The sequence below is a fragment of the Qipengyuania pacifica genome (assembly GCF_019857205.1).
Lineage (GTDB): Bacteria > Pseudomonadota > Alphaproteobacteria > Sphingomonadales > Sphingomonadaceae > Qipengyuania > Qipengyuania pacifica.
Window position 1 is genome coordinate 334,232 of sequence record NZ_JAHWXO010000003.1, and the last position, 54,912, is coordinate 389,143.

Here is a 54,912-nt window from a genome sequence, read left to right on the forward strand (position 1 = left end):
CCAGACAAAGTTTCACGGACGATACGAAGACACCGGGCGGGTATGCGCCCATCCATCCTGCGAAGAACCGGGCGAATTCCGCGCTCCGGGCGGCGGAGGGCATGGTTTCGACGGACCGGGTGAATGGCGCTGGCTGTGCCTTGAGCATGTGCGCGAGTTCAATGCGGGCTACGATTGGTTCGAAGGGATGAGCGCCGAGGAAATCTACAACGCGCAGGCCCCAGGGGCGGGCTGGCGGACCGAAAGTCCCAGTTTTCGTCCAACTGCGGGCGTCGATGGGATGCCGCGCTGGTCCGATTTCGACGATCCGCTGGAAGCCATCTCCGCGCGCGCTGCTGGCATCAAGAGCCGTGCCCGGCGCGAGGCGGAAATGGCGATGGACGGCCGCTTCAGTCGCGAAGAGGCAGAAGCGCTGGAAACGATGGGTCTGGGCCTGAACACGGATCGGCGGCGTCTGCGCCGTCGGTATTCGGAACTGGTGCGCCGCTATCACCCGGACCGCAATGGCGGGGATCGGCAATACGAAAGCCGGCTTGGCCGCGTGGTGGAAGCGTACCAACTGCTGCGCAAGTCGCGCGCTATCGCATAGGTTGCAGGTCTCTCAGCGCCCCAGCGACCGGGCGAGTTCCACGAATTCCGCAACCGTTACCGTCTCTGCTCTGCGCTGCGGATCGATGCCCAGTTTTTCCAGCGCCTCGACCGCGCCCGGTACGCCTTTCAAACTCTGACGCAGCATTTTGCGGCGCTGGCCGAACGCGGCTTCGGTCAGGCGCTCCAGCATGCGCGCGCTTACCTCTTCGGGCATGGTGCCGGGTTCGACATGCACGATCGCGCTCATCACCTTCGGCGGCGGGGTAAAGGCGCTGCGATGAACCTTCATCGCCAGCTTCGCCGTACTGCGCCACTGGGCCAGCACGGCAAGGCGGCCGTAGGCAGAACCGCCTGGCTGGGCCACAATCCGCTGGGCGACCTCCTGCTGGAACATCAGTGTGAGGCTGGTCCACAGCGGTGGCCATTGCTCCCCGCCCAGCCAGCGTACGAACAGCGCGGTGCCCACATTGTAAGGCAGGTTCGACAGGACGGCGAAAGGCTCGCCTCCCATCAACTCCGCATGATCCAGCTTCAGCGCATCGCCTTCGATCACACGCAGCTGTCCCGGAAACGCCTCGCCCAGTTCGGCAAGCGCGGGCAGGCAACGACGATCCATCTCGATCGCCGTGACGCGCGCGCCGGCACGCAGCAAGGCGCGGGTCAGCCCTCCGGGGCCCGGCCCGACTTCCAGCACCTGCTTGCCTGAAAGATCGCCGGGAACGGCTGCGATCCGGTCGAGCAGATGCTCGTCGAAGAGGAAATTCTGCCCCAAGGCCTTGGACGCAGAAAGTCCGTGGCGGGCGATCACCTCGCGAAGGGGGGGGAGAGCGGTCATGCGCTAAATCCGCTCTGCTGAGCTCGTGGAAGCATAGTCGCGACGCTTGCCCCATCCCGCCGCCTTCGACAAGCTCAGCCTGCGAGCGCGTGCTTTCTGCGGGCAGCGATTTCACCGGCCATCTTCAGGGCCGCGATCATCGCGCCCGGCTCGGCCAGGCCGCGACCGGCAATATCGAAAGCGGTGCCATGGTCGGGACTGGTGCGCACGATCGGCAGGCCGAGCGTGACATTGACCCCCTCGTCGAAATCCAGCGCCTTCAGCGGCACCAGGGCCTGATCGTGGTACATGGCCAGCGCCGCGTCATACGTCTGGCGCGCACGGGGCGTGAACAACGCATCCGCCGGATGGGGCCCGGTGACGGCAATACCTTCCGCCACCAGCGTTTCGATGGCCGGTGCGATTATGCGTGCTTCTTCGTCCCCGAAGCGGCCGTTTTCGCCCGCATGGGGATTGAGGCCGCACACGGCGATCCGAGGTTCTGCAATCCCGAAATCATGGGCCAGTGCCGCAGCCACGATCCGGGCGCGGCGCGTGATGAGTTCCTGCGATAGCCGCCCGGGCACATCCGCCAGCGCGCAATGAACGGTCAGCGGAACTGCGCGAAGGCTCGGACCGGCCAGCATCATCACGGCTTCATCCGGAGCCAGTCCGCAGACTTCTGCCAGAAATTCGGTCTGTCCGGGATATTCGAAACCGACCTTGGCCAGTTGCGCCTTGCCGATGGGAGCTGTCACCAGACCGGCGGACGCACCCAGCAGGCAATATCGCGTCGCTTCGGCGAGCGAATGCAGCGCCAGCGCGGCGCCCGGCTCGTCGGGTTTTCCCGGCGTGGCAGCCACATCTTCGGTACCAAGAACGGGTATCGCCCGGTCGAAGACAAGGGCCGTCTTCGCAGGATCCGAAATGACTTCGATTTCGACAGCGAGGCCACGCCTTCGGGCTGCCTCGGCCAGTACGCTTGCACCCCCGACCACGAAAAAGGGCGCGATGCCAGATTCCTGACGCCGCGCCCAGCTTTCCGCTATGATCTCAGGCCCGATCCCCGCCGGATCGCCAAGGGAAACGGCGAGGGGAGCCATGATCGGTGTCAGTTATACTCGATGTAGGCGTCGTTGCGAAGGTCGCGCAGATAACGCTGGGCACGCTTTTCGATGCGGTCTTCTTCGAGCTGGCCCATGATCTGGTTGAAGTCCGGACCGGCAGCCGATTTCGGATCGTCCCGACCGCACAGCATGAGTACGCGGACGCCTTCTTCGAACGAGCCGAAGGGCGGGGTGGACTGGCCGACCTGCAGTTGCAGGATGATGTTCTGCAGCTGCTCCGGCAGGGCACGGACGCGGATCTGATCATTGGTCACGACATTCGCGCCGAGTTCGGCGGCGACGTTTTCCGCGTCACCGCAGCCACGGATTTTCTGCACGCCTTCGGTGAAGCGGGCGACGCGCTGCTGGGCCGCGGCCTCGGTCGTACCCGGATCGAATCCGATCTGGATCTGCTTGAGGCTGAGAACGGCATCGCGCGGATCGGCCATCAGCACCTGGCGCCGGTCGATCAGGTAAAGGATCGAATAGCCGCCCGGAATGGCGATCGGCCCGACGAGCTGACCGGGGGTCATTTCGCTGGCTACCTGTTCGAGCTGCTCGTTCTTCAGCTGAGGCAGCTGGATCCAGCCGAGGTCGCCGCCGACCGCTGCGGTCGATGCTTCCGAAAACTGGCGGGCATAGGCGACGAAGCTGCCACCCTGACGCAGCTGTTCCACGATCTTGCGGGCATTGTCCTCAACCGCGGATGACGTTTCAGGCGTCGCCGACAGGTAGATTTCGCCAAGACGGTATTCTTCCGTCCCGCGCGAGGCTTCCATGCGTTCGATCATTTCGTTCACTTCGTCGGTCGAAATGTTGACGAACGGGGCCACGTTGCGGCGCAGCAGATTGTTCCACGCCAGCTCGCCCGTGATCTGGCGCTTCAGCGCGGCGGGCGAAGAGCCGATCGATGTGAGATAATCGTCCATCTTCCCCGGCTCCTGACCGAAGTTCTGGGCGGCAACGCGGGCATAGGTCTGGTCGACTTCTGCCTGCGAGACTTCGATTTCCTGCGAGAGGGCCGCCTGGATCTGCAGCGTTTCGTCGATCAGGTTGCGCAGCACCTGCATGCGCACGCGGATCATTTCCTGTTCGCTCACCGGGCGTTCGTTCGCGGCGAGGAGCAGCGCGACGCGCTGGTCGATGTCGGTCTGGGTGATCACGAAACCGTTCACCACTGCCGTCGCGACGCGCTTGTTCGGGTCGCTGTTCGTGAGCATGCTCAGGTCGCTCGGCAGACCGAGAAGGTCTCCTTGCGCCATCGCGTCCTGGGCCTGTCCCGCGATCGGCGCGGTAGCCAGCCCGGCAGCAGCGGCAGCGGAAAGCAGTCGGGAAATTATGTTTGCAGTCACGTGTCGAACCTATCTAACGGCAACGTCTGGATGCCAATATGCCGGTCGCCATGAAGGCATGCGGCTTAACGGAAGCTGATAATCGCTCGCCGGATAGCGTGTTTGGCGCAAGGTGCCAACAAGCGCCGCCTAGCGGAAGCCCAGATTTCTCAGACTGAAATAGAACTGGAAGGTATCGCCGCGTTCCGCATCGCCCGAACTGATGTAGTCGCGGCGCCACGTCACCCCGATTTCGAGGCAGTCGTCCTGATAGGCGACGCCGAGCCGGGTGCGGATCGGATCGAACCCGTCGGAATCGAAGGTCGGGTCCTCCTCGCGGTCGGTCAGATTGAACACGCCCGATCCGAAGATCGACCAGTAATTGGCAAAGGCCACGCGCACCGCGCCGCGCAATTCCTCGCGATCCTGAAGATCCTCGACCTGCGTGATGTCGCGGTTGAGGCGGACATAGCCCAGTTCCGCATAGGTCTTGCTCGACCCGACCGCCGCGTCGATTTCGTTGCGGCGGATGGCGAAGCTGTCCTTGTCCAGCCGGAAACGGTGCGTAAACTTGACGAAATTCTGGTACCGCACTTCCGTCCGGCCGACGAAATCGGAGAATTTTTCCGACAGGCCCGTACCGTCGGGGAATATCTCCCGGTCGTTATCGAGCCGGTAGGACTGGCCGATCGTGCTCTTCACTTCCCAGTCGGGCACCCGCAGCGACCAGTCGACGCCGTATGTCACACGCGCCCCGTCCTCCACCCGGTCGTATCCCGGGAAGCGGTTGAGCGCGAAGAGATTGGAATCTTCCAGATCGATCGCCCGCGCATCTTCGTTGGGGATCGCGAGGTTCCTGATCGGCGGCGTCGCCACGAACTGGACCCGCGGGGTGAAGACCTGCGTTCCGCCGAACGCTTCGCCCACGAAGGGCCACTGCACATCCACCGCGCCCAGCGCCACACCGCGATATTCCCAGCCGGGATTGCCGCGATAGCTCGGCGTCTGGGTGAGGAAGTTCTCGTCCGAATGATAGACGTCGCCGCGCACCATGCCGGTCAGCGTCACGACCTGGCCCATGCCGGTCACGCGGCGCAGGTCCCATTGCGCGCGGGCGAAGGCGCGCTGGGTGTCCTGCCCGATGTCGCGCGTGATGGCGAGCGTGTTGGCCTGCAGTTCGAGCTGCCCGCCCATGATCGAGGTTTCGGGCCGCCAGCGGGCGTCGAACACCGGCAGCGCGATAGGCACTTCGCCTTGGGGCTGATCCAGGCGCAGCGTCTGCGTGGCCCAGCCGGCGAGCGAGATGTAGCTGTGTTTCCCGATCCGCTCCAGCTCGACCATCGACCGCAGCCGGTCGTCGCGGCTGATATCGTACCGGCGCAGGAAGGTGCGGTCGGTCGCGCGGCGGATCGATCCGGTCAGGCTCCAGTTCGGGCTCAGCTGGAACTTGCCGTTGGCGAAAAGATAGCCGCGGAATTCCTCTTCGCCGACCAGGTCGCCGGTGCGCGTCGATATGCGCTGGCTGTGCGTGGCATAACCGGTGACCTGGTAGGCGCCCCGGTCGGTCAGGTGCCGCCATTGCCCGGCCAGCATCGGCGCGGCCTGGGTATAGAGGTGGGTGGTCAGCGTCAGGTCGCGATTCTCCGCGAACCGGATGTAATAGCTGCCCGATACTTCCACGCCATTGCTCTGCGACACGCGCAGGTCGGGCACGAGGAAGCCGGAAACCGGCCCGCCATCGGTCCGCAGCGCCAGGCCGGGCAAAGGCAGGATGCGCGCCCCGAACAGTTCCAGATAGGCACCTGTAAAACGGATACGCTGTTCGTCGGGGTTGTAGACCACCCGTTCTGCGGTGATCCGCCAGCTCGGCTCCTTGGGGCAACCCTTGGGCGTCACCACGTCGCACCCGCTGTAGGCGGCATCTTCCAGCGCGACCGTGCCGTCGTTTTCGCGCACGCCGCGATTGGCGGCCAGCCGGCCGCCCTGGCGCAGCGCCAGCAGCAGATTGTCCATCGCTCCGGCTTCGAACTCGTCGGTCAGCTCGACGCGTTCGGAAAACAGCTGATTGCCGTTCTCGTCCACGAAGCGGACGCGTCCATTGGCGACGATCTCGCCCGTATCCTCGTTCCAGGTGACCGAATCGGCGCGCAGCGAACGGTCGCCGCTGCGCAGCACGACATTGCCGCTGGCCGTAACGACGTCGCTTTCCGAACTGTATTCGAGAATGTCCGCCTCGAACCCGATCTCGCGTTCGCCGGCGGCATTGATTCCATCCGCACCGGTGGGGGGCGGGGGTGTGTCGAGGCCGGCATTGGGTTCGGGTATCGTCAGCAGCTCGTCGACATTTTCCGCTGTATCGACAGTGGGCTGCTCGCTGCCCGGCTCGCCCTGCGGGTCTTCGACCGTGCCGACATCGTCCGCCGCGGCCTGGGCTGCAAGCGGTGCCGATGCGCACAGGATCAGCGCTGTCGCCGCCAGTGTCACTGGACGAATGGCCACCCGGCTGGCTCGTTTGGCTGACTCGGCAGGCGGGAGCATCACTTGCCTATCGCACCGGCCACGCCTAATCGCAATCGCCATCCTTGCAGGCCGGCTGCCAATTGCGCCAGCCCCACCAGAAATTGTTTTGGGAGATCCCATGGAAGTTCAGTTCACCCAGTCCCGTCCGCAGAGCGCGCGCCTTGTTGCCCAAGTCACCGACAAGGGCAAGGTTCCTGTCGGTCTCGACAAGGCGATGACCGAAGGCATGGAAGCTGCGCGGTTCAAGGGCAATACCGGGCAGGTCTTTGACGGGTTCGTCGATCGCGACGGTCAGGTTTTCCGCCTGGCGATCGCCGGTGCGGGCGACGCCAAGGATGATGCGCGGCTTGCCAATCTCGAAAAGGCCGGCGCCGCGCTGACAGCCAAATACCAGTCGATCGGCAACGATGAACTCGTGCTCGACCTGTCGGACAGCAATCTTTCCGGCGAAGAAGCCGCCAGCGTCCTGTTCGGCCTGCGCCTGCGCAACTGGCGTTACGATATCTACCGCACCAAGATGAAGGACGACCAGAAGGTCACGCTGGCCAAGGTCACCGTGGTCGGCGCGCCCGAGGGGACGCAAGCCGCGTGGGAAGACATGGCTCATGTCGCTACCGGCGTTGAATTCACGCGCGAACTCATCACCGAACCGGCAAACATCCTCTATCCGGAAACCTTCGTCGAACGTTGCCAGCAGCGCTTCGAAGGCACTGGCGCGGAACTGATCGTTCTCGACGAAGCGCAGATGGAAAAGCTCGGCATGGGCTCGCTGCTCGGCGTCGGTCTCGGTTCGGATCGGGAATCGCGCATTCTCGCCATTCGCTGGAATGGCGGCGCAGGCGATGAAGCCCCCACCGCGCTCGTCGGCAAGGGCGTCACCTTCGATTCGGGCGGCATCTCGATCAAGCCCGGTCCGGGTATGGAAGACATGAAATGGGACATGGGCGGCGCCGGTGCGGTCGCCGGGGCGATGCTCGCTCTCGTCGGTCGCAAGGCCAAGGCCAATGTCGTGGGCGTTGTCGGCCTCGTCGAGAATATGCCCGACGGCAAGGCCCAGCGCCCCGGTGACGTCGTCACCTCGATGAGCGGCCAGACCATCGAAGTCCTCAATACCGATGCCGAAGGCCGTCTGGTGCTCGCAGATGCGCTGCACTGGACGCAGGAAGAATTCCAGCCTGCGCGCATCATCGATTTCGCCACCCTGACAGGCGCCATGATCATCGCGCTGGGCAATGAATTTGCCGGTGTGTTCTCGAATGACGACAAGCTGGCGAAAGACCTGCACGATGCCGGTGAAATCACCGGCGATCGCAACTGGCGCATGCCGATCGACCGCGCTTACGACAAGCTGATCAATTCCCCGATTGCCGACATGAAGAACATCGGTGGCCGGGCAGCCGGATCGATCACGGCGGCGCAGTTCCTCCAGCGCTTCATCTCCGACGATACGCCTTGGGCGCATGTCGATGTTGCGGGCATGGTGTGGTCCGACAAGCCGGGCCGGACCTGGAACAAGGGCGCGACCGGCTATGGTGTGCGTCTCGTCGACCGCTTCGTGCGCGACACGCTGGAGAAATAGGACAGCCCAATCCTCGATCGGCGGCTGCACATTGCGCCGGCCGATCGAACCGACAGGACCCCGATGAGCCAGACCCGCGTCGATTTCTACCAGCTCAGCCGCGATCCGGTGGATGTGACCGTGGCGAAGCTTGCGCGCAAGGTGCTGCAGGCGGGCGAACGGCTGGTCGTCGTCAGTGAAGACGAAGACCAGCGCACCCGCTTGTCCAAGGTCCTGTGGGAGCAGGGGGGCGCGGCCTTTCTCGCCAATGGCATGGCCGACAGCCCGCATGCGGCGCGCCAGCCGATCCTGCTCTCGGCAAACTGCGATGCCCCCAATGAAGCGCGCATGGCGATGATCGTCGACGGGCGCTGGCGTGACGAAGCGCTGGCCTTCGACCGCGTGCTCTTGATGTTCGATGCCGCGCAGCGCGATGCGGCGGCGGATCTGTGGCGGCGCTTCGCGAAAGACGATGCGATCGACAACCGGATCAACAAGCAGGACGAAAACGGCGCCTGGCGCGAGGGGCGCTGACGGAACTCTTCGGCCAGTCGTGCATCGGTTGATGATGAACCGATTCCCGCAAGTCCCGAACGTCGCCGCAACAATCCTCGCAGTTTTGGCGCTGGGCGCCTGCAGCAGCGAGAAGGGCGATGATGCCGCGTCAGGAACCGGCGATGCCGCCCAGTCGGTCCAGCCGCGCGGGTCCTACGACATCGACCGCGAAACCGGGGAAACGCGCGCCCGTTTCACCGATAACGATGGCACCACCACCACCATGCGTTCCGGGGAAAAGGTCCCCGTTCGCCTGCCTTCCGGCTTCACCGTCTATCCGGACGCGACGATCACCAACAACACCCGGGTGGACCAGGCGGATGGCCTTCTCGTCCTCATCAATCTGGAAACGGACGCCCCGCTCGACGAGCTGGTGGGCTATTACCGCAACGAAGCGGATGCCGCCGGGATCGACGTCGCGACCTCGTTGCAGTCCGGACCGATGACGATGATCGGCGGCGAAAACGGGGATGGGACCAGCTTCTCGCTCACCGCTACGCGGGATCGGGATACCACCAGGGCGCAACTGTCCATCGGGCGCGGCCTCGAATGAATCTTGCCGGGTCGCGCGCGCGGCGCTAGGGGCGCGCGCGAGAACTCTCTCCCCATAAAATCCCTACGCAAGGAACAGTCCCATGGCGGTTACCCGCACCTTTTCGATCATCAAGCCCGACGCCACCCGTCGTAATCTGACCGGCGCCGTCACCAAGATGCTGGAAGAAGCCGGCCTGCGCGTCGTCGCTTCGAAGCGCATCCAGATGACCCGCGAACAGGCCGAAGGCTTCTACGCGGTCCACAAGGAACGCCCCTTCTTCGGTGAACTGGTCGACTTCATGATCTCGGGTCCGGTCGTCGTACAGGTTCTCGAAGGTGAAGACGCTGTAAAGCGCAACCGCGACGTGATGGGCGCCACCAATCCGGCAGATGCCGACGAAGGCACCATCCGCAAGGCCTTCGCCGAATCGATCGAAGCCAACTCGGTCCACGGTTCGGACAGCGATGAAAACGCCAAGATCGAAATCGAATTCTTCTTCAACGAAGACGAAATCGTCGGCTGATTTTTCCGCTGGATGATGACAGGCCTCGTCGCAGCGATGCGGCGGGGCCTTGTCGTATCTAGGCTTCGGCGAAGCGGGCGATCTGCGAACGATGCTCGCGATGCGCCCCGGTGTTCGATCGTTCGTATTCGCGCTCGATCTCGGCCAGTGCGGCGGGGAGCTGTTCGATCTCCAGCGCGGCATAGATGCGGATGATTTCCCGGCGCCAGTCTGCGCCCAGCGCATCGAATTCGACGCGGGCAACGTGCCCCTCGAACTCGCTCAACGCCTGCTCGATCCGCTTTTCTCGCAGGGCCAGCTTGCGCCCCCATTCGGCCTGTATCGTGGCAAGGTCGGCCTGACCGCTCTGGAATGCCATCTGGCTGGCGATCAGCGACACGGAACTGTCCAGCACCGCCTGACTGTCGCGATGTGTCACGACCACGCGTGCCTCGGGAAACTGCGCCAGCAGGGCAGGCAGGTCTTCCGAAAACTGCGGGCACTTGATCGCGCGGGGCAGGGCCTCGTCGCCCATAGTGACGGCATCGGTACGCAGGATGCGCGCAAACTCCGCATAGACCGGTCCAGGGTCGCGCGCCTCGCTCCAGCGGACGAAGTCGGGAATGTGCCACTGCGCTTCGAACGTGGCGGGTGACAGGGCAGCGGCAAGCCAGCCGATTTCCTCGTCGATGCGCGTGGCGCCGAACGGATGCAGCGTGTCCAGCCAGGGATTGATGCGCCGCGCGATGGCCAGTGCGGCACCCGCCTTCAGCGGGCGCAGGTCGGGTTTGGCCGGTACGGGATAATGGCTGTTGCAGAACCGGGTGCCGGTATGGCGCGGATCGGCGGCGATCAGCCGGTGAATGCGGGTCGTGCCCGTTCGCATCTGCCCCACGATAAGGATCGGCGGAGCAATCTGTGTCGTGGCAAGCTCGGGGCTCTCGCGCCAGACGCGGCCTAGGGCATGGCGTTTGCGGATGGCGGACGTCAGTTGCCCATATGCCATGGTATGACCCAGCGCGCTCAGCTTCGCCTCAGCTCTCAGGCTTGTGCAAAGCCGATCCAGCCGCGTGCGGAAATCCTCGACCTCGGCTTCGCTGCGGCCCGCATGTTCGTCTTCGCTGTCGAAGCCCCGGCTGCCTATCGACCACAGGAACTCCGGCTCAAGCGGGGGTTTCGCCGTGACACCGCCATCCCACAGCGCCTGGACCGCCCGGTCGGCCCATATGGCAGGCTTTGCGCGGGCGAGCGGGTGGGGGCGGGGCGGGCTGGCCATGCGGTCAGAATTCGTCCGCTACGTCGAGCAGGCGGGTCACGCTCTTGGGCGCGACGGCGCGCCAGCTTCGCTGAAGCCAGTCCGCGACACTCTCCCAGTCGACGCCGGGCCGGTTCAGGATCACGCCGATCCATCCTGCCGCGCCGTAGTAGGCGGGTTTGTAATAGACTTGCGGCTGCGCTTCAACGAGGCCTTCAAGCTCGTCCATGCTCGAACATTTCACCAGCAGCGAAATATGCGGTGTGCCGTGATGCTGGTCGGAAAAATAGGCGAAGAACTTGCCCGATTTTTCCGTGCCCACCCGGAAGCCGGGCGAACCGTGGCTTTCGCGTTCGTGCGTTTCGGGCAGGGCCAGCGCCAGTTCGCGGACGCGGCCCAGCAGCCACTCCGGGTCGCTCCCTCGGGAAACGTAATCGGCCAGGACCCGGGGATAGAGCTGGTGTTCGGCGTGTCGGACGTGTTCGGCAAGCGAATCATACGTATGATTGACATGTATTTTCACTTTGATCTGGCCCAGCACCTCGCCCGCATCGAGCTCTTCGGTGACCAGATGCACGCTCGCCCCGCCATGCGAATCGCCTGCCGCAATGGCCCGCGCATGCGTGTCGAGACCCGGATATTTGGGCAGCAGGGACGGGTGGATGTTGAGCATCCGGCCTTCCCAGCGTCTCACAAATTCGGGGCTCAGGATGCGCATATATCCAGCAAGAACAATATATTGCGCCCTGGCATCCAACGCCGCCTGTTCCATCGCCGCATCATGCTCGGCGCGCTTCATCCCCTTGTGGGACAGCGCGAAAGTCGCAACGCCTTCGGCCTCAGCCAGCGTCAGCGCCTCGGCTTCCGGATCGTTCGATGCCACCAGGCCGATCTCGTAAGGGCACCCCGGCAACCGGCTCGCATAAAGCAGCGCCGCCATATTCGTCCCCCGTCCGGAAACGAAGACCGCGACCCGCGCCTTGTCAGGCATTATGCGTCGCCGACCAGCTATCGCGCGCCGCCCAGGTGCCGGCCGAACCTTTCACCGTGCAGCCTTTGTCACCTTCGGCGATGCGGCCCACGGCAAGGACGGTTTCTCCTGCTTTTTCAAGGCGGTCGCGTACTATTTCGACATTGGCGGGTTCGACCGCCAGCACCATGCCGACGCCGCAGTTGAACGTGCGCGCCATCTCGGCCGGCTCGATATTCCCCTGCGCCTGAAGGAAAGCCATGAGTCCCGGCTGCTCCCACCCATCCGCATCGACTTCCGCATGCGCGCCAGCAGGCAGCACGCGGGGAATGTTCTCGAGCAGGCCGCCACCGGTAATATGCGCCATCGCATCGATCAGCCCGTCGCGCACCAAGGGCAGCAGCGTCTTCACATAAATCCGCGTCGGCTCGATAAGCGTGTCGATCAGCAGCCGGTCCCGATCGAATACGGCAGGGCGGTGGAGATTCCACAGCTTGTCTTCTGCGAGCCTGCGAACCAGCGAATAGCCGTTGGAATGCACTCCCGAACTCGCGAGGCCGAGAAGGATATGTCCCGGCGCGACACGCTCGCCCGTCAACTGCTCCCCGCGCTCGACTGCGCCGACGCAGAAACCGGCAAGGTCGTAATCGCCGGCGGCGTACATGCCTGGCATTTCCGCCGTTTCACCACCGATCAGCGCGCACCCTGCCTGCGTGCAGCCTGCGGCAATGCCGGCAATTACCCGCTCGGCCACGCCATTCTCGAGCTTGCCGGTGGCGAAATAGTCTAGGAAGAAAAGCGGTTCGGCCCCCTGAACGATCAGATCGTTGACGCACATGGCAACGAGATCGATTCCGACCGTGTCATGTTTGCCGCTATCGATGGCGAGCTTCAGCTTGGTGCCGACGCCATCGTTGCCTGCCACCAGCAGCGGATCCTTGTAGCCCGCAGCCTTGGGATCGAAAAAGCCCCCGAACCCGCCGATTTCTCCATCGGCACCCGGGCGCATGGTGGCCTTCACCAGAGGCCCGATGGCCTTGACGAGAGCATTGCCCGCCTCGATTGAAACACCTGCCTGTTCGTAGGTGTAAGACGGGGTGTTCTGGCGCGGTTCGTCACTCATGACACCCGCCTTACGCATTCGCGCTTGGATTTCCAGTTGCCTTTGGGCAAAAGGCGCCCTGTTTCCCCCATGAGCCAAGCTATCTCCCTTCAGCACGCCCTTCGCCGTCCCGCCATATTGGCGATCATGCTGGCCGCTTTCTGCGTGCTGGGCGTGGCTGTATGGGCGCAGGTCGGGGGTGAACGTGGTATCGCGCCGGTCGCGTCGACCAGCGATATCCAGGTTTCGGGTGTCGAAGTGGATGTACATGCCGACACCGGTACCGAAGCCCGCGAGAAAGCCTGGGTCGAAGCGCAGCGTAAGGCTTGGGAGCGTCTCGACGGACCCGAGTTGAGCGATTCGCAGATCGAAGGGCTCGTGTCAGCCATCGTCATCGAACGCGAGCGACTGGGGCCAAAGCGGTATATCGCCACGCTTGGCGTGGTTTTCGATCGTCAACGGGCATCCCGCTATCTTGGGGCGCAAGGCGAGGCGACCCGTTCCGCACCCATGCTGCTCCTGCCGGTAACCGTTTCGGCAGGCACGCAGATGATCTACGAGCAGCGCAATCCCTGGCAACGGGCTTGGGCGGAATACCAGGCGGGCCAAAGTCGGATCGATTACGTTAGGCCCGCAGGCGCCGGCGGCGATTCGCTCTTGTTGACCTATGGACAGACCGGCCGGCGCAGTCGCACGTGGTGGCGCAATGCACTTGACCAGTTCGGCGCCGCCGATGTGCTCGTCTCCATCGCCAATCTGCGGTATACCTATCCGGGCGGTCCCGTCGAAGGTACGTTCACCGCAAGGTTCGGGCCGGACGACGACTTCCTGGGTAGCTTCGAAATGAGGGCAGCGTCACCTGCCGAACTGCCGGCTATGCTGGATAAGGCCGTTGTCCGCTTCAATCGCCTGTTCGAAACCGCGCTGGCCAATGGCACGCTCAAACCCGATCCGACGCTCAACATCGGTACTCCGGAACTCAGCCCGGCGCTGCAGCGCCTGCTCGAACTCGGGCGATCGGTCCGGGCGCAGGATCAGGCCGCGGCAACTGCAGAGCCGACGACCGAGAGCGGCGATGCAATCACGGCTGCGCCGATTCGCACGCCTCCGCCCGAAGGTTCCGTCGCGCTGTATACGGTGCAGGTCGCGACCCCCGATGCATCTGCTTTCGATACAGCCGTCAGTTCGGTGCGGGGCACGCCCGGTGTTCGCAATACGGGTATCCGTAGCACCGCTATCGGTGGGACGTCGGTGATGACGGTCAGTTATTCCGGCACGATTGCGCAACTGGCGGATGCCCTGCGCGCACGGGGCTTTACCGTCAGCCAGGGCAGCAACGCGCTCGCCATCAGTCGCTGAGGCGCAGGCGATGACGTCGCAGATTGCGCTCCCGCTGATTCCGGCAGGTGCGAGAGATCCGGCATCCATCGCCATAGGATCCGGCAACCGTGCGGTTGCAGAAGCGCTGGCCGCACCTGAAAACTGGCCGTTTCGCACCGCCATTCTCCACGGCCCACCGCGCTCTGGAAAATCGCTTCTGGCGCGCTGGTTTGCCAACCGGCATGCGGGAGGGGTGATCGATGGCGTGGAGGCGCTTGATGAAACCGAGGTCTTCCATAGCTGGAACAGGGCCCAGGAAGACGGTTTCCCGCTGCTGGTTGTGGTTGATGGCGAAAACTGGACGATTACTCTTCCCGACTTGCGCAGCCGTATGGGGGCTGCCCTGCAACTCGAGATCGGTGCCCCGGACGACGATATGGCCGCCGAACTCATGCTCAACCACGCGTTGCAGCGCGGCCTCGTCCTGGGAGAGGGGGCACCTGCCTATCTCATCCCGCGTATGGAGCGCAGCTATGCGGCAATTGAGAAAATCGTGTCGGAAATCGACCGGCTGAGCCTTGAACGGCAGGTTCCGGCAACCCTATCTGTATGGCGAGACGCGCTGGAAGCGGTGCAGGGCCCCGAACAGGGCCGCTTGATTTAACTGCCCGCGAGTGGGAGAATAGTGCCAATGTTGGAACGGCTTGTCGCCTATCTCGACAGCGTGAAGGCACGCGATCCGGCCCCCCGCAGCCGCTGGGAAGTGCTGACATATCCCGGTGTCTGGGCCGTCGGGTATCACCGCATCGCGCATTGGCTGTTCGAGGCGGAACTGTTTTTTCTTGCCCGATTGGTGAATCACTGGAGCCGTATGTTCACGGCGATCGACATTCATCCCGGTGCGAAGATCGGAAAAAACTTTTTCATCGATCACGGTTTTTCGGTGATTGGAGAAACCGCCGAGATTGGCGACAACGTGACCATCTATCAGTGCGTTACGTTGGGCGGGACGAACCCGACGAATGGAAAGGGCGGCAAACGTCACCCGACCATTTCGGATGATGTCATCATCGGTTCGGGGGCGCAGGTGATCGGCCCGATTACTGTGGGTCGGCGCGCGCGTATCGGTGCCAATGCGGTCGTCACGGATGAAGTGCCAGAGGGTGCGACCATGATTGGTCTGAAGGCCCGCAGCACACTGGTCCCGGCCGAGGAGTGGGTGAAGGAATTCATTCCCTATGGCACCCCCTGCGATGATCCGTGCGAAAGCACGCGTGAGCTCGGCCGTGATTGCATCGAAAAGCTCGAGAACGAGCTTAAGCAGCTGAGGGCGGAAGTCGCTGCACTGCGTGCCGAACAGGAACCGGTCCGACGTAGCGGGACCGAAGATTGATGAGCTATCTCGGCGACACGGTGGTCGCTTTCCCCGGGCGTAAACCGCAGCAAGTGGGCTTCGGTCGCGATGAACTGACGCGAATACTCGATCTTTACGGACGCATGGTCGCTGCTGGGGAGTGGCGGGATTATGCCATGGACTTCACGCGCGACGTAGCCGTTTTCGCAGCTTTCCGACGCGCAGCGGAAAGGCCGCAGGCGCGGATCGAGAAACGGCCGGCATTGCGCAATAAGCAGGGCATGTGGACACTCTTCGGTGAACACGGCCAGATATTGAAACGCGGGCATGAACTGCCCGGCGTCATTGCCCCTGTCGAACGTCGCTTGCTGAAAGCGATCGACGATTAGGACATAAAAAAGGGCTCGCATGTGATGCGAGCCCTTTCGTAAGCTGTCGGTCAGTATCAGCTACGAGCGCTGCTCGGCCCCGTACCGGTAACTTTCTGCATTGCGGTCAGGATAGCGCCCGACTGTTCGCTACCGGACTGCGGGGCCTTAAGGTTCGAAAATTCGCTGATCTTGTCCCAGTTGGCAGCGAAACCTTCGACCGTGCGATCTTCGTCCTTCAGCCAGACTGCGTCGTTCATAACCGTCCAGGCGGAATGGAAACCACCAGCGCCGGCGCCGACGATGGCATTGGTCGGTGCATCTTCACTAACGAGGAAAAGCGCGGCCGGAACCACATTGACCGGATCGAACAGCTTGAAGGCTTCTTCGGGGAAGAGATCTTCGGTCATGCGCGTGCCTGCCACAGGCGAGATCGTGTTGACCTTGATGTTGTACTTCGCACCTTCGAGCTGCAGCGTTTTGGTCAGGCCAGCCAGACCCAGCTTGGCCGCACCATAGTTTGCCTGGCCGAAATTGCCGAACAGACCGGTCGAGGACGCTGTCATAAGGATACGGCCATAGGCCTGCTCGCGCATGGTTTCCCAAGCCGCCTTGGCGACATTGGCCGAACCGTTGAGGTGAACGTCAACGACGAATTCGAAATCGTCCATCGTCATTTTGGCGAAGGTCTTGTCGCGCAGAACACCGGCGTTGTTGATGACGACATGCACGCCGCCCCACTTCTGCTTCGCGTCGGCGATCATCTTTTCCATCTGGTCGAATTCGGTCACCGAACCGCCGTTCGAAACTGCCTCGCCGCCGGCCTTTTCGATTTCCTCGACTACCTGCAGTGCCATATCCGAATGGCCGGTACCGTCACGCGAGCCTCCCAGATCGTTTACGACGACCTTGGCGCCGCGCCGCGCAAGCTCCAGCGCGTATTCACGGCCCAGACCGCCGCCAGCGCCGGTGACGATTGCTACCTTGTCCTTGAAATCGATGCTCATGGAACTGCTCCTGCTATGTCGTTTACGTAAAGGTCAATGTGGGCTGCGAGGTGGCACGATCCCCTCGCAGTTGCAACAGGGGGCATGGCGGACCGCCATTCCGTAGCGGCGGACTGTTCAGCCGAGGCGCGCGAGAGCCGGTATGAGTTCGGACAGCGAATCGATTTCCGCATCCGCACCCAGTTCGCCGCGGGGCTTGTCGCAATATCCATAGCGAGCGCCGATCACCGGCACATTGGCCGCGCGAGCCGCTTTCACGTCGTATGAACTGTCGCCCACGAAGGCGAGCGACCCCCCACCGCCACGCCTGATGGCTTCGAAGATCGGGTCCGGTGCAGGCTTGGATCGTCCCTTGCCCATGGTATCGCCGCCAATGACGCCGGCGAAGCGATCGCGCAGACCCAGCGATTCCAGGATTTGCGAGGCGAAGCTTTCGAACTTGTTCGTCACCACGACCATGGCGATGCCACGATCTTCAAGGTCGGCCAGTACCTCGGCGGCGTGGGGGTACGGCCGCGTGTGGACTGCGTTGTTCTCTGCGTAGAAAGCCAGCATGGCTTTGTAGAGCTTGCGGAATTCTTCTTCCGGCAGGCCGCCCTGTTCGTCCACCGCGCGCATCAGCATGATCTTCGCACCGCCGCCGATGAGGTCGCTGGCATGATCGGCGGGGACCTTCTCAAAGCCACCGAGCTCAAGGGCGTGGTTGACGGCTGCGCCGAGGTCCCGGTGGGTTTCGAGCAGTGTCCCGTCGAGGTCGAAACCGATAATCTGAAATGGCAGTTGGCTCATGCGACGGGCGGTGCAGTATGCGCCTTCAAACTGCAAGGGAATGATGGCAAGGGCCTTGATCATGAAAACCGATCGCGAATTCGCCGCCATAATTCTTGCTGCCGGCAAGGGAACCCGCATGAAGAGCAACCTGCACAAGGTGCTTCATCCGATTGCGGGACGCCCAATGCTGATGCATCTGCTCGACAGCCTTGCGGAACTGGAATTCCAGCGCACCGTGGTTGTGGTCGGGGACAAGCGCGAGCAGATGGATGCCGCGTTGGCGAAACGCGATATCACGACCGCTCTTCAGGAACCCCAGCTTGGCACGGCCCACGCTGCGCTACAGGCGCGCGAAGCGTTGGCCGGGTTCACTGGTAACATTCTCGTGTGTTTTGGCGATTGCCCGATGGTCAAGGCGGCTACCGTCCGCAAACTGGTCGCTGCGCTGGACGATGGGGCCAAGGTCGCGGTGCTCGGTTTCCGCCCCGATGACCCACTGCAATATGGCCGCATCATTGCCGATAGCGATGGCCGGGTGGCAAAGATGGTGGAATATAAGGATGCAACGGATGATGAAAAGGCGTGCGACCTTTGCAATTCCGGTCTCATAATTGCGCATTCGGACGACATGTGGGCGCTGCTGGATGCGGTCGGCAACGACAATGCGCAGGGTGAATATTACCTGCCCGATGTCGCGACGGGCGCCATTGCGCGGGGCGATAGAGTTGCCGTGGTGGAAACCGATGCAGCTGAAGTCGCGGGCATCAACAGCAGGGCTGAACTGGCGGCAGCAGAAGCGCAATGGCAGGATGATCAACGCGATTACTGGATGAGCGAAGGGGTCACTCTGAGGGCTCCGGAAACCGTATTCTTCAGTTACGATACCAGGCTGGCAGCCGACGTCACGATCGACCCGAATGTGGTGTTCGGTCCCGGTGTGACCATCGCAAGCGGCGCTCATATCAAGAGCTTTTGTCACCTCGAAGGGGCAACTATCGGAGAAGACTGTTCGGTTGGACCCTACGCGCGCCTGCGGCCCGGCGCCGTTATGGGAAAGAACAGTTTCGTCGGCAATTTCGTCGAAATGAAAAAGGCAGTGCTGGGCGAAGGTGCCAAGGCAAGCCACCTCTCCTATCTCGGAGATGCAGAAATAGGCGCTAATGCCAATATCGGCGCGGGCACGATCACCTGCAATTACGATGGCTATTTCAAGTACAAAACCGTGATCGGGGAGCGCGCCTTCATCGGCTCCAATAGCTCTCTCATCGCGCCCGTCACGATTGGCGCGGATGCAATCGTCGGCGCGGGAAGTGCCGTCAGCCGGGACGTCGGTGCAGGCGATCTTCGGGTGGTCCGCGGCGAGCAGAGCGTGAAGCCTGGCTGGGCCGACCGCTTTCACGATGCGATGAAGAAGAAAAAAGCGGCCGAGAAGAAGGACTGAGCTTTCCCACTTTGGTCGTACGATTCTTGTAGGGTCGATTTTTCGAAAATCACGGGCAGCGGCGGGCCGAAAGTCGGTCAGCCATCCCTATTCGTTTACAGCTCGTTTACCATGTTCCTTTAGCCGGCGGTGGAGGTTAATCGGGAGCCCCGACATTGGATACGGAAAAGTCTAGCCAGCTGGCCGAGTATAAGGCGGTATGGGCTGCGACAACGCAATCTTTCGGCATGGTCCAGATGACCTTCGACGGGATCATCACCGCAGCAAACGAAAAGTTTCTCGAGATCTTCGGATATCGCGAAAAGCAGGTGGTGGGTTTTCACCACCGCATGTTGTGCGATCATACTTATGCGCAGTCGCACGAGTATCGTAAGTTCTGGGCACAGTTGGGCGAGGGCCTGACGATGGCCAATCGCTTCAAGCGCGAACATCGTAATGGCGGCACCCTGTGGCTTCAGGCTGTCTACACGCCCATCTTCGATGCCGATGGGAAGCCTGCCCGAGTGCTCAAGATCGCGACCGATATAACGCGACAGACGGAGCTCGAACTGGAACTCGACGACCGCCTACGCGACAGCGAGAGGCTGCGAAAGGAACTGGTGGAGGCTTCCAACATCAAGGAAGCGACCATTTCGGACATCGGCAAGATCGTGCGCACGATCGAGGCTGTCGCTGACCAGACGCGTCTTCTGGCGCTGAATGCATCGATAGAGGCCGCGCGAGCTGGTGAAGCGGGCCGCGGCTTTGCCGTCGTCGCCGATGAAGTCAAGAAACTGTCCCTCACGATCGGCGAGGCGACGAGGCAGGCCGAGAGCCTGATGAAAAATGCCCTTGACTCCAAAAATCCGTCCACCCCGGCCAGGCCGGAGGGACGGATTAAGTTGGTCGCCTAAGCTGCCCGTCTATCAGTCGGCCAGACGCTGCAGCAGATAGATCATCTGCAGAGCTTGAAGTCTGGCGCGCTGTTCGTTGTCCACTCCGCCGGAATGGCCGCCGGTAGTGTCTTCGAAATAATAATAATCCTGTCCCAGTTCCTTAACCCGCGCAGCGCCTTTGCGAGCATGGGCAGGATGGGTGCGATCGTCCGCAGTCGACGCCCAGAAGAATGGGGCAGGGTATTCCTTGCCTTCCAGCAGCTTCTGATAGGGGGAATAGGGTTCGATCCAGGCGCGCTGTTCCGGAATGCGTGGATCGCCATATTCGCCGATCCACGACGCGCCGCGTCCAATCTCGTGATAGCGCAGCATGTCGAACAGCGGGATCTGGACGATCGCCGCGTTGAATAGCTCAGGTCGCTGGGTAAAGGCCGTGCCGACCAGCAATCCGCCCTGCGAGCCACCCTGAATACCAAGGTGCTCGGGACTGGTGATGCCACGTGCGATCGCGTCTTCCGCGATAGCAATGAAATCGTCCCAGGTGCGCTGCTTGTTTTCGCGAATTGCCGACTGGTGCCAGTTGGGGCCGAATTCGCCGCCCCCACGCATGTTGCCGAGGATGTAGGCTCCGCCACGCTCAGCCCAGATCTTGCCGATCGAACCCAGGTAAGACGGTAGGCGCGGAACCTGAAAACCGCCGTAGCCGGTCAGCAAGGTAGGATTGGTGCCGTCCATCACCATGCCCTTGGGTTTGACGAGGAAGTACGGAATCTTCGTCCCATCTGCGCTGGTCGCTTCGAACTGCTCGACTTCCATCCCGGTCGCATCGAAGTTGCTCGGGGAAGTCTTGATCACTTCGGGCGCGCCACTGCCCTCGGAGTAGTAGAGGGTCGACGGGGTGAGGAAATCGGTCACCGAATACATGATCTCGTCGGACCCATCGGAAGCCGCCGCTACCCCGAGTGTCGAATTATCCGGTAGCGCGATTTCTGTGGAAACCCACTTGCCGTCCACATAGTCGAACTTGAGAACCCTGCCCCGAACATTGTCGAGAAGGCTTACATAAAGGCTCTCTGCCGTATTCGCCGCGCCCTGTTTGGTCTGCTTCGCTTCCGGCGTCCAGACGAGTGTTTTGGTCGCGCCATTCGGGTCGGCCTTGAACTCTTCCAGATCGACGGAAATCAACGCATCCGCGGGGAAAGTCTGACCCTGCGTTTCCCAATCCACATCGGTCGAAAAGAGCAACTGGCCGTCTATGAGGCCATAGGGCGCTGCCTTAAGCGGCATGTCGAGGCGCAGCCACTCGCCGTCTTTCTGCCAGAAGTACTCGGTTTCGTGGAAGCTGGTTGCGCGGAAAGCATACGTGCCATGTACAGTGCCGGTATGATCGCGCAGCAGAGTTGCTCCCGACCAAACGTCGGCTTCCTCGCCGCGCCAGATTTCTTCGGCTTGGTCGATGGGCGTTCCGCGTTTCCAAACGCGAGTTGTCCGTGGATATTGGCTTTCCGTTAGTGTGCCTTCACCGAAATCGCGACTGACGAGCAGTGTATCCTTGTCTAGCCATTGGATGCCGCCTTGGCTTTTTTGATCCAGGACGAAGCCTCCATCGACGAAGGACTTGGTCGACATATCGAATTCGCGAAGCACGGTGGCGTCCTCGCCGCCGTCGGATAGCGCGATCATACAGAGGCGCTCTTCTGGCGGCAGGCAATCGTAACCTTTGTAGACCCACTCCCTGCCTTCAGCCTTGGCGAGTGCATCCACATCGAGAACGGTTTCCCACTGTGGATTGTCGGTTCGATAGCTTTCCAATGTGGTGCGGCGGACAAGCCCGCGTGGGTTCTGCTTGTCCTGCCAGAAATTGTACAGTCCGTCGGGCCGGATCGACACGTAGGGAATGCGATCTTCACTATCGTAGATTGCAAGCGCTTCGGCCTTGACCTCGTCGAACCGAGGGTCGCCCGCCAGCAACTCCGTAGTGCGTTCGTTTTCCGCCCGCACCCAATCAAGAGCCCTTTCGCTGCGCGCTTCTTCGAGCCAGATGTAGCTGTCTTCCTCAGGGCCGGGAATGCCATCTTGAGCAATTGCGGGTGTGTTCGTTGCAAACGTCATGGCTGCCGCAATGGCCAGCGCAGATACGAGTTTCAAGGGCATGTCTCCGAAGAAGCTTGGAATGACCTCAGAGTGACGGCTCGTCATCGGAAATTCAAGCTTCCGATTGTCAGTCGATCCGCTTCCATACTCTGATTGTGCGTCCGTGGAGGACGCCATTGGTCAATTCGCGATAATGGTCTGTTACCGCTCGCTCAACGAGCTGCCCTGCGTCTTCGTTTTGGATCGTGAATTTTGTATCGGCGGTCACGATGATCGGCGGCCCGTTCGCGAGAATGCGTGCCACCTCGTCGGTCTGCTCTACGCCGAGGGCATTTCGCTCGAGAGCGTTATTTAAGTGATCAGGGTAGATGTAGCGGGTGGGCAGGCAGCTACTGCTGAGCGTGTAGAGCGATGTCGGTCCGTCGAAGACCCACAGACATTTGGTCTTATTGTCGACATTCGGCGCTATGGCTCGTGACAGCCTGTTCAGCGTTGCGCTCTGTTCTTGCGACTGTGCGTATTGCTGCGGCAAGGACAGCGTAGCTGCTGCACCTGCAAGGACGATTGCCAACGGTATCCAGCGTGCTTTTGTCCGGCAGTCGATGAGCGGAAGGGCTACCAGGACCGCGTTTGGAACCAATGCCGCGTAATAATACCGATAGACGGTCGAGGGCAGAAAGACCGTCGCAAGAGACGCGACGAGCCAGAAAAGCATAAAGATATAGGTTTGGCGTTCGCGTGGTGGGCTGAATCGGATCGCTGCGTAACCGCCGAGAACGATCAGGACGACGAGAGGCGAAACAAATGCGGTGTGATCTATATTGAGCCTGCCACCTGGAGAAGGCAGGCGATCGAAAAATGACGTAAAATTGGCGAACAGGAAAGCATCGAAGTGACCGATGCCAGTGTAGAAGGCGCTTACGGCGATTGTTGGCAATAGGCCCAGACCGGCGAATGCGATCCCCGAGCGCCAGAGTTTCGACACCGGCGCGCCACGTTTGTACTGCCCCCAAAGCGCCCACATACCAAAAAAGATACATTGCGGTACGACAGTGTATTTCACTTGCAAGGCCAACCCGCCGATCAGCATCGCTGCAAGCGCGCGGCGAAAGGCCCGGGGATGGGCAGAATCGCGCACTAGCAGTGCCATCGCCAGCATCATCGGAACATAGAACGCCTCCGACTGGCCGGAATGGCTGCCGTAAGTCGACATCAACACCACATAAAGCAGCCCGGCGCCGGTGGCTGCCACACGGTCGACGAGAATACGGGACAGAACATACATCATCACCGCGCCAGCTAATGTGAATAATCCGGCGAGGACCTGATATGAAGCAGCCGCCGGACCGCCGACGGCATGTGCTAGAGCGAAGAGTGCAAACAGGCCAACAGGCTTTCGGTCCCACAGATCGACAAAAGGTAGTTTGCCGTCGAGCATCGCATTGCCGATAAGAGAATAGAGCTGCTCGTCGACGTCGGCATTTGCATTCCCGATCCACGGCGCGCGCACCGCGATTACCGTCAGCAGCAGGACGATACACGCGGCGACATCGGCGCGCTTCCATTTCGTGATCGGCTCGGTTTGGGGGAGCGAACTCATGACAAGCATATGTCCCGACAATGGTTAAATTACGCGTAACTACGCTCCTCGGTGCCAAGTCGGCTCCGAAACGAAAAAGGGCGACCCGTGGGCCGCCCTTCCTGTTTATTCTGTCGTATGAGCTTCAGCCTTCGACGTGCTCGGCGAGCACCGTCAGTCCCTTTTCGCTGACTTCCGCAAAGCCGCCGCGCACCTCGATGCTCTCCGGAGCGGCACCTTCGGTCTTGTAGACCTGCACGGCGCCGTCGCGGATCGTGGACATGAAGGGCGCGTGACCCTCGAGCACGCCGAATTCGCCTTCCGCTCCGGGGACGACGACCATGTGGACGTTTTCGGAGCGGACCAGCTTGGCCGGTGTGACGAGTTCGAAGTGGAGGGCCATGTGCTTACGATTCCTCGGCCAGCTTCTTGGCCTTCTCGACCGCCTGATCGATGCCGCCTACCATGTAGAAAGCGGCTTCCGGCAGGTGATCGTATTCGCCTTCGACGACGGCCTTGAACGACTTGATGGTGTCTTCGAGCTGGACGAACACGCCCGGAATGTTGGTGAACACTTCGGCGACGTGGAACGGCTGGGACAGGAAGCGCTGGATCTTGCGGGCACGGGCGACGGTCAGCTTATCTTCTTCGCTGAGTTCGTCCATACCGAGGATGGCGATGATGTCCTGCAGGCTCTTGTATTTCTGCAGTGTTTCCTGGACCTTACGGGCCGTTTCGTAGTGTTCCTGGCCGACGACGCGGGGTTCGAGCACGCGGCTGGTGGAGTCGAGCGGATCGACGGCCGGGTAGATGCCCAGTTCCGAGATCGCGCGGCTCAGCGTGGTCGTTGCGTCCAAGTGGGCGAACGAGGTTGCCGGGGCCGGGTCGGTAAGGTCGTCGGCGGGAACGTAGATGGCCTGGACCGAGGTAATCGAGCCCTTGGTGGTCGAGGTGATGCGTTCCTGCAGATTGCCCATGTCGGTCGACAGGGTGGGCTGATAGCCCACGGCCGAAGGAATACGGCCGAGCAGGGCCGACACTTCCGAACCCGCCTGCGTGAAGCGGAAGATGTTGTCGACGAAGAACAGCACGTCCTGGCCTTCCACGTCGCGGAAGTATTCCGCCATCGTCAGACCCGAAAGAGCGACGCGGGCGCGGGCGCCCGGAGGTTCGTTCATCTGACCGAAGACGAGCGCCACTTTCGAACCTTCGGACGTTGCGTTGCCGTCCGCGTCCTTGGCGATGACGCCGGCGTCGAGGAATTCGTGATAGAGATCGTTACCTTCGCGGGTACGTTCACCCACGCCGGCGAAGACGGACACGCCGCCGTGGCCCTTGGCGATGTTGTTGATCAGTTCCTGGATCAGAACCGTTTTGCCAACGCCGGCGCCGCCGAACAGGCCGATCTTACCGCCACGCGCATAGGGAGCGAGAAGGTCGATCACCTTGATGCCGGTGACGAGAATGGCCGCTTCGGTCGACTGGTCGATGAACAGCGGGGCTTCCGCGTGGATCGGCATCGTCTGGTCTGCGCCGATCGGGCCGCGTTCGTCGATCGGCTGGCCGATGACGTTCATGATGCGGCCGAGCGTCTTCGGTCCAACCGGGACCGTGATCTGTGCGCCGGTGTTGACGACTTCCTGGCCACGAACGAGGCCGTCGGTGCCGTCCATCGCGATGGTGCGAACGGTGTTTTCACCAAGGTGCTGCGCGACTTCGAGAACCAGCGTGTTATCGCCGTTCTTCGTTTCCAGCGCGGTCAGGATGCCGGGCAGTTCACCTTCGAACTGCACGTCGACGACGGCGCCGATAACCTGGCTGATGGTGCCATTGGGCGATTGGTTGAGTACGGGAGCGGTGGCCATTTGGTGTCCTTGACTTCTTTCGCACGGCACCGTCGCAGCGCCGCTATCAAATTTCCAGAAATGGAACGGAATTTCGCCGTGGCCCAAAGCACAATGGCACCCGTTCGTCCAGTGCGAATTTTGGGCATTTAGGACTTACCTCAATGCAGAAGGATGATGGCCACAGCGCGGAGAGGTCCAAGGTCAAGCAGTGTTTGCTGCCTGCGCCCGATTTTTCTTTGGAGAAGTTAGCAAAGAGCAGTCGCGATCGACTGTTCTTTGCGCACATCTGTCACCGAAGAACATTGCCCAGATCGGGACGTAGGGTGACGCTCTCTTTTATATCCGGCTTGACCACAACACGTTGCATCGCAGAAGAAACGATGAAAGTTGCTCTTGGCCGCGGTGTGGGCACATGCCAATTCGTTCCACGATCGTCACGTTGGGATGTTACAGTAGTCGACGTCAAATAATAGGTGCCTGGCTCGAGGTGGCGCACCGCGAAGTTGGAATATCTTGTGCAATTGACCGTCTGGAGATCGTCAGGCTTACCAACATTCACTAGCTGTTTTGAATCTTTTGCAGGACGTGGTGCGTCATCCAATTCTTGAGTGAATACCCCGGATTCGGTTGACCCAAACATGGCATTTACCATGGCATCGTTGCGAGCATTGGATGGGAAGTAAAACACTTCATCGCACCCGTAAGAATAGCCCGAAATGGCACCAGTTCCTGCTACATGATTGTGTGATCCCGCCGTTGTAGAACATCCTACAAGAAAAAGTGCACCGACGATTGTTGCGGAAATATGTCCGGCTTTCCTCTGCATAGCATTCCTCCAAATCACTTAGATATGGAATGGCTACCACATAATCCTAAGAATTACACGGCTGGTTCCTAGCAGAGCCTTATAGGATAGCAGGCGCCACTTTCGAGACGCCTGCTACAATGTTTACTTGAAAAAAATGAACTTCAGCCGACGCAAACATTTTCCGGATCGGCAAAGGTCCATTCGCCTTCGCCAGCAGTGAGTGTTGCCTTGTTACGCAGGTATTCGTCGTCACCGAGGCCGAATTCGCAGACGACATCCGGAGAACCCATGCCGGAGCGCTTGCAGACTGCGGTGTTGACGGGCTTTTCGTCGGGGCAAGCTTCTGCATACTTGACCGAAAACAATTCCTGATCGGGCGCGGGCAGCGTTTCGACCGGTTCGGGCGTCGCGACTTCTGCCACGGGCTGTTCAGCCGGTTCGTTGCCACATGCAGCAAGCAGGGCGAGAGCGGCGAGGGCGGGGATAGTCTTGATCATCGTAGTATGGCTCCGGTCAGCGTTCTGCGACACTTTCCGGCATCCTCTCCATTTATATTTTACAGCGCTTCCGCGCCGGCAATGATTTCGATCAGTTCGGTCGTGATCGCGGCCTGACGGCTGCGGTTGTACTGAATGGTGAGCTTCTGGATCAGATCGCCGGCATTGCGCGTGGCGTTGTCCATCGCGGTCATCGAAGCGCCCTGTTCGGAAGCTTCGCGTTCCAGCAACGCACCGAACAGCTGGGTCTTCACATACCGCGGAAGCAATTCTTCGAGAATTTCCTCTTCGCCCGGTTCGTATTCGACCACGGCATCGCCGCCGGTGGACGCTGCGGCAGGAGCAGGCGAAGGGACCGGGATCAGCTGATCGACCGTCGGATCCTGCGCCAGTGCCGACTTGAAGATCGGGTAGATGAGATGCGCGACGTCGAATTCGCCATTCTCGAAACGCGCAATCAGATCATCGGCAATAGCCTCTGCTTCTTCAAACCCGATATTGCGCACGGCCGAGGTATCGAAATGCTTTTCGATGCTGCTGGCAAAATCGCGCTTGATCGGGGCGCGGCCCTTCTTGCCGACGAGGTAGAACTTTATGTCCTTGCCTTCGGCAATAAGCGCCCGGGCCTTGATCTTGGCGGCCTTGACGATGTTGGAGTTCAGACCGCCGCACAGACCCTTGTCGGTGTTGACGACTACCAGCAGGTGACGCTTGTCATTCCCGGTGCCAGCCAGCAGCCGTGGTGCGCTGTCGCCGCTGACCTTGCCAGCGAGCGAAGCCATGACGCCCGACAGCCGTTCGGCATAGGGGCGTGCAGCTTCGGCCGCAGCCTGAGCGCGACGCAGCTTGGCCGCTGCGACCATCTGTTTGGCCTTGGTGATCTTCTGGGTCGATTTGACCGAGTTGATCCGACCCTTGAGTTCCTTGAGGCTAGCCATTTCGGCTCCCTATCTTAGTGTCTCGTGGACTCAGGCGAACTGCTTGGCGAAGGTCTTTAGCGCGTCGACGACCTTGTTCTTGGTGTCGTCTTCGAACTTGCCGGTGGTGCGGATTTCTTCGAGCACACCAGCGTGTTCGGACCGCATGAAGCTCAGCATCTGGGCTTCGTAATCGGTCACGCGGTCCACCGCAACATCGTCGATGTAGCCGTTGGTGCCAGCGAAGATCGACACGGTCTGCTCTTCGAACGGCATCGGCGAGAACTGCGGCTGCTTGAGCAGTTCGGTCAGGCGCGCACCGCGGTTGAGGAGCTTCTGCGTAGCGGCGTCGAGGTCCGAGCCGAACTGCGCGAAGGCAGCCATTTCGCGGTACTGTGCGAGGTCGAGCTTCATCGAGCCCGAAACCTTCTTCATTGCCTTCGTCTGAGCGGCACCGCCCACACGCGAAACCGACAGACCCACGTTAATGGCGGGACGGATACCCTGATAGAACAGGTCCGTTTCGAGGAAGATCTGGCCGTCGGTGATCGAGATCACGTTGGTCGGAATGTAGGCCGAGACGTCGCCAGCCTGCGTTTCGATGATCGGCAGTGCGGTCAGCGAGCCGCCGCCTTCAGCCTTGTTCATCTTGGCCGCACGTTCGAGCAGGCGGCTGTGGAGATAGAACACGTCGCCCGGATAGGCTTCACGGCCCGGAGGACGACGAAGCAGGAGCGACATCTGACGATAGGCAACGGCCTGCTTGGAAAGGTCGTCGTACACGATGACGGCGTGCATGCCGTTGTCGCGGAAGAATTCGCCCATCGCAGCGCCGGTGTAGGGTGCGAGGTATTGCAGCGGAGCCGGTTCCGAAGCGGTTGCGGCCACGACGATGGTGTATTCCATCGCGCCGTTTTCTTCGAGCTGCTTCACAATCTGTGCAACGGTCGAACGCTTCTGGCCGACGGCGACGTAGATGCAATAAAGCTTCTTGCCTTCATCGTCGGACTGATTGGCTTCCTTCTGGTTGATGAAGGTGTCGATCGCGACAGCCGATTTACCGGTCTGACGGTCGCCGATGATCAGTTCGCGCTGGCCACGGCCAACCGGGACGAGGGCGTCGATGGCCTTGAGGCCCGACTGCACAGGCTCGCTGACCGATTCACGCGGGATGATGCCCGGAGCCTTCTGTTCGACCAGACGACGCTCGGTCGTTTCGATCGGACCCTTGCCATCGATCGGATTGCCCAGAGCATCGACCACGCGGCCAAGAAGGGCCTTGCCGACGGGAACGTCCACGATGGTATTGGTGCGCTTTACGCTGTCGCCTTCGCCGATTTCCTGGTCGGAACCGAAGATAACCGCACCGACGTTGTCGGCTTCGAGGTTGAGCGCCATGCCCTGAACGCCATTGGCGAATTCGATCATTTCGCCGGCCTGCACGTTATCGAGGCCGTGGATGCGGGCAATACCGTCACCCACCGACAGCACGGTACCGACTTCGCTGACTTCGGCTTCGGTACCGAAATTGGCGATCTGGTCCTTGATGACCTTCGAGATTTCTGCGGCGCGGATATCCATGATGTGTGTCCTTTAAGCCTTCATGGCCTGGGAAAGCGAATTGAGACGGGTGCGGATCGAGGCATCGAGGCGCTTCGAACCGATGGTGACGACGAGGCCGCCCAGCAGATCGGGGTCGACGTTCGTGGAAAGTTTTACGGTGCGACCTTCGCGGGCCGTCAGCTTGGCTTTCAGATCGGCGAGCTGCGCATCGCTGAGCGCATGCGCGCTGGTCACTTCTGCCGTGACTTCCCCGCGCTGTGCGGCGGCGATGGCGCGGAATGCGCGAATTACCTGCGGAAGCTGCGACAGGCGGCGGTTCTGTGCCAGCACGCCAAGGAAGTTCTGTGTCAGCTCGGAAACGCCCAAGAGGGCGGACACGCCCCACAAGGCCTTTTGCGCATTGGCGCGCGACACCTTGGGGTTGGTCGTGACGGCAGCGAGCTCGGGCGATTCGCCGAGCGCGGCCTCGATCTTGTCGAGGTCCGATTCGACCGCTGTCACGGTCCCGTTTTCGCTGGCGAGGTCGAACAGGGCCGAAGCGTAACGCCCTGCCAGGCTAGCCTGAATACCGGCGGAAATATCCACGCGCTTGAGGTCCTCTCGGGTCCGGAAGAAAAGTCTGTGCGAGCCGAGCCGTTCGCGGGCAGACAGGAGTCGCCCCGGCAAGGTCGGCGCGCGCCTAGCAAAGCCCCCCGTCAATGGCAAGCCAACTCCGGACCGGGAATCTGGACTCCGTTGTTAAAGAGCGTAAATTACGTGGCACAAAGAAACCAATCGCACGGGAGAGAAGCGATGGAGACGGTACCGCTGGCCCCGAAGTGCGGGGTCGAAATTACCGGTGTGAATCTGGCCAGTGTGGATGGCCGGGAACTGGATAGCATAAAGCAGGCGATCTTCACGCACGGTGTCGCCCTGTTTCGCGGGCAGGACGATTTCACGCCCGACGCGCATATCGCCTTTGCCAAGAGGTGGGGCGGCATCGACATCAACAATTACTTCCCGCTGACGGACGATCACCCGGAAATCGCAGTGGTCCGCAAACGGGCGGATCAGGTCACCAATATCGGCGGCGGATGGCACACGGATCATTCCTACGACCAGATCCCTGCGATGGGATCGATCCTGGTCGCGCGGACGCTGCCGCCAAGCGGGGGCGATACGCTGTGGGCGCATATGGGCGAGGCTTATGATGCGCTGTCCGACGAACTGAAGCAGGAGATCGAGGGGGTGGAGGCCTTCCACACGGCCGACCACATATATGAAGAAGGCGGGCTATACGCGCAGACCGACATCGGCAGCGATTTGCGCGGTCAGGGGCTGAAGACGGGCGCGACTCATCCCATCGTAATCCGTCACCCGCAGACCGGGCGCAAACTGCTGTATGTAAACAGCGCCTTCACGATCAATATCGTGGGCCGGACACGGCAGGAAAGCCTGCCGTTGCTGCAACGTCTGTACGACGCCGCAACGCAGGCCGACAATGTCTGCCGCGTGGCGTGGGAAGCGGGGTCGGTGGCGATCTGGGACAACCGCACGACCTGGCATTTTGCGTCGAACGATTATCAGGGACATGCCCGCGAGATGCACCGCATCACGCTGACGGGTGAACCGCTGGCAGCCTGATCCGTCAGTTCCGCGCTTTGCATTCGTAGACCAGGCGTTCGTTCGCCTGCTGCGGCAGCTTGCCGAGCACTTCGCTCTGCAGTTCGCCGAGCCTTGAGGCGGCACCTTCGCTGCCACACTGGGGCGCTTCGAATTTGGCCCGGGCTTCGCGCGCTTCGCTCATTTCGCTGCGGGGAAGAAGATACCGTTCGCTGCGGAAGATGCGGCGGTCGGGATCGAAGCTGTTGACCGATACCGCCGCCTCGTCGTTGGGTACGAACACGCGGCTCCACGAACCGCCGGCAAAGCCATATTGCGTGCGTTCGTTGACACAGCCATCGGCGGTCCAGTCGAATTCCACGTCCTGCGTATCCGCACTGGTGATACGGCTGCGTTCGGGCACGAGCGTGCACAGCAGGGCCAGATCCTTGGCCTCGCCAGGTTCCGCATCGGACCCATCGGCGCCTTCCTGCATGGATGCCGCGACGCGGCGGTCGATTTCATCGAGGCCCGGGCGGGTCAGATAGGCGGCGAGGGCGATCAGAACGACAACGGCCGTCGCGCCGCCGACGATACGCAGACGCTTCTCGTCACGCTCGCCTGCGTCCTGCTGCCACAGGGCGAGCGCCCACTGGCCCAGGCCGAAGGCAACGAGCAGGAGCACGAAGGCAAGGAATACCCGGTCTTCACGCTCCATGATAACGGCCTGCTGCGCTTCGATCTGGGCGCGTTCGCGCCTGGCACGCGTGGCTTCGGTGCGTTCGGCCAGATCGGCGCGCGCCGCCATCTGTTCGCTCTGCATGCGTTCGCGCTCGGCCGCGTCGAGATCGGCCATGGAACGGCAGGTGGTGTTGTTGACGCGGGGCTCGACCTCGTTTTCGCGCAGGAAGGGGAGAAGTTCGCGATTGGATACGGCGAAATAGAATTCCGCATCGCCGCCATCATTGTCGGCCCCGAAACTGTTCACCCCGACTACGCGGCCGCAGGCGTCGAGCAGGGGTCCGCCGGAATTTCCGCGCGCGATGGGGGCGGTGTGCAGGATGGTGTCGAACTGACGGCTGGGGCGCGCGCCCGAAATGAAGCCGCGGCTTTTCACCGGAGGTTGGCTGCGGAAGATGTCGCTGATGTCGAGCCCCTGGGCGCGGTCGACATTCATCGGATAACCGACGCTGGTTACCTCGCCGCTGTCGGGCGGCAGGCCGCCGGCAATCGCCAGCGGGGGCAGGCGCAGATCGCCCGTGATCCGTATGAGCGCCAGATCGTTGCGCGTCGAAACGGCGATGAGCTGGCCATAGACCGCCTCGCCGCCGCCAGTGGGGACGATGCCGATCTTCATCACCTCGTCACGCAGCGCGTCGCGCACGACATGGGCGTTCGTCACGACCTTGTCCGGGGCGACGGCGAAGCCCGTGCCGTGGCTGATCGGGAACAGTTCGCCATCCTCTTCGCCGATGATCACGACGCGCACCACGCCGCGGGCGGCCGCATCGATATCGGCAGGATCCGCATGGGCCATCGCCGGCGCGAGGAGCGTGAGCAAGGCGGCAAGGAGGAGTGGAAGGCGTCCCATCGGAGCCGCCTTGTGAAGATCATTGGCTTTGATCGCAAGATGCGGGATGCATCGCGCGGGGGACTGGCGCACATCGGCGTTCCATGCGCTATAGGGAGGCTGCCGTGACCATCACCGACGACACTGCCTGGGCCGCCGTCATGCGGCGCGACCGAACCTATGACGGGCGGTTCGTCACCGGCGTGCTGACCACGGGTATCTATTGCCGGCCATCCTGCGCCGCGCGACATCCGGACCGGGGCAATGTGCGCTTCTTTACCGATTGTGCGGCGGCGCGGGCAGCAGGCTTGCGGGCGTGCAAGCGCTGTCTGCCGGACGACGTCGGGCGGGACGAGGCAGCCGTGCTGGCCGCGATCGACGAGATCCGCAATGCGCAGGACGTCCCTTCGCTTGCGGTTCTGGCCGAGTTGACCGGCTATTCGCCGACGCATTTCCAGCGCATCTTCAAGCGCGCGATCGGTCTTTCGCCGGCGAGCTACGCCCGGGCCCTGCGCGAAGAACGTGCGCGCAATTCCCTGTCGGCCGGTGAAAGCGTGACCGGCGCAATCTATGAGGCCGGCTATGGATCGGCATCGCGCTTTTACGAAAATACGAAAGGACGGCTGGGGATGACGGCAAGTGCATGGGCGAATGGGGGAGCGGGCGTAACGATCAACTGGGCGGTGGTCGAAACGAGCATGGGGCCGATGCTCGTCGCAGCAACGCAGAAGGGCGTCTGCCGCCTTTCTTTCGGCGAGGACGAGAGCGAGCTGGCACGCCGGTTCCCGAAGGCCGAGCTTGTTGAAGGCGGAGACGGGTTCGCAAAATTGCTCGCCGAGGTCGTGGCCAGCGTCGAGGCACCGGGTGATTTTTCGCATATCCCGTTGGACGTGAAGGGAACCGCTTTTCAGGAGGCGTGCTGGGACGCGCTGCGTGCGATCCCTTCCGGCGAAACGCGCACTTATTCGGAAATCGCCGCAGCGGCGGGCAATGCCAAGGCGGTACGCGCGGCGGGGAGCGCGAACGCAATGAACAATGTGGCCGTTCTGATCCCGTGCCACCGCGTTGTGCGCAAGGGCGGCGACCTGGGCGGCTATGCCTATGGCCCCGATATCAAACGCGAATTGCTGAAGCAGGAACGGAGGTAAGGGCGGTCGCCTTGATATCCGGCGGAACAATCGGTCTTGAATTGCGAATGATTCGCATTAACTGAAGGCGATGAGCACGAGACCAAGCCCGCGAACCCTTACAGTCCAATCCAGCCAGCGCCTGTCCCCATCGATGATCCGCATCACGCTGGGCGGCGATGAGCTGAGAGACTTTCCCACCGGCTTTGCAGGCGGTTATGTCAAACTCATTCTGTCGCCACCGACTGCGACATCGAAAGCGGTGATTCGAACCTATACGATTCGCCATCAACGCAGTGATGCCATCGACGTCGATTTCGCATTGCATGGAGGAGAAGCCGCAGGGCCAGCGACACGCTGGGCCCTATCGGCAAAGCCGGGCGATACCGTCCTGGTCGGAGGGCCTGGATTGCCCAAGCCCCTGCCGGAAGATCGCGACTTCTATCTTGTCGCTGGTGATATGACCGCTTTGCCAGCCATCAGCATCAACCTTTCTGCTCTTCCTGCGAATGCTCGGGGATTAGCCGTCATCGAGATACAGGATGAGGCAGACCGACCGGACATCATCGCTCCCGAAGGGATGCGGATCCGTTGGCTTATCAATCCGGAACCGGGACGGCATCCCGATCTCTTGGTCGAGGCGCTGCGATCGATCGGGCAGCCTGAAGGAAAGATCGCTGCGTGGGCAGCGTGCGAATTCACCTCCATGCGGAAACTGCGCGATTACCTGCGCGGCCAGATGGGCCTTGGCGGGGACGATCTTTATATCTCGAGCTACTGGAAGCACGGACTGATCGAAGACGAACACAAAGAGATCAAGCGGGCGGATGCAGATGCCCAGTTGGTATCCTGACTGCATGAACGACCGATAGAAAAAGGGCGGACCGTAAGGCCCGCCCTTTTCGCTGAAAGATCGGTTCGGATCAGAACCCGGAACCCATCCCGTCTACACTCTTGCTGACGAGGATGTTGACGGCAACGCGGCGGTTCTGCGCTTTGCCGGCTTCGGTCGTGTTATCCGCCGCAGGATCCGCCTCGGCCATGCCGGTCGGCGTCATCATGCGATACGGGGCCCATTTGCATTCCTGCTGGAGGAAGTTGACCACGCGCGCCGCGCGCTTTTCGCTGAGTTCCTGGTTGAACTCGTAATCGCCGGTCGAATCGGTGTAGCCGACGACGAGGAGCAGGGCGTTGGATGTTGCATCTGCCTGGCCAGCGGCCTGACACAGTTCGGCCCGCGCGGAATCCGACAGGGTGTACTTGCCCGTGTCGAAATAGACGTTGGTGACGCCCTTCACGTTGTATTCGTCGATATTGGCGACCCGGCCACGCAGAGCCTCGGTAGCGGCTTCATTGGAAGCAAAGCGCTGATCCGTTCCGTTGTGGATCATCCGCGCCGTCTTGAGGTCCTTGCTCTTGAGCGCGACCTTGGTCGCGATCAGACCGCGATTGGCCCATTCGACCGTTTGGACTTCAACAGGCAGACCATTCAGGAGATCTGCAGGGGGCAGGGTATCCTTGTTAAGGCCGAGGAAACCGCCGCTGCTGCGGATTTCAGTCGCCGGGCTGATCGCTACGATGGTGCGCGCGCCATCGACAGTGGTCACCTGCATCTTGTCGTCCGTGCGGGCGGAAATGACGCCTTCGACGGTCGGGCCATCGGGCATGCCGGACAGATCGCTGGGAGTGGTGCCGGTGACAGTGGTTAGAACTTCACCTTCCTGACCATCCTGCGGTGCGATTTCTTGTGCGTAGACACTACCGGTCACAGGCAGAGTCAGTGCGGCAATTATGGCCAATGTCTTCGAACTTTTGGAAATGGCAGTCATAATCTTCTCCTTAAACCCTCAACCGCATGTGCCATGTGCCCGGACCAAACCTGTCCGATGCACCCCCTCCGTTAAGCATATGCGGGCAAATGAGCCCCCTTTGTCCATCATCAATCACATGCGGCACACGGCCGCGGGTCGGCACCGGTGTGCAGGTCGACCTTATGCGCAAATGAACGTCCCCCCATTTGTCTCCAAACGAGTCGTCAATCTGACCTCAATATGCGGTGAAGCGACGTTAAGGCGGTCGCAGCGTTAACCATCTTCGCGCCGGGCCCAGCCCAAGCCGGCCGGAGTCAGGGTATCGAGGAAGCGATCTGCACTGCGCAGATAGTCCTGCTGCTTTTCAGACCCCATCCGGTCCCAATTGGCGTAAATCCGGCCGATCCGCCGGTTCTTTTCCAGCCGGTCACGGTGCCGGTGCATAAAGTGCCAATATAGCGGGTTGAACGGGCATGCGCCTTCGCCGGTCTTCTTGTTCGGCGAGTATGCACAGCCCGCACAATAATTGCTCATCTTGTTGATGTAGTTTCCGCTGGCGGCGTATGGTTTGGACGCGAGCTTCCCACCATCGGCATAAAGAATCATGGCCGACACATTTGGCAGTTCGACCCATTCGTAAGCATCGGCATAAACGACAAGGAACCAGTCCTGTACGTCGCGCGGAGTTATACCCGCGAGCAATGCAAAATTGCCGAGCACCATCAGGCGCTGGATATGGTGCGCATGCGCGTTATCGCGCGTCGAACGGATACAGTCGGCAATACAGGCCATGTCGGTTTCGCCTGTCCAGTAGAATTCAGGCAGCCCCCGTTGCGCTTTGAGTTCATTGGCAGTCTGCAAATGCGGCATCTGGTTCCAATAGAAGCCGCGCACGTATTCTCGCCAGCCGATGATTTGCCGGATGAAGCCTTCCACCGAATTGAGTGGCGCCTTGCCGTCACGATAGGCTTGCTCGGCGCGATGGCAGAGATCGAGCGGGTCGAGCAGCCCGAGATTGAGGCTGGTGGACAGCATGGAGTGAAACAGGTCGTCTTCGCCCGCGACCATTGCATCCTGATAGGGACCGAAGCATTCGATCCGTTCGGCGAAAAACGCGTCGGCAGCGTCTTCTGCTTCCTCGCGCGTGACGGGCCATTCGAATTTGTCGAGGCTGCCGAAATGATCGCGAAATCGATCTTCGACTAGTTCGATGACTTGCTGCGTGATCTGGTCTGGTTCGAACTTCGCGCGTTCCGGCGCGGCAAGGCCTTCCTTGGGTGGCTTGCGGTTTTCGCTATCGTAGTTCCATTCTCCGCCTTCGGGCTTGTCCCCATCCATCAGCAAGCCGGTCTTTCGGCGCATTTCACGATAAAAGAACTCCATCCGCAATTCGGTGCGGCCTTCGGCCCATTCATCGAATTCCGGCTGGGGGCAGATGAAGCGGTCGTCTCGCAGAATCTCCACGTCGCAGGGGAATTTATCGGGCCATTGTTCCATATCCTGGCGGACCCGCCATTCGCCCGCTTCCACGACCCTGATCAGGCGCGGTGAATGGTATTCGACCGCGCGGGCCAGCTCGCCAGTAAAGCTGCCCGCATTGTCTTTGTCGTCGAGCTTGACGTAAGCCACCGTCCAGCCGGCTTCGCGCAACTCGTCGGCGAAGTGGCGCATGGCTGAAAAGATCAGGGCGATCTTCTGCTTGTGATGTTTGACGTATGTTGCCTCGTCCCAGACCTCCATCATCAGGATGACGGTGTCGTCCTTGGCGCACCCACGGATCGACGCGATTTGGCGACTCAGCTGATCGCCGAGTATGGGAACGAGAACGGGGCCGGGCATTGCCGTTTCAATGCCCGGCGTCCGTCTTGGTGCCTCAGAGTTTTGCGATCGTATCTTTTGCCGCTTCCATTCCGGCGGCGATCGCGTCGGGACCGAAGCCAGCTTTTTCGACGCGCACGAAATGAAGGTCGTCCACCCCGATAAAACCGAAGAAAGTCGTCAGCAGGCTTTCCTGGTTTTCCGCCATCTGATCGTTGGAATATTCGCCGCCACGCGCCGATGCGATCACCACCTTGCGACCGCCCGCCAAGCCTTCCGGTCCAGCTTCCGAATATTGGAACGTGACGCCTGGCACGCCGAGGCGATCGAGCCATGCCTTGAGCTGCGAGGGGATGGTGAAATTGTACATCGGCGCGCCAACGATGACGATGTCGCTCGCGAGAAATTCGTCGAGCACGGCGCGCTGGTCGGGATAGGCAGCCGCGACGGCTTCTTCATGCGTGTCGGGCGCGGTGCGGATCGCCTTGGTGGTGATCGGGTCGATGTGGGCGAGCGGTTCTGCGACGAGATCGCGGGTGACGAGCGTGGCGTCGGGATGTTTGGCCGTGAAGTGAGCGACCAGCTCGTCGGTCAGCTTGCGGCTGATGGATTGATCGCCGGTGGTCGAACTGTCGATGCGAAGGATTTGCACTATTGAAACTCCGTAGTTACTATCGATAACTTGGAGGCTATATGGAAACTACAACCCGACTTGCACAAGAAGGCACTTTTGTGTCCGATAGGGACACCGGTGTAACCCTTGAAGTTCACGACGCGCCGCAATGTACGGCCGTGAACGACATTCTCGCCCGCGTCGGGGATAAATGGTCCGTGCGCGTGGTGATGGCGCTGACCGAGGAATCGCGGCGGTTCAATGAATTGCGGCGCGAAATTCCCGGTATTTCCCAGCGCATGCTGACCCGGACGCTGCGCGGGCTGGAGCGGGACGGGCTCGTCAGTCGCGCAGTGACGCCGACAGTGCCGCCCCGTGTCGATTACGCGCTGACCGCGCTCGGCAAATCCTTGTGCAACCCGGTCGCCCAGCTCGGCAACTGGGCTATCGCCAACATCGGCAAGGTAGAAGCCGCTCGCGCCGTGTTCGACAGCGAGCAGGATTAGACGAAACTGTAGGGATCGATATCGACCGCTACGCGCACGCCTGCGGGGTGATCGACCTGTGTCAGCCACCGCCGTATGACGTGCTGTAGTTGCACACTGCGACGGGCATTGATGAGAAAACGATAGCGATAGCGCCCGCGCAGCAGGGCCATGGGGGCAGGGGCCGGTCCCAGGATCATGCAGTCCGCCACATCCGGCCGGAAAGCACCAAGGCGATTGGCCGCCTCACGCGCTTCGCCGTCGTCTTCCGACGATATGATGATCGAGGCCCAGCGACCGAACGGCGGAGCGCCGGCCTCGCGCCGCATTTCGGTTTCGGCAGAATAGAAAGCGTCCCGGTCCCCCGCAGCGAGTGCGGCAATCACCGGGGCTTCGGGATGGCGCGTCTGGATCAGGACTTCACCCGGCTTTGAACCGCGTCCGGCACGCCCGGCGACCTGGGCCACCTGCTGATACGTCCTTTCGCCTGCGCGCAGATCGCCGCCCTCCAGCCCCAGATCGGCATCGACGACGCCGACCAGCGTCAACTCGGGGAAATGGAACCCCTTGGTGACCAGCTGTGTACCGACGATCACGTCGATTTCACGCGCTTCGACCGCAGCGATAAATTCTGCGGCACGGCCCGGTGAATTGAGCGTGTCCGACGTGGCCACGAATACGCGGGCCTGCGGGAGCCGTTCGGCCACCTCGTCGGCAATCCGTTCCACGCCCGGCCCGCAGGCGACGAGGCAATCGGGTTCGCCGCATTCGGTGCAGGCTTGCGGTGCAGGCGCCTCATGCCCGCAATGGTGGCAGGCCAGCCGGCGCGTGAAGCGATGCTCGACCAGCCAGGCGCTGCAATTGGGGCATTGATACCGGAAGCCGCAATTGCGGCACAAGGTCAGCGGTGCATAGCCGCGCCGGTTCAGGAACAGCAGCGATTGTTCGTCGCGTTCCAGCCTTTCCTCGATCCCGTCGACCAGCCGCTGGGCCAGCCACATGCCCTGAGGCGGCTTTTCTTCGGTCAGATCGATCAACTCGATCGCCGGCAATACCGCGCCGCCGAAACGGCTGGGTAAATCGACCTTCTCGTAAATCCCGCTTTCCGCCATCTGAAGGCTTTCCAGCGCCGGGGTAGCGCTTGCGAGAATGACGGGCACCTTTTCGAAATGGCCGCGCATAACCGCGACATCGCGCGCATTGTAGCGCACCCCGTCTTCCTGCTTGAAACTCGTCTCATGCGCCTCGTCGACGACGATCAGCCCGAGCTTTGCGAACGGCAGGTACAGGGCGGAGCGTGCGCCGACCACCACCTGCGCCGAGCCTTCGCAAACCGCGCGATAGGCACGCCTGCGCTCGGTCGATTTGAGTGAGGAATGCCACAGGATGGGGGCGGCGCCGAAGCGTTCTTCGAACCGGTGGAGGAAGTTCTCGGTCAAGGCGATTTCGGGCAGCAGCACCAGCACCTGCTGCCCCATGCGCAAGGCTTCCGCCACAGGTTCGAAATAGGTTTCCGTCTTCCCCGATCCGGTTACACCATCGAGCAGGAACGGCGCGAAGTCGCGCTTGCGCACCGCAGCGGAGAACACGTCGGATACGGCCTGCTGCTCAGCGCTCAGATCGACCTGTACGAAATCAGGGCGTGCGGTGTCGTAAGGCCGGTCGCAATCCACCTCGACAGGTTCGAGCACGCCCTGATTGACCAGCCCTCGCAGGACCCCTTCGGACACGCCCGCAATGCCCGACAACTCGCGAATGTTGGCCTGTTCGCCGTCCAGTGCGTCGATGGCTGCCTGGCGCTGGGGCGTCATGCGTTCCGGCAAGCCGCCGGTGAGGCGATATTCGGTCATCGTCGCCGGGCCCTTCAGCGCTCCCCCGGACGACAGCGCCATTCTTGCCACCCCGGCGAGAGAGGCGACGTAGTAATCGGCTGTCCATTCGATCAGGCGGCGCAGAGGGGCCGAAAGCGGCGGGACGGGTAGTATACCGCGTAGCGGTCGCAGCTTTTCGGCCGGAACCTCGGTACCCGGCAGCCGTTCGGCCTCCCAGACGATTCCGATGACGGTCCGCGGCCCGAGCGGGCATTCGACCACCGACCCGGGTTCGACCCTAAGGCCTTCCGGCACCTTGTAATCAAGGGGCCCCAGGGCAGCATTGAGGACAAGGCAGCGCACGCGGTTCATCGCTCGGCCATATGGGCGGCGCAAGGCTATGGAAACAAGGGTGGGATGAAATGAGGACCAAAAATATGAACGATATTCTCGTGAAACCCACCGGGCGACGTGCCCTGCTGGGCGGCATGGCGGCATCGGGCGGGCTGCTTTTGCTGCCGGCCTGTACGTCGGTGCCGCGCTTCAGTCTCGTCGATGCCGTGCAGCGCATGCTGTTCCTGTCGAGCGAGCGGGCCTTCGCACGCATGCTGCAGGCGGACGGGTTCTGGGACCAGCAGGTTGCACAGGTCGGTTTCAACAATCTGCTGGGCGCCCGCGGGGATGTTCTGTCGCGGATACTAACCTCGGCCCTGTTCAAGGATCGGCTGGACCGCGCGTTCGGCGACATCGCCTATCACGGAGCAGCGCGGGCCGCACCGCTGGTTACCGACGCCGTTCGCGTAGTCGGTATCAACAACGCCCTAGACCTGGTGCGCGGCGGGCCGACGGCGGCGACCACGTTCCTTCGCGGTTCGATGGGGGCCACGCTGGTAGATGCGATGGTGCCGGAACTGGGCCAGGCGATACGAATTTCGCAGGACCCTCTGGTCGGCGAACTCATCCAGGGGCTGACGGGTATCGATTTCGCTGGGGCGACCAATCGTTTCGCGACCAGTCTGGACAACACGATCTGGCGGGAAATCGGTGCGGAGGAAGCGGCGATCCGCCGTGATCCGAGGGCGACACGTGATCCCCTGATCATCGGCGTGTTTGGAGCCGCTGCGCAATATTGATCTAGACGGCTGGGCGCGCCGGGCGGGGAATGGCATAGAACATCCATGCGAACCCTTCTCGCCGCATTCCTTCTGGGCACCACAGCCTGTAGCACACCTGTGGTCGAGCCCGGCCCGATCGTCGGCGCGCAGCTTTACACGGTGCGTGAAAGCATGGCGGCCGATCCTCTCGCAACGCTGTGTCGCGTTGCCGATCTGGGGTATCGCGAGGTGGAAATTGCCGGGACGTTCGGGGCCAAGCCCGAGGCGATTTGTCAGCAAACGCGTGCGCTGGAACTGCGGGTTGCGGCTGTGCATGCAGACTGGCAGTTGCTGCGTACGGATCCGGCGGCTGCAATCGCGGAAACCAAGGCGCTATGCAGCGATACACTCATTCTCGCCTGGTTGCCTGAAGATCAGCGTCAAACCTTGGCTCAATGGCGCGACTGGGTGGAGCATTTGAACCTGATCGCCGACCTGGCAGAGCGGGAAGGCGTGCGGATCGCGTATCACGCCCATGATTTCGAGTTTGCAGAGATAGACGGGATCCGGCCCATCGATCTGCTCATGGACGAGCTCGATCCGCGTATCGGCTTCGAACTGGACACATACTGGCTGGCGTATGCGGGCGAAGATCCTCTGCGTTTTCTTGAACGGCCTGCCGATCGGGTCACCCATCTTCATCTTAAGGATATGGCGGGTGACGGAAGCATGGCCGATGTGGGCGAAGGCACGCTGCCGCTGGCTCAAATCATCATTCAGGCGCAGCGACAGGGTGTGCGACACTTTCTGGTCGAGCGCGACGATGCATCCGATCCGTGGGCCAGCCTAGCCGCAAGTCTTGACTCGCTGCGCGCTATGCCCTTGCAGCAGGACACAACTTCAAACGCCTTCCGGAGCGCGAATCCATGAAATTCTTCGTCGACACTGCCGACATCGCCGACATCAGGGAAATGGCCGACACTGGCCTGCTCGATGGCGTCACCACCAATCCGTCGCTGATCGCAAAGTCGGGCCGCGATTTCATGGAAGTGACCAAGGAAATCTGCGACATCGTGGATGGGCCCGTGAGTGCCGAAGTCGTCGCGCTCGATCACGACACGATGATGAAAGAAGCGGAAACGCTGCGAAAGATTGCCGACAATGTGTGTATCAAGGTTCCGCTGACGATCGACGGCCTGAAGACCTGCAAGAAGCTCACCGGCGACGGCACACAGGTCAATGTCACGCTGTGTTTCTCGGCCAATCAGTCTCTGCTCGCGGCCAAGGCGGGGGCGACCTTTGTTTCGCCTTTCGTGGGGCGGCATGATGATAACGGCTTTGACGGCATGGAGCTCATCGCCGACATTCGCCAGATTTATAACAACTACAATTTCGGCACGGAAATTCTCGTCGCCTCGGTTCGCAACCCGGTTCACGTGCTCAAAAGCGCGCTGATCGGCGCCGATGTCGCCACCATGCCGCCCGCCGTCATCAAGGGTCTGTTCAAGCATATCCTGACCGACAAGGGCATCGAGGGCTTCGTCGCCGACTGGGCGAAGACCGGCCAGAGCATTCCGACACAGTAAATGACCGACCAGACGCCCCTCGACCGTTTCAAACAGGCGCTGACGAGCGCGTCGCGCGCGCTCGCGAACGAGCCTGAGGTCGAGGTGGCTTGGAGCGCGGATGCTCCTGCGCAATCGGGCAAGAATTTTCGTGTCCCGCTGCCTGGCCGAAATCTTCCCCGCGATCAGGCGATCGAGGCGCGCGGTTTCGCTGACAGCTTCGCGCTGAAGCTGCGCCATCATAACGAGGCGCTTCATAACAAGGGCGCGCCGCCAGAGCCCATCGCACGTGCTTGTTACGATGCCGTCGAACAAGTTCGCTATGAGGCGATCGGTTCGACCCGCTATGCAGGCATTCGGGATAATCTGAATTCGGCAGTAAAGCTCCGTACTGCATCGGATCCGATAGTGCGCGCGGATGAAGCGAAAGACGTGCCGCTTCCCGCTGCACTGTCGCTGATGCTGCGCGAGGCTTTGACCGGAGAGGCGATCCCCGAACGGGCTCAAGCGGCCGTCGATCTGGTTCGAGACGATATTCTTGCAAAGATCGGCACCGATATGGACGGGCTCGCCGATGCCCTCGACGATCAGCGTGCCTTCCAGGATCTGACGCTCGATATGCTGCGGCACCTCGACCTTACCCTTCCCGATAGTCCCGAGCCGACCGATGCCGAAGATGGCGAGGACGAGGAAGGCGAAAACCCGGAAGAACAGGATACCGACGAGGAAGACGAAGGAGGAGCCGAACCGCAGGCTGCCGATGCGCGCAGCGAAGTCACCAACGGTGAGGCGGAAGGCGATGCCGATCAGGATGTCGATGGCGAGCAGGAAATGGCCGACGGCGACCCTTCGGACGACGGTGAAGAAGGTATGCAGCCCGTCCGGCCAAATCGGCCGTGGACCGATCTTCCCGATACTTTCGAATACAAGGCCTATACCGAGAAATTCGACGAGATCGTCGAAGCACCGGAACTGTGCGATAACGAAGAACTCGACCGGTTGCGGACCTATCTCGACAGCCAGCTCGCCGGATTGCAGGGCGTGGTTACACGTCTTGCCAATCGCCTTCAGCGCCGCCTCATGGCGCAGCAGAACCGCAGCTGGGATTTCGACCAGGAAGAAGGCCTGCTCGATGCCGCGCGTCTGACGCGAGTGGTCGTCAGCCCCGGTCACGCACTTAGCTACAAGATGGAGCGCGATACCGAGTTCAAGGACACGGTCGTCACGCTGCTGATCGACAATTCGGGTTCGATGCGTGGGCGGCCGATTTCCATTGCCGCAATCAGTGCCGACATTCTTGCCCGCACGCTTGAGCGTTGCGGCGTGAAGACCGAAATCCTGGGCTTTACAACCCGCGCCTGGAAGGGCGGTCAGGGCCGCGAGATGTGGCTGGCCGATGGGCGGCCTGCCAATCCCGGTCGCCTCAATGATCTGCGGCATATTCTATACAAGAAGGCGGATGAGCCCTGGCGCCGTGCGCGCCGCAATCTCGGCCTGATGATGCGCGAAGGTCTGCTGAAAGAGAACATCGACGGAGAGGCGTTGCTCTGGGCGCACGACCGCCTGCTCCGCCGTCCGGAAGACCGCCGCATCCTCATGGTCATTTCCGACGGCGCACCGGTCGACGACAGCACGCTGTCGGTCAACCAGGCCGGTTATCTCGAAGGACACTTGCGCAAGGTCATCGACTGGATTGAGAAACAGTCGCCGGTGCAACTGGCTGCCATCGGTATCGGCCACGATGTTACCCGTTATTACAAGCGCTCGGTCACCATCATGGATGTCGAGCAGCTAGGTGGCACGATTATCGAGCAGTTGGCGGATCTGTTTGAGATCGACACATGAACGTCACCGAAGCCGTTCAATCGCGCCGTTCCGTCCGCGCATTTCTCGACACGCCTGTCGAGCGTGAAATGCTGGCACGTATCCTAGAAAAGGCGCAGCGTTCACCGTCGGGTGGCAACACCCAGCCGTGGCACGGCATCCTCCTGACCGGCGATCCGCTGCAAAAGTTGTTCGACCGGATTGCGGAGGAAATTCCCAAGGGCCGCGCGGCGCATGCGCCCGAATATCACGTCTATCCCCCCGAACTCGATGGTCCTTACGAACAACGCCGCCGCGGGGTGGGCGAAGATATGTACGGCGCGCTCGAAATCTCCCGTGAGGAGAAGGCCAAGCGCCTCATGTGGTTCGCACGCAATTTTCAGGCCTTCGGTGCGCCCGTATTGATGCTGGTCCACACGCCGAAATACATGGGCCCGCCGCAATGGTCCGATATCGGCATGTGGCTGCAGACCATCGCCCTGCTGCTGCGCGAGGAAGGACTCGACTGCTGCTTCCAGGAAGCCTGGGCGGTCTATTCGCCGCAGATCCGCGAAGTGGTCGACATTCCCGAAGACCATATCTTCTTCTGCGGCATGGCGATCGGCTACCGCGATACAGAAGCGCCGGTGAACAATTTCGACGTCAAGCGCGCCGGGACCGACGAGAGCGTGCGCTGGGAGGGTTGGCAGTAGGCGTGCCGCCACCTAATGCGCGTTTCATGACCGACGCGCCCCTGAATCTGTTCAATTCGCTCACCCGCCAGCTGGAAGAATTCCGGCCCGTTCACGAGGGCGAGGCGCGCGTCTACAGCTGCGGGCCGACGGTCTACAACTACCCCCATATCGGCAACATGCGGGCCTATGTCTTTGCCGATGTCCTTGGCCGCACACTGAGCTGGAAGGGCTACGAGCTCACCCACATCATCAACATCACCGACGTGGGTCATCTGACCGATGATGGCGATGCGGGCGAGGACAAGATGGAAAAGATGGCTGCGGCCAAGGCGCAGTCGATCTGGGACATCGCCAAGCATTACACCGAAGCCTATTGGGCGGACGTGAAGGCGCTCAACATCCGCGAGCCGGCCAAGTGGTCGGTGGCGACCGATTACATCGACGAGATGATCGATTTCGCAAAGGGCATTGCCGACAGGCATTGCTACGAACTCGACACCGGCCTCTATTTCGACGTGTCGACAGTCGCCGATTACGGGAGGCTTGCTCGCGCGGTGACCGAAGAGGGTGAGGGCCGGATCGACACAGTAGAGGGCAAACGCAACGCTGCCGACTTTGCCATCTGGCGCAAGACACCTGCGGGCGAGACACGGCAAATGGAATGGGACAGTCCGTGGGGCAAGGGCGCCCCTGGCTGGCATCTCGAATGCTCGGTCATGGGCGAAAAGCTTCTCGGCTTCCCCTTCGATATCCATACCGGCGGCATCGATCACCGCGAGATCCATCACCCCAACGAGATCGCGCAGAACCAGGCCTTCTGCGGTTGTGGCGGGCTCGACGTGGCGACTCATTCGGGTGCGAAAATCTGGATGCACAACAACTTCCTCGTCGAACGGTCGGGGAAGATGTCGAAAAGCTCGGGAGAATTCCTGCGTCTGCAATTGCTGATCGACAAGGGCTATCACCCGCTCGCCTACCGCATGATGTGCCTCCAGGCGCATTACCGCAGCGAGCTGGAGTTTTCATGGGCGGGGCTTGGGGCGGCCCTCACGCGGTTGAAGCGGATCGTCATGGCGGCGGAAAAGCTGCAGGACGCGTCCGCAAGGGATGCTTCGCACCCGAAATTTGCAGCCCTGCGGGACAAGTTCGCAGCCGCCATGTCGGATGATCTGAACACGGCGGTCGCCTTAGTCTCTCTGGAAGAAGCGCTGGCGATGAAAAAGGTCGATGCCAGTGTAAAGCGCGCTGTCATCGAAGAGATGGATCAGGTTCTGGGACTGGGACTGTTCGGCCTGACCCGCACAGATCTTCGCATCCGCCCCAGCGATGCCCGGATTACCGAAGCCGAGATCGAGGCCGAACTGTTCCGCCGCAAGGAGGCGCGCGTAGCCAAGGATTTCGCCGCGTCGGACGCGATTCGGGAAAGTCTTGCAGACAGTGGCGTAGAGGTTATGGATGGTGATCCTCTCGGATGGGAATGGAAGCTTTGACAAAGGCCGATCCGCAAGCACTCCTGTGGCAACATTTGAAAGACACGCCGCAGGGCTTGTTTTTCGTCCGCGACCATCCGGCAGAAGATTTCGTTCTGCCGTTCTATTGCGAAGAGGCGCATCTCGCCATCGAAGTGGATGACGATCCGTTCCGCCCACGGGACGATGCCGCGCGCGAACGATGGCAGGATCGGCACAAGGTCGACATCATGCAGGTTCCGCCCAGCCACGTGCTGCGCAATGCCGGCGAAGTTGCGGAAGCAATCCTCGACATCGCTACCCGTCGCAAGGAACGGTTTGCGAAATAGTTTCTGAGCGGCAATGACAGGCTTCGAGGAGAAATCGATGACCAAAGCCGCCCTGTCCGCCATGATCCGCCCACTGGTCGAACCGCGCCTTCCCGAATGGGTCGAGCCGCTTTGGTTCACCAGCAAGGAACAGGCGCTGGATTTCGCGCCGCAGGCAGAGATCGGCTGGTTCGATCTCAATGAAAAAGAACCCATGATCGAAATTGCCCGGGCGGCGACCAACCTCAAATGGTTGAATTCGATCTATGCCGGGCTCGACTTCATGCCTCTCGACGTTCTGAAAGAACGCGGTGTGGTCGTCACGAACGGGGTCGGCATCAATGCCATCACCATCGCCGAATATGTCGTCATGCTCATGCTCTCCCATGCCAAGGGATATCGCGATGTGGTGCGGGCGCAGGATCGTCATGAATGGCTGCGTGACAGTCCGGGCAAGCGGGAATTGTCGGGCGAGCGTGTGCTTCTGCTCGGCATGGGCGCCATCGGTTCGCTGATCAAGACACGCCTCGAAGCCTTCGACATGACGGTCGTTCCTGTGCGCCGTTCGGGTGCCGATGGTGCGCTTCGTCCGGGCGAATGGCGCCAGAAACTGGGCGAATTCGACTGGGTCGTGCTGGCCGTGCCATCCACTCCCGAAACGAAGCACATGATCGGCGCGCTGGAACTTGCTGCAATGCGCCCGAACGGCGTGCTGGTGAACATCGCGCGCGGCGATGTCGTCGATCAGGAAGCACTGGTCTCTGCCCTGAGGGAAGAAAAGATCGAAGCGGCGCTGCTCGACGTAACGGATCCCGAACCACTGCCCGAAGATCACCCCTTGTGGGAACTTGGCAATGCGCAGGTCACCATGCATCTGTCGGGCAGGGCGCAGACGAAGATGTTCCAGCGGTCCGCCGATCGCTTCATCGAAAACCTCGAACGCTGGCACAAGGGCGAACCGGTCCAGCCGCAGCTCGACCTCGAGCTCGGCTACTGACGGAACGCTCCCGCTTGTCGCGCCGTTGATGCTCCGAACAGGAGATCACATGCCCAGCCTCAAGGAAACCTACCCGCTCTATCTGAACAACACGGCGCAGCAGCCGAACACCGATCTCGAGGTGACGGACAAGTTCACCGGTAAGGTCGCCTTCCGGACCGCGCTGGCGACGCCCGAAATCATCGATCAGGCGATCGCGGGCGCGGTGCAGGCCACGGAACCGATGGCGAAGCTCGCCAGCTACGAACGGCAGGCGGTGCTGCAGCACTGCGTCGATCGCTTCAAGGAACGCTTCGACGAACTGGCCTATGCCCTTTGCGTCGAAGCGGGCAAGCCGATCAAGGACAGTGAAGGCGAAGTCACGCGCCTGATCGACACCTTCCGTATCGCGGCCGAAGAATCGGTCCGGATGTATGGCGAAGTCATGCCGCTCGACATTTCCGAACGGGCGAAGGGCTATCAGGCGATCTGGAAACGCGTTCCGGTCGGGCCCTGTAGCTTCATCTCGCCGTTCAATTTCCCGTTGAACCTCGCTGCACACAAGGTTGCCCCCGCCATCGCCGTGGGCTGCCCGTTCGTGATGAAGCCTGCCAGCATGACCCCGCTTGGCGCCATCATCATGGGCGAAGTTTTGGCGGAAACGGATTTGCCGGAAGGGGCCTTCTCGATTCTGCCAGCCCATCGCGACGGCGCCGATATGTTTACCGAAGACGAGCGGCTGAAATTGCTCAGCTTCACCGGCTCGCCTGCCGTCGGCTGGGCGCTCAAGGCCAAGTCGGGCAAGAAGAAGGTAGTGCTCGAACTCGGCGGGAATGCTGCGGTCGTCGTCGACCGGGATGCCGATCTGGATGATGCGCTGGAACGGATCATCTTCGGCGCATTCTATCAGAGCGGGCAGAGCTGCATCGGCGTCCAGCGGATCATTATTCACGAAGACGTGTACGACCGTTTCCGCGATATGATGGTCGAGAAGACCAAGAGTCTGGTCGCGGGCGATCCCAAGGACCGCGATACCTTCATCGGGCCGATGATCTCGGAAAAGGAAGCGAGCCGGCTCAAGGGATGGATTGACGATGCCATCGATGGCGGCGCCAGCCTGCTGACCGGGGGCGGCTGCAAGGGCAACATGCTCGAAGCCACGCTGCTCGAAAACGTGCACAAGGATGCCAAGGCGCTCAACGAAGAAGCCTTCGGCCCGCTTGCCATTCTCCAGAAGTTCTCCGATTTCGACGATGGTCTGGCAGAGGTTAACCGAAGCACGTTCGGTCTGCAGGCGGGCATCTTCACGCGGGACCTGTTCAAGATGTTCGATGCGTGGGACCGGCTCGAAGTGGGCGGTGTGGTTATCAACGACGTGCCCAGCTACCGGGTGGACAACATGCCGTACGGCGGTGTGAAGGATTCGGGCCTGGGCCGCGAAGGGATCAAATTCGCCATGGAAGACATGACCGAAATCAGGAATCTCGTCGTCCGCCGAAACTGACCCCGTCGCGTTGCCGGACGGATCAACCCTCCTCCAGCAACAGCAGTTCGCACTGCACCACCAGCCGCGGTTCGGGTATCAGCCGATGCTCGACCTCTAATATCGCTGCGTCCGCAACGATCTGGCCCGGAATGGCAAATTCGTGTTCTGGCAGTTCCGCGACGAGCACTTCGCCAGTCGCGACGGCGTCCGCTCCTGCGAAAACAAGCTTGAGCGAATGGCGGGTGCCAGCGAAGGTGATGCTCGCCCACGCTTTCTCCGTATGGGTGAGGACTTCCCCGTCGCCGCCATGCAATTCGGCGAGAGCCTTGCGGACACGATCAGCAGATGTGCGGCGGGCCCGGGGCGATCTGGCTGAATTGCTCTCAAGCAACATGGGCAGTCTCCTGGGCGGCGGGGGTGACGGTACGGGCAGCTTCGAAGCCTGCCATGAACCCGCGGATGCGTTGCTCGGTGCGGTCGCGCGGTTCGCGACCCATCCGCAAATCGAGTACGAATCGCGGGTCCTGAATGGCCAGTCGGCCGAATTTGGTGGCCGGCATTTTGTGCTGCCGGAGGAATTTCTCGACGGATCGGATCAGCATGCGAAGGCTCCCGGTAGGCTGGTCTGACGGACGAATCGCTCGCCGTGTTCTGCATTTGTTCCAACCGAAATCCTACTTGTCTAGGAAAAATACTATGGTATAGGATTTTTCCGCGATCCAACCAACAAGGAGGCCGGTCATGGACTTTGTCGAACCGCTCGATCGGTACGAGCCCGAGGAACGCTATGCCCGCGCACGGTTGCGGGAGATTATTCGTGAGAAGGGGCACAGCCTGTCGGCCCTTGCCCGCCTGATCGGGCGTAATCCGGCGTATCTGCACCAGTATGTCGGTCGTGGGAGCCCCCGGCATTTGGACGAGCCGGACCTGATGAAGATAGCCGAATTCCTGGGCGTCGATCACGAGGTGATCGCTACGCGGGAGATCGTCCGGCCCCGCTCCTCGCGAATGCAGGAGTCGGGCGATACTGAAGGCTTCGTGCAGGTGCCGCGCCTGCCGTTGGAGGCTTCGGCCGGGCCGGGTGCCTTCAGTGCGGAGGAAATTTCCTATGACGCGTTTCAGTTTTCCCGCCGCTGGCTGCGCGAAATGGGGCTGGAGAGCGCCGACCTGACCGCCATCCGGGTCGAAGGCGACAGCATGGAACCGCTACTGCGTTCGGGCGACGAGATCTTCGTCGATCGCAACAAGCGGGGCGGTGAGGGAGTGTTCGTGGTCCGCATCGGCGATGCGCTTCACGTCAAGCAGGTCCAGTCCCGCGGTCCCGGCGACATCGCACTGATCAGCGCCAACGATGCCTATGCGCCGATCGAGCTGGCGCGCGACGAAATCGAGGTCATCGGTCGGGTCGTGTGGAAAGGGGGCAGGCTTTGACCCTACGCCCAACTCCTCTGTGGATCGTGGTGTCTAGGGGGGCGAGCATGCGCAAATGGAACAAACGCCGGGTGACGACGTAACTCCCATACTCCTGGCGCTCTGGTGGATGTGGCAGGGACATCACACGAGGAGACATCGTATGCGCAAGGCTCTACTTCCCATCGCTATCGTCGGCGCACTGTCGCTGTCCGGTTGCGCAAGTTACGGACTCGGCGGAATTGGCGGCGGCTCCGATGGCTACGGTTCCGATTACGGATATGGCTATAATGGTCGCGACGATTTCGAACGCGCCGCTGTCAATGCCTGCGGGCGTGAAGCTTCGCGCTATGGGCGAGTGTCGATCAACTCTGTCAATCAGGAAAGCCGCGATAGGGTAGTGGTCACCGGGCGTATGGAAACGCGCCGTGGCGATCGCGATCGCTTCGGCTGCACCTTCGACAGAAGCGGTCGGATCACCGATTTCCGTCGCCTCTGATACGCGGGCGGCAATGGCAATGCGCGCTTGCAAAAGGGTAGGTGCGCAGCCATTTCAGCCCGCATGACCGACAGTGCAAGCAAGCCCCCGATGAAAGCCGGTATCGTCCCGGTCACCCCTCTGCAGCAGAATTGCTCGCTGATCTGGTGCACTGCGACCAACAAGGGCGCGCTGATCGATCCGGGCGGCGATCTGGACAAGGTTAAGGCCGCCGTGGCCAAGACCGGTGTCGAACTGGAAAAGATTCTCATCACTCATGGTCATATCGACCACTGCGGCGAAGCCGGGGTGCTGGCCAAGGAACTCGGTCTACCCATCGAAGGGCCGCAGGAAGCTGATCGTTTCTGGATCAGCCGCCTGGATGATGACGGCGCAAAATACGGCGTCAACGGTCAGGTTTTCGAACCCGACCGCTGGCTCGAAGATGGCGACACCGTTACTGTGGGCGATCTGACGCTGGAGGTCATCCACTGCCCCGGCCACACGCCCGGCCACGTGGTTTTCTTCCATCGCCCCAGCAAGTTTGCCGTCGTCGGCGACGTTCTCTTCCAGGGCAGCATCGGGCGTACGGATTTCCCCATGGGCAATCACCAGGACCTGATCGATGCGATCACGCAGAAGCTCTGGCCATTGGGCGACGATGTGACCTTCATCCCGGGTCATGGCCCCACCAGCACATTCGGGCAGGAACGCAAGACCAACGCCTTCGTCAGCGACTACGCGCTCTCCTGATACTTTGCCGGGCCGGGACGCGTGTCCCGGCCTGCACAATCTACATCACGCCAAGCACGATCACCACGGCCACCGCCGCCAGCCCGAGCTGTGTGAGCATCGTCACGATCGTCCCGATGGAGCGACCTTTGCCCAGCGTCCCGCCGTCCATTCCGAAACCGTGGGCGACACGGCCAAGCATGTAGATGGCAACCACCCAGGCCAGCCAGGGATTCCCGCGGCCCGCCAGCTCTATGCCCGCTACCAGCACCAGTACGAAGGCCGTATTCTCTACGAAGTTTAGCTGCGCCCGCATCCGGGCGGTCAGCGGACCGCCGTCATCGTCGCCGACGGAAATCTTCGTCGCCATGCGCATCTGGCCTACGCGAATGCTCAGCCAGAGATTTATGATTGCCGCTGCAGCAGCCGCGGTCAGTGTAACCGGCAGGATAACGCCCATGCTTGTCCTTCCCTTGCGATCTCTCCACCGGAGACCCATCTGAGTGCTAGGGTGATGGTTCGCGCCGCGCAATGCCGATCAGGCAGCGAGACGGGTTGCATCCCCTGTGAATTTCGCTATAGCGCGCGCCTTCACCGCCACGGTCGGGATATTCGGGTTCACGCGCTCTTGTGCGGTGCCGGACCATCCCCTAGGGCGGCCACCGAAATTGATTGAAATTGTTTGAGGAACAGGTGCCGCCATGGCCGTCCCCAAGAGGAAAGTATCGCCCCACCGTCGCGGCAATCGCCGTGCGCATGATTCGCTCAAGGTTGAAGCGCATCACGAGTGCTCGAACTGCGGTGAACTCAAGCGTCCGCATAATCTGTGCCCGCACTGCGGCTACTATAACGGTCGCGAAATCATCGCCGTCGGTCTTTAAGACCGTCAGCAAAGCCGGAGAATCCGCATGAGTCTGCCGCGTATCGCCGTTGATGCGATGGGCGGTGATGAAGGCGTGCGCGTCATGGTCGAAGGGGCTGCGCTTGCGCGGCGCCGCCATGACAAGTTCAAGTTCCTGCTGGTGGGTGACGAAACGCGGATCAAGGCCGCGCTCGAATCCCATCCCGGCATGGCTGGAGCCTCCGAGATCCTGCACAGCGACGACGTGGTCGGCGGCGACGAGCTGCCGAGCCGCGCCTTGCGCCGCGCAAAGACCACCAGCATGGGTCTGGCGGTCAATGCCGTGAAGCAGGGCGATGCCGGCGCTGCGGTCAGTGCCGGCAATACCGGCGCGCTGATGGCGATGAGCAAGCTTGCGCTGCGCACCATGCCCGGTCTTGATCGGCCGGCGCTTGCTGCGCTGCTCCCGACGCTTACCGATAATGATGTGGTCATGCTGGACCTTGGCGCCAATCGCGAATGCGATGCGCGCAATCTGGTCCAGTTCGCCATCATGGGTGCTGCCTATGCCCGCGTCGTTACGGGGCGTGAACGGCCGCGCACGCGGCTGCTCAATATCGGTACCGAAGAAACCAAGGGCACCGAAGATATCCAGGCCGCCGCCGAAGCGCTGCGCGCCGCGACCGGTCTTGCCATGGACTTCGAAGGCTATGTCGAAGCCGACAAGATCAATCGCGGCGAATGCGATGTGGTCGTGTGTGACGGTTTTTCCGGCAATATCGCCCTTAAGGCCATCGAAGGGGCGGCACGGTTCGTGACCGATCTGCTGCGCCAGGCATTCACTTCCAGCGTGCGTTCCAAGATCGGCTTCCTCGTCTCGCGCCCTGCCACCGAATTGCTGCGCCACCATCTCGATCCCAACAATCATAATGGCGCGGTCTTCCTCGGCCTCAACGGTGTGGTGGTGAAAAGCCACGGCAGCGCCAATGCCAAGGGCGTCGCCAACGCTGTCGAGGTTGCTGCCCGGCTGCTGGAGGACGACATTACCAACCGCATCAAACACGATCTTGCCGCAGTCGGCACAGAAGGATTGGCAGCCAAGTGATCCGCTCCGTAATCACGGGAACCGGCTCGGCGCTGCCGGCCAATTGCGTCAGCAATGCCGATCTTGCCGAACGTGTGGATACCAGCGACGAATGGATCGTCGAGCGGACGGGTATCCGCCAACGCTATATCGCTGCCGAAGGCGAAACCACCTCCACCCTCGCTATCGACGCATCGCGCAAGGCCCTTGCTGCGGCAGGGGTCGATGCTGACGAAATCGGCCTGATCATTCTGGCCACGGCCACGCCCGACCATACCTTTCCCGCCACGGCCACGCAGGTTCAGGCGGCGCTGGGTTGCGGCGGCGGTGTCGCTTTCGACGTCCAGGCCGTGTGCTCGGGCTTCCTTTACGCGCTGGCCACAGCCGATTCGCTCCTGCGGACCGGCATGGCGAAGAAGGCGCTGGTGATCGGGTCCGAAACCTTCAGCCGCATTCTCGACTGGGATGATCGCACGACCTGCGTACTCTTCGGCGATGGCGCGGGCGCAATCGTGCTCGAAGCGAAGGACGTGGCCGAAGACGGCCCGGGCATCCTCGCCAGCCGCCTCCATGCAGAAGGCGCGCATAAGGACATGCTCTATGTCGACGGCGGACCGTCCACCACGGGTACAGTCGGCAAGCTGCGCATGAAGGGCCGCGAAGTTTTCCGCCACGCCGTGGTCAATCTGGCGGACGTGCTGCGCGAAGTGCTCGAAGAAACCGGTATGAAGGCCGCGGACATCGATTGGGTGGTGCCGCATCAGGCCAATGCCCGCATTCTCGATGCTACGGCGCGCAAACTCGATTTGCCATCCGAAAAGGTGGTCGTCACCGTCGATCGTCACGCCAACACCTCGGCCGCATCCGTGCCACTG

General features: G+C 61.5%; 56 protein-coding genes (2 of these 56 only partly in view). 30 read left to right on the forward strand and 26 right to left on the reverse strand.

Annotated elements, in window-relative coordinates:
- Positions 1–589 carry the 3' portion of a DnaJ domain-containing protein gene (locus KYK83_RS06905; protein ID WP_196846541.1) on the forward strand. 5 nt of this gene lie to the left of the window's left edge, so the window shows 589 of its 594 coding nt (coding positions 6–594); its start codon lies beyond the left edge, outside the window; its stop codon occupies positions 587–589.
- Positions 590–601: 12 nt separating this feature from the next.
- Here the strand turns inward: KYK83_RS06905 and rsmA are convergent, their stop codons facing one another.
- The 4 genes from rsmA to KYK83_RS06925 all read right to left on the reverse strand — a co-directional run bounded on the left by rsmA (position 602) and on the right by KYK83_RS06925 (position 6,380).
- A complete protein-coding gene (gene rsmA, locus KYK83_RS06910; RefSeq protein ID WP_222827678.1) occupies positions 602–1,426 on the reverse strand; it encodes a 16S rRNA (adenine(1518)-N(6)/adenine(1519)-N(6))-dimethyltransferase RsmA in 825 nt (274 codons plus the stop codon).
- 74 nt (positions 1,427–1,500) lie between these two features.
- On the reverse strand, positions 1,501–2,508 hold the full coding sequence (gene pdxA, locus KYK83_RS06915) for a 4-hydroxythreonine-4-phosphate dehydrogenase PdxA (RefSeq protein ID WP_222827679.1): 1,008 nt from the start codon (positions 2,506–2,508) through the stop codon (positions 1,501–1,503).
- An 8-nt stretch (positions 2,509–2,516) separates the two neighbouring features.
- Positions 2,517–3,863: a peptidylprolyl isomerase gene (locus KYK83_RS06920; RefSeq protein WP_234003259.1), complete on the reverse strand. Its 1,347-nt coding sequence runs from the start codon at positions 3,861–3,863 to the stop codon at positions 2,517–2,519.
- A 129-nt stretch (positions 3,864–3,992) separates the two neighbouring features.
- On the reverse strand, positions 3,993–6,380 hold the full coding sequence (locus tag KYK83_RS06925; protein WP_222827745.1) for an LPS-assembly protein LptD: 2,388 nt from the start codon (positions 6,378–6,380) through the stop codon (positions 3,993–3,995).
- A 100-nt stretch (positions 6,381–6,480) separates the two neighbouring features.
- On the opposite strand from KYK83_RS06925, the gene KYK83_RS06930 reads away from it, so the two are divergent.
- The 4 genes from KYK83_RS06930 (at position 6,481) to ndk (ending at position 9,533) form a co-directional block, all read left to right on the forward strand.
- Entirely contained in the window at positions 6,481–7,941 is a 1,461-nt protein-coding gene (locus KYK83_RS06930) for a leucyl aminopeptidase (protein ID WP_222827680.1), read from the forward strand.
- A gap of 63 nt (positions 7,942–8,004) precedes the next feature.
- Positions 8,005–8,454 carry a DNA polymerase III subunit chi gene (locus KYK83_RS06935; protein ID WP_221597729.1) on the forward strand — a complete coding sequence of 150 codons (450 nt, stop codon included), beginning with the start codon at positions 8,005–8,007 and terminating at the stop codon, positions 8,452–8,454.
- Positions 8,455–8,485: 31 nt separating this feature from the next.
- Positions 8,486–9,028: a hypothetical protein gene (locus tag KYK83_RS06940; RefSeq protein WP_222827681.1), complete on the forward strand. Its 543-nt coding sequence runs from the start codon at positions 8,486–8,488 to the stop codon at positions 9,026–9,028.
- An 82-nt stretch (positions 9,029–9,110) separates the two neighbouring features.
- A complete protein-coding gene (ndk, locus tag KYK83_RS06945; RefSeq protein ID WP_103024849.1) occupies positions 9,111–9,533 on the forward strand; it encodes a nucleoside-diphosphate kinase in 423 nt (140 codons plus the stop codon).
- Between the two features lie 58 nt (positions 9,534–9,591).
- Here the strand turns inward: ndk and KYK83_RS06950 are convergent, their stop codons facing one another.
- Genes KYK83_RS06950 through purM form a run of 3 tightly spaced genes read right to left on the reverse strand, consistent with a single transcriptional unit; the run spans position 9,592 to position 12,860 of the window.
- Positions 9,592–10,788 (reverse strand): sulfotransferase family protein, encoded by a 1,197-nt coding sequence (locus KYK83_RS06950; RefSeq protein WP_222827682.1) that lies wholly within the window; start codon positions 10,786–10,788, stop codon positions 9,592–9,594.
- Positions 10,789–10,792: 4 nt separating this feature from the next.
- Positions 10,793–11,758, reverse strand: a complete 966-nt coding sequence (gene purN, locus KYK83_RS06955) for a phosphoribosylglycinamide formyltransferase (protein ID WP_222827683.1) — start codon at positions 11,756–11,758, stop codon at positions 10,793–10,795.
- Positions 11,751–12,860 (reverse strand): phosphoribosylformylglycinamidine cyclo-ligase, encoded by a 1,110-nt coding sequence (gene purM, locus KYK83_RS06960; protein WP_222827684.1) that lies wholly within the window; start codon positions 12,858–12,860, stop codon positions 11,751–11,753. The genes purN and purM overlap by 8 nt, the downstream gene beginning before the upstream one ends.
- Positions 12,861–12,929: 69 nt before the next feature.
- Between purM and KYK83_RS06965 the strand changes: the two genes are divergently transcribed.
- The 4 genes from KYK83_RS06965 to KYK83_RS06980 are packed head-to-tail and all read left to right on the forward strand — an operon-like array spanning position 12,930 to position 15,902.
- Positions 12,930–14,198 (forward strand): heavy-metal-associated domain-containing protein, encoded by a 1,269-nt coding sequence (locus KYK83_RS06965; RefSeq protein WP_222827685.1) that lies wholly within the window; start codon positions 12,930–12,932, stop codon positions 14,196–14,198.
- A 10-nt stretch (positions 14,199–14,208) separates the two neighbouring features.
- On the forward strand, positions 14,209–14,823 hold the full coding sequence (locus KYK83_RS06970) for a P-loop NTPase family protein (protein WP_222827686.1): 615 nt from the start codon (positions 14,209–14,211) through the stop codon (positions 14,821–14,823).
- Positions 14,824–14,850: 27 nt separating this feature from the next.
- Positions 14,851–15,552 (forward strand): serine O-acetyltransferase EpsC, encoded by a 702-nt coding sequence (gene epsC / locus KYK83_RS06975; RefSeq protein ID WP_222827687.1) that lies wholly within the window; start codon positions 14,851–14,853, stop codon positions 15,550–15,552.
- Entirely contained in the window at positions 15,552–15,902 is a 351-nt protein-coding gene (locus KYK83_RS06980; RefSeq protein WP_196846529.1) for a DUF2794 domain-containing protein, read from the forward strand. Before epsC ends, KYK83_RS06980 begins: the two co-directional genes overlap by 1 nt.
- A 56-nt stretch (positions 15,903–15,958) precedes the next feature.
- On the opposite strand, the gene KYK83_RS06985 is transcribed toward KYK83_RS06980, so the two are convergent.
- Positions 15,959–16,888, reverse strand: coding sequence for an SDR family NAD(P)-dependent oxidoreductase (locus KYK83_RS06985; protein WP_103024841.1), 930 nt, complete (start codon positions 16,886–16,888; stop codon positions 15,959–15,961).
- A gap of 117 nt (positions 16,889–17,005) precedes the next feature.
- On the reverse strand, positions 17,006–17,677 hold the full coding sequence (locus KYK83_RS06990; RefSeq protein WP_103024942.1) for an HAD-IA family hydrolase: 672 nt from the start codon (positions 17,675–17,677) through the stop codon (positions 17,006–17,008).
- Between the two features lie 61 nt (positions 17,678–17,738).
- On the opposite strand from KYK83_RS06990, the gene glmU reads away from it, so the two are divergent.
- Both glmU and KYK83_RS17410 read left to right on the forward strand, forming a co-directional pair.
- A complete protein-coding gene (gene glmU / locus KYK83_RS06995; protein WP_222827688.1) occupies positions 17,739–19,100 on the forward strand; it encodes a bifunctional UDP-N-acetylglucosamine diphosphorylase/glucosamine-1-phosphate N-acetyltransferase GlmU in 1,362 nt (453 codons plus the stop codon).
- A 155-nt stretch (positions 19,101–19,255) separates the two neighbouring features.
- Positions 19,256–19,993 carry a methyl-accepting chemotaxis protein gene (locus KYK83_RS17410; protein WP_283249920.1) on the forward strand — a complete coding sequence of 246 codons (738 nt, stop codon included), beginning with the start codon at positions 19,256–19,258 and terminating at the stop codon, positions 19,991–19,993.
- A gap of 12 nt (positions 19,994–20,005) precedes the next feature.
- Here KYK83_RS17410 and KYK83_RS07005 read toward each other — a convergent pair whose 3' ends face one another.
- The 9 genes from KYK83_RS07005 to KYK83_RS07045 form a co-directional block, all read right to left on the reverse strand.
- Positions 20,006–22,129 carry a prolyl oligopeptidase family serine peptidase gene (locus KYK83_RS07005; protein WP_222827747.1) on the reverse strand — a complete coding sequence of 708 codons (2,124 nt, stop codon included), beginning with the start codon at positions 22,127–22,129 and terminating at the stop codon, positions 20,006–20,008.
- 67 nt (positions 22,130–22,196) lie between these two features.
- Complete coding sequence (locus KYK83_RS07010) at positions 22,197–23,669, reverse strand: ArnT family glycosyltransferase (RefSeq protein WP_222827689.1); 1,473 nt, start codon at positions 23,667–23,669, stop codon at positions 22,197–22,199.
- Between the two features lie 124 nt (positions 23,670–23,793).
- Complete coding sequence (locus KYK83_RS07015; protein WP_196846525.1) at positions 23,794–24,051, reverse strand: ATP synthase F1 subunit epsilon; 258 nt, start codon at positions 24,049–24,051, stop codon at positions 23,794–23,796.
- 4 nt (positions 24,052–24,055) lie between these two features.
- Positions 24,056–25,513 (reverse strand): F0F1 ATP synthase subunit beta, encoded by a 1,458-nt coding sequence (gene atpD, locus KYK83_RS07020; RefSeq protein ID WP_196846524.1) that lies wholly within the window; start codon positions 25,511–25,513, stop codon positions 24,056–24,058.
- A gap of 271 nt (positions 25,514–25,784) precedes the next feature.
- Entirely contained in the window at positions 25,785–26,321 is a 537-nt protein-coding gene (locus tag KYK83_RS07025) for a hypothetical protein (protein WP_222827690.1), read from the reverse strand.
- Positions 26,322–26,464: 143 nt separating this feature from the next.
- Positions 26,465–26,800, reverse strand: a complete 336-nt coding sequence (locus tag KYK83_RS07030; protein ID WP_103024835.1) for a hypothetical protein — start codon at positions 26,798–26,800, stop codon at positions 26,465–26,467.
- A 59-nt stretch (positions 26,801–26,859) separates the two neighbouring features.
- Entirely contained in the window at positions 26,860–27,738 is an 879-nt protein-coding gene (locus tag KYK83_RS07035) for a F0F1 ATP synthase subunit gamma (protein WP_222827691.1), read from the reverse strand.
- A gap of 30 nt (positions 27,739–27,768) precedes the next feature.
- Entirely contained in the window at positions 27,769–29,298 is a 1,530-nt protein-coding gene (atpA, locus tag KYK83_RS07040) for a F0F1 ATP synthase subunit alpha (protein ID WP_222827692.1), read from the reverse strand.
- 12 nt (positions 29,299–29,310) lie between these two features.
- Positions 29,311–29,865, reverse strand: a complete 555-nt coding sequence (locus tag KYK83_RS07045; RefSeq protein WP_103024831.1) for a F0F1 ATP synthase subunit delta — start codon at positions 29,863–29,865, stop codon at positions 29,311–29,313.
- A gap of 207 nt (positions 29,866–30,072) precedes the next feature.
- On the opposite strand from KYK83_RS07045, the gene KYK83_RS07050 reads away from it, so the two are divergent.
- On the forward strand, positions 30,073–30,903 hold the full coding sequence (locus tag KYK83_RS07050) for a TauD/TfdA dioxygenase family protein (protein WP_222827693.1): 831 nt from the start codon (positions 30,073–30,075) through the stop codon (positions 30,901–30,903).
- 4 nt (positions 30,904–30,907) lie between these two features.
- Here KYK83_RS07050 and KYK83_RS07055 read toward each other — a convergent pair whose 3' ends face one another.
- Positions 30,908–32,452: a S1 family peptidase gene (locus KYK83_RS07055; protein ID WP_222827694.1), complete on the reverse strand. Its 1,545-nt coding sequence runs from the start codon at positions 32,450–32,452 to the stop codon at positions 30,908–30,910.
- Positions 32,453–32,535: 83 nt separating this feature from the next.
- On the opposite strand from KYK83_RS07055, the gene KYK83_RS07060 reads away from it, so the two are divergent.
- The gene (locus KYK83_RS07060; protein WP_222827695.1) at positions 32,536–33,579 is read left to right on the forward strand and encodes a bifunctional transcriptional activator/DNA repair enzyme AdaA; all 1,044 of its coding nucleotides are present in this window, start codon (positions 32,536–32,538) and stop codon (positions 33,577–33,579) included.
- A 70-nt stretch (positions 33,580–33,649) separates the two neighbouring features.
- Positions 33,650–34,411, forward strand: coding sequence for a siderophore-interacting protein (locus KYK83_RS07065; RefSeq protein ID WP_222827696.1), 762 nt, complete (start codon positions 33,650–33,652; stop codon positions 34,409–34,411).
- A gap of 70 nt (positions 34,412–34,481) precedes the next feature.
- On the opposite strand, the gene KYK83_RS07070 is transcribed toward KYK83_RS07065, so the two are convergent.
- The 3 genes from KYK83_RS07070 to KYK83_RS07080 all read right to left on the reverse strand — a co-directional run bounded on the left by KYK83_RS07070 (position 34,482) and on the right by KYK83_RS07080 (position 37,839).
- Positions 34,482–35,387: an OmpA family protein gene (locus tag KYK83_RS07070; protein WP_222827697.1), complete on the reverse strand. Its 906-nt coding sequence runs from the start codon at positions 35,385–35,387 to the stop codon at positions 34,482–34,484.
- 255 nt (positions 35,388–35,642) lie between these two features.
- Complete coding sequence (locus tag KYK83_RS07075; RefSeq protein WP_222827698.1) at positions 35,643–37,208, reverse strand: cryptochrome/photolyase family protein; 1,566 nt, start codon at positions 37,206–37,208, stop codon at positions 35,643–35,645.
- Between the two features lie 34 nt (positions 37,209–37,242).
- On the reverse strand, positions 37,243–37,839 hold the full coding sequence (locus KYK83_RS07080) for an FMN-dependent NADH-azoreductase (RefSeq protein ID WP_158246666.1): 597 nt from the start codon (positions 37,837–37,839) through the stop codon (positions 37,243–37,245).
- A gap of 80 nt (positions 37,840–37,919) precedes the next feature.
- Between KYK83_RS07080 and KYK83_RS07085 the strand changes: the two genes are divergently transcribed.
- Positions 37,920–38,306, forward strand: coding sequence for a winged helix-turn-helix transcriptional regulator (locus tag KYK83_RS07085; protein ID WP_103024824.1), 387 nt, complete (start codon positions 37,920–37,922; stop codon positions 38,304–38,306).
- Here the strand turns inward: KYK83_RS07085 and KYK83_RS07090 are convergent.
- Entirely contained in the window at positions 38,303–40,468 is a 2,166-nt protein-coding gene (locus KYK83_RS07090) for a primosomal protein N' (protein ID WP_222827699.1), read from the reverse strand. The genes KYK83_RS07085 and KYK83_RS07090 overlap by 4 nt on opposite strands.
- Positions 40,469–40,533: 65 nt before the next feature.
- On the opposite strand from KYK83_RS07090, the gene KYK83_RS07095 reads away from it, so the two are divergent.
- The 9 genes from KYK83_RS07095 to KYK83_RS07135 are packed head-to-tail and all read left to right on the forward strand — an operon-like array spanning position 40,534 to position 49,510.
- On the forward strand, positions 40,534–41,229 hold the full coding sequence (locus tag KYK83_RS07095) for a DUF4197 domain-containing protein (RefSeq protein ID WP_222827700.1): 696 nt from the start codon (positions 40,534–40,536) through the stop codon (positions 41,227–41,229).
- Positions 41,230–41,274: 45 nt separating this feature from the next.
- Positions 41,275–42,120 (forward strand): sugar phosphate isomerase/epimerase family protein, encoded by an 846-nt coding sequence (locus KYK83_RS07100; protein WP_222827701.1) that lies wholly within the window; start codon positions 41,275–41,277, stop codon positions 42,118–42,120.
- A complete protein-coding gene (fsa, locus tag KYK83_RS07105; protein WP_222827702.1) occupies positions 42,117–42,776 on the forward strand; it encodes a fructose-6-phosphate aldolase in 660 nt (219 codons plus the stop codon). Before KYK83_RS07100 ends, fsa begins: the two co-directional genes overlap by 4 nt.
- Complete coding sequence (gene cobT, locus KYK83_RS07110) at positions 42,777–44,600, forward strand: cobaltochelatase subunit CobT (protein WP_222827703.1); 1,824 nt, start codon at positions 42,777–42,779, stop codon at positions 44,598–44,600. It begins immediately after the preceding gene.
- A complete protein-coding gene (locus tag KYK83_RS07115; RefSeq protein WP_222827704.1) occupies positions 44,597–45,271 on the forward strand; it encodes a nitroreductase in 675 nt (224 codons plus the stop codon). Before cobT ends, KYK83_RS07115 begins: the two co-directional genes overlap by 4 nt.
- A 26-nt stretch (positions 45,272–45,297) precedes the next feature.
- On the forward strand, positions 45,298–46,743 hold the full coding sequence (cysS, locus tag KYK83_RS07120; protein WP_222827705.1) for a cysteine--tRNA ligase: 1,446 nt from the start codon (positions 45,298–45,300) through the stop codon (positions 46,741–46,743).
- A complete protein-coding gene (locus KYK83_RS07125) occupies positions 46,731–47,051 on the forward strand; it encodes a DUF559 domain-containing protein (protein WP_158246665.1) in 321 nt (106 codons plus the stop codon). Before cysS ends, KYK83_RS07125 begins: the two co-directional genes overlap by 13 nt.
- Positions 47,052–47,088: 37 nt before the next feature.
- Positions 47,089–48,027, forward strand: coding sequence for a D-2-hydroxyacid dehydrogenase (locus KYK83_RS07130; protein WP_103024938.1), 939 nt, complete (start codon positions 47,089–47,091; stop codon positions 48,025–48,027).
- Between the two features lie 49 nt (positions 48,028–48,076).
- A complete protein-coding gene (locus KYK83_RS07135) occupies positions 48,077–49,510 on the forward strand; it encodes an aldehyde dehydrogenase family protein (protein ID WP_222827706.1) in 1,434 nt (477 codons plus the stop codon).
- A 22-nt stretch (positions 49,511–49,532) separates the two neighbouring features.
- Here KYK83_RS07135 and KYK83_RS07140 read toward each other — a convergent pair whose 3' ends face one another.
- On the reverse strand, positions 49,533–49,886 hold the full coding sequence (locus KYK83_RS07140) for a hypothetical protein (protein ID WP_222827707.1): 354 nt from the start codon (positions 49,884–49,886) through the stop codon (positions 49,533–49,535).
- Complete coding sequence (locus KYK83_RS07145; RefSeq protein ID WP_103024814.1) at positions 49,876–50,094, reverse strand: hypothetical protein; 219 nt, start codon at positions 50,092–50,094, stop codon at positions 49,876–49,878. The genes KYK83_RS07140 and KYK83_RS07145 overlap by 11 nt, the downstream gene beginning before the upstream one ends.
- 139 nt (positions 50,095–50,233) lie before the next feature.
- On the opposite strand from KYK83_RS07145, the gene KYK83_RS07150 reads away from it, so the two are divergent.
- From KYK83_RS07150 to KYK83_RS07160, 3 genes are all read left to right on the forward strand, one after another.
- A complete protein-coding gene (locus KYK83_RS07150) occupies positions 50,234–50,923 on the forward strand; it encodes a LexA family transcriptional regulator (RefSeq protein ID WP_222827708.1) in 690 nt (229 codons plus the stop codon).
- Between the two features lie 142 nt (positions 50,924–51,065).
- The gene (locus KYK83_RS07155) at positions 51,066–51,401 is read left to right on the forward strand and encodes a hypothetical protein (protein WP_103024812.1); all 336 of its coding nucleotides are present in this window, start codon (positions 51,066–51,068) and stop codon (positions 51,399–51,401) included.
- A 90-nt stretch (positions 51,402–51,491) separates the two neighbouring features.
- Positions 51,492–52,133, forward strand: coding sequence for an MBL fold metallo-hydrolase (locus tag KYK83_RS07160; protein ID WP_196848128.1), 642 nt, complete (start codon positions 51,492–51,494; stop codon positions 52,131–52,133).
- 40 nt (positions 52,134–52,173) lie between these two features.
- On the opposite strand, the gene KYK83_RS07165 is transcribed toward KYK83_RS07160, so the two are convergent.
- Positions 52,174–52,572 (reverse strand): MAPEG family protein, encoded by a 399-nt coding sequence (locus KYK83_RS07165; RefSeq protein ID WP_222827709.1) that lies wholly within the window; start codon positions 52,570–52,572, stop codon positions 52,174–52,176.
- A 241-nt stretch (positions 52,573–52,813) separates the two neighbouring features.
- Between KYK83_RS07165 and rpmF the strand changes: the two genes are divergently transcribed.
- The 3 genes in view from rpmF to KYK83_RS07180 are tightly spaced (at most 27 nt apart) and all read left to right on the forward strand, a layout consistent with a single transcriptional unit that may run on beyond the window.
- Positions 52,814–52,993, forward strand: coding sequence for a 50S ribosomal protein L32 (gene rpmF / locus KYK83_RS07170; protein WP_067464131.1), 180 nt, complete (start codon positions 52,814–52,816; stop codon positions 52,991–52,993).
- Positions 52,994–53,020: 27 nt separating this feature from the next.
- Positions 53,021–54,058, forward strand: a complete 1,038-nt coding sequence (gene plsX / locus KYK83_RS07175) for a phosphate acyltransferase PlsX (RefSeq protein WP_103024810.1) — start codon at positions 53,021–53,023, stop codon at positions 54,056–54,058.
- Positions 54,055–54,912: the 5' portion of a beta-ketoacyl-ACP synthase III gene (locus tag KYK83_RS07180; protein ID WP_346729431.1), read on the forward strand. It continues 108 nt past the right edge of the window; only the first 858 of its 966 coding nucleotides appear in the window; its start codon is at positions 54,055–54,057; the stop codon falls past the right edge of the window. The genes plsX and KYK83_RS07180 overlap by 4 nt, the downstream gene beginning before the upstream one ends.

Excerpts from the sequence above, each read along its gene's own strand:
- KYK83_RS07055 (WP_222827694.1), bottom strand. The coding sequence starts at position 32,452 with ATGGGACGCCTTCCACTCCTCCTTGCCGCCTTGCTCACGCTCCTCGCG.
- purN (WP_222827683.1), bottom strand. The coding sequence starts at position 11,758 with ATGCCTGACAAGGCGCGGGTCGCGGTCTTCGTTTCCGGACGGGGGACG.
- KYK83_RS07090 (WP_222827699.1), bottom strand. The coding sequence starts at position 40,468 with ATGAACCGCGTGCGCTGCCTTGTCCTCAATGCTGCCCTGGGGCCCCTT.
- KYK83_RS07150 (WP_222827708.1), top strand. The coding sequence starts at position 50,234 with ATGGACTTTGTCGAACCGCTCGATCGGTACGAGCCCGAGGAACGCTAT.
- KYK83_RS06980 (WP_196846529.1), top strand. The coding sequence starts at position 15,552 with ATGAGCTATCTCGGCGACACGGTGGTCGCTTTCCCCGGGCGTAAACCG.
- ndk (WP_103024849.1), top strand. The coding sequence starts at position 9,111 with ATGGCGGTTACCCGCACCTTTTCGATCATCAAGCCCGACGCCACCCGT.
- glmU (WP_222827688.1), top strand. The coding sequence starts at position 17,739 with ATGAAAACCGATCGCGAATTCGCCGCCATAATTCTTGCTGCCGGCAAG.
- KYK83_RS07025 (WP_222827690.1), bottom strand. The coding sequence starts at position 26,321 with ATGCAGAGGAAAGCCGGACATATTTCCGCAACAATCGTCGGTGCACTT.
- KYK83_RS07125 (WP_158246665.1), top strand. The coding sequence starts at position 46,731 with ATGGAAGCTTTGACAAAGGCCGATCCGCAAGCACTCCTGTGGCAACAT.
- KYK83_RS06930 (WP_222827680.1), top strand. The coding sequence starts at position 6,481 with ATGGAAGTTCAGTTCACCCAGTCCCGTCCGCAGAGCGCGCGCCTTGTT.
- epsC (WP_222827687.1), top strand. The coding sequence starts at position 14,851 with ATGTTGGAACGGCTTGTCGCCTATCTCGACAGCGTGAAGGCACGCGAT.
- KYK83_RS06970 (WP_222827686.1), top strand. The coding sequence starts at position 14,209 with ATGACGTCGCAGATTGCGCTCCCGCTGATTCCGGCAGGTGCGAGAGAT.
- KYK83_RS07005 (WP_222827747.1), bottom strand. The coding sequence starts at position 22,129 with ATGCCCTTGAAACTCGTATCTGCGCTGGCCATTGCGGCAGCCATGACG.
- purM (WP_222827684.1), bottom strand. The coding sequence starts at position 12,860 with ATGAGTGACGAACCGCGCCAGAACACCCCGTCTTACACCTACGAACAG.
- rpmF (WP_067464131.1), top strand. The coding sequence starts at position 52,814 with ATGGCCGTCCCCAAGAGGAAAGTATCGCCCCACCGTCGCGGCAATCGC.
- KYK83_RS07145 (WP_103024814.1), bottom strand. The coding sequence starts at position 50,094 with ATGCTGATCCGATCCGTCGAGAAATTCCTCCGGCAGCACAAAATGCCG.
- KYK83_RS07115 (WP_222827704.1), top strand. The coding sequence starts at position 44,597 with ATGAACGTCACCGAAGCCGTTCAATCGCGCCGTTCCGTCCGCGCATTT.
- cysS (WP_222827705.1), top strand. The coding sequence starts at position 45,298 with ATGACCGACGCGCCCCTGAATCTGTTCAATTCGCTCACCCGCCAGCTG.
- KYK83_RS06950 (WP_222827682.1), bottom strand. The coding sequence starts at position 10,788 with ATGGCCAGCCCGCCCCGCCCCCACCCGCTCGCCCGCGCAAAGCCTGCC.
- KYK83_RS06990 (WP_103024942.1), bottom strand. The coding sequence starts at position 17,677 with ATGAGCCAACTGCCATTTCAGATTATCGGTTTCGACCTCGACGGGACA.
- pdxA (WP_222827679.1), bottom strand. The coding sequence starts at position 2,508 with ATGGCTCCCCTCGCCGTTTCCCTTGGCGATCCGGCGGGGATCGGGCCT.
- atpA (WP_222827692.1), bottom strand. The coding sequence starts at position 29,298 with ATGGATATCCGCGCCGCAGAAATCTCGAAGGTCATCAAGGACCAGATC.
- KYK83_RS07015 (WP_196846525.1), bottom strand. The coding sequence starts at position 24,051 with ATGGCCCTCCACTTCGAACTCGTCACACCGGCCAAGCTGGTCCGCTCC.
- KYK83_RS07050 (WP_222827693.1), top strand. The coding sequence starts at position 30,073 with ATGGAGACGGTACCGCTGGCCCCGAAGTGCGGGGTCGAAATTACCGGT.
- KYK83_RS07060 (WP_222827695.1), top strand. The coding sequence starts at position 32,536 with ATGCGCTATAGGGAGGCTGCCGTGACCATCACCGACGACACTGCCTGG.
- KYK83_RS07030 (WP_103024835.1), bottom strand. The coding sequence starts at position 26,800 with ATGATCAAGACTATCCCCGCCCTCGCCGCTCTCGCCCTGCTTGCTGCA.
- KYK83_RS07155 (WP_103024812.1), top strand. The coding sequence starts at position 51,066 with ATGCGCAAGGCTCTACTTCCCATCGCTATCGTCGGCGCACTGTCGCTG.
- KYK83_RS07095 (WP_222827700.1), top strand. The coding sequence starts at position 40,534 with ATGAACGATATTCTCGTGAAACCCACCGGGCGACGTGCCCTGCTGGGC.
- KYK83_RS06925 (WP_222827745.1), bottom strand. The coding sequence starts at position 6,380 with ATGCTCCCGCCTGCCGAGTCAGCCAAACGAGCCAGCCGGGTGGCCATT.
- KYK83_RS07035 (WP_222827691.1), bottom strand. The coding sequence starts at position 27,738 with ATGGCTAGCCTCAAGGAACTCAAGGGTCGGATCAACTCGGTCAAATCG.
- KYK83_RS07010 (WP_222827689.1), bottom strand. The coding sequence starts at position 23,669 with ATGAGTTCGCTCCCCCAAACCGAGCCGATCACGAAATGGAAGCGCGCC.
- cobT (WP_222827703.1), top strand. The coding sequence starts at position 42,777 with ATGACCGACCAGACGCCCCTCGACCGTTTCAAACAGGCGCTGACGAGC.
- KYK83_RS06935 (WP_221597729.1), top strand. The coding sequence starts at position 8,005 with ATGAGCCAGACCCGCGTCGATTTCTACCAGCTCAGCCGCGATCCGGTG.
- KYK83_RS06965 (WP_222827685.1), top strand. The coding sequence starts at position 12,930 with ATGAGCCAAGCTATCTCCCTTCAGCACGCCCTTCGCCGTCCCGCCATA.
- KYK83_RS07140 (WP_222827707.1), bottom strand. The coding sequence starts at position 49,886 with ATGTTGCTTGAGAGCAATTCAGCCAGATCGCCCCGGGCCCGCCGCACA.
- atpD (WP_196846524.1), bottom strand. The coding sequence starts at position 25,513 with ATGGCCACCGCTCCCGTACTCAACCAATCGCCCAATGGCACCATCAGC.
- KYK83_RS06940 (WP_222827681.1), top strand. The coding sequence starts at position 8,486 with ATGATGAACCGATTCCCGCAAGTCCCGAACGTCGCCGCAACAATCCTC.
- KYK83_RS07165 (WP_222827709.1), bottom strand. The coding sequence starts at position 52,572 with ATGGGCGTTATCCTGCCGGTTACACTGACCGCGGCTGCTGCAGCGGCA.
- KYK83_RS07130 (WP_103024938.1), top strand. The coding sequence starts at position 47,089 with ATGACCAAAGCCGCCCTGTCCGCCATGATCCGCCCACTGGTCGAACCG.
- fsa (WP_222827702.1), top strand. The coding sequence starts at position 42,117 with ATGAAATTCTTCGTCGACACTGCCGACATCGCCGACATCAGGGAAATG.
- KYK83_RS07100 (WP_222827701.1), top strand. The coding sequence starts at position 41,275 with ATGCGAACCCTTCTCGCCGCATTCCTTCTGGGCACCACAGCCTGTAGC.
- KYK83_RS07160 (WP_196848128.1), top strand. The coding sequence starts at position 51,492 with ATGAAAGCCGGTATCGTCCCGGTCACCCCTCTGCAGCAGAATTGCTCG.
- rsmA (WP_222827678.1), bottom strand. The coding sequence starts at position 1,426 with ATGACCGCTCTCCCCCCCCTTCGCGAGGTGATCGCCCGCCACGGACTT.
- KYK83_RS06985 (WP_103024841.1), bottom strand. The coding sequence starts at position 16,888 with ATGAGCATCGATTTCAAGGACAAGGTAGCAATCGTCACCGGCGCTGGC.
- KYK83_RS07065 (WP_222827696.1), top strand. The coding sequence starts at position 33,650 with ATGAGCACGAGACCAAGCCCGCGAACCCTTACAGTCCAATCCAGCCAG.
- plsX (WP_103024810.1), top strand. The coding sequence starts at position 53,021 with ATGAGTCTGCCGCGTATCGCCGTTGATGCGATGGGCGGTGATGAAGGC.
- KYK83_RS07075 (WP_222827698.1), bottom strand. The coding sequence starts at position 37,208 with ATGCCCGGCCCCGTTCTCGTTCCCATACTCGGCGATCAGCTGAGTCGC.
- KYK83_RS07135 (WP_222827706.1), top strand. The coding sequence starts at position 48,077 with ATGCCCAGCCTCAAGGAAACCTACCCGCTCTATCTGAACAACACGGCG.
- KYK83_RS07070 (WP_222827697.1), bottom strand. The coding sequence starts at position 35,387 with ATGACTGCCATTTCCAAAAGTTCGAAGACATTGGCCATAATTGCCGCA.